This window comes from Pannonibacter phragmitetus DSM 14782 (assembly GCF_000382365.1).
In the GTDB taxonomy this organism is placed as follows: domain Bacteria; phylum Pseudomonadota; class Alphaproteobacteria; order Rhizobiales; family Stappiaceae; genus Pannonibacter; species Pannonibacter phragmitetus.
Map to the genome: position 1 here is coordinate 56,487 of NZ_KB908228.1, position 57,671 is coordinate 114,157.

Genomic DNA, 57,671 nt, shown 5'->3' on the forward strand with positions numbered 1-57,671 from the left:
GCGGCGGGCGGACCAGCTGGCGCACAAGCTCTCTTTCATCCGGACTATACCGTCGGCTCCGGCATCGCACCGGATCTGCTGACCCTCTCCGGCAAACCGGAGAGGCGCTCGCGGGCTCCAGACAGAAACGAGCCTGCCTGATACCGCCGGTGGGGAATTGCACCCCGCCCCGAGAACTTCTGTGACAAGGCATAGACCCGCCTGCCCTGCCGATGCAAGGGGGCAGATCAGGATTTTTCAGTCAGACTGAAAGCCAGCTGCCGATACCGGCAGGTTCGGCGGCAATCAGGGCAGGCTTCTCCGCCTCCAGCTCCTCGCGCGAGCCGTAGCCCCAGAGCACGCCGATGCTGCGCAAGCCGTTGGCATTGGCGCCGATCAGGTCGTGCTTGCGGTCACCGATCATGACGCACTGCTCCGGCGAACGCCCTTCCTTCGCAAGAAGATAGGCGATCAGCTCCGCTTTGGTCGAGCGCGTGCCATCCAGCTCCGAGCCATAGACGCGGATGAAATCCGGCATCAGGCCGAAATGCTCGACGATCTTGCCCGCATAGGCGTGAGGTTTGGAGGTAGCGACATAAAGTGAGAAACCAGCTTCAGACAGCTTGCGGGTCAGCGGCGCAATGCCGGTGATCAGCTCGTTCTCGAAAAGGCCGGTGGCCGTGTAGCGCTCGCGGTAAAGCGCCACAGCCCGGTCCAGCAGTGCCCTGTCGCTGCTGTTGAGCAGAACAGCAAAGCTGTCCCACAGCGGAGGGCCGATGCACCAGCCCAGCTCTTCGGCTGGCGGCACAACGGCACCCAGGGCTGCAAGGGCATGCTGGATGGACCGCGTGATCCCGGCAAAAGGATCGGTCAGGGTTCCGTCCAGATCGAACAGGACCGTATCGATCCCGCCAGAGGACTGCGTCATTCAAACTCCATGATCACGGCATCCACCGCCAGGCTGTCGCCGGGCTTGGCCTTGATCGAGGAGATAACACAGTCACGTTCGGCGCGAAGCACGTTTTCCATCTTCATGGCTTCGACGATGGCCAGTTGCTCACCCGCCTTCACCTCCTGCCCTTCGGTGACGGCGATGGAGACGACGAGGCCCGGCATCGGGCACAGCAGCAGGCGGGAGGTGTCCGGCGGCAGCTTCTCCGGCATCAGCGCATCCAGCTCCGCCGTGCGCGGGGTCATGACGCGGGCGATGACGGAGAAGCCCTGCCAGTCGAGCCGGTAGCCGCTGCGCACCGGGCGCACCTGCACCGTGACGCGCTTGCCGCCCACCGTGCCATTCCACAACATATCCCCCGGCACCCAGCTGGAGGTGACCGTGACCGGCGCGCCCTCGCCCACGGCAATGTCCATCTCGATGGGCGTGCCGGGATAGCCTTCAGTCAGGCGCACGGGGATATAGGCCTTGCCGATCTTCACGGTCCAGGCTTCGCGCACCGCACCCGAATGCGGGCGCAGGCGGCCCGGCAGATGGTCCAGCCGCTCGCGCCGCAGGGTTTCCATGGTCAGCGCCACGGCGGCCAGCGTCTCCAGCGCGGCCGCATCCGGCTCCGCCGGGGCAAAGCCGTCCGGATATTCCTCGGCGATGAAGCCGGTGGAGAGGGTTCCTGCGCGCCAGCGCGGATGGTTCATCAGCGAGGTCAGGAAAGGCACGTTGTGCTGGATGCCATCGACATAGAAGGCGTCGAGCGCTTCGGACATGGCCTCGATCGCACCCGCCCTGTCCGGCGCATGGGTGATCAGCTTGGCGATCATCGGGTCGTAGAACATGGAAATTTCCGAGCCCTCGACCACGCCCGTGTCATTGCGCACGGTCACGCCATCGCTCACTTTCTCCTCCGGCGGGCTGTAGCGCACCAGCCGGCCGATGGAAGGGAGGAAATTGCGGTACGGGTCTTCCGCATAGATGCGGCTTTCCACGGCCCAGCCGTTCAGCTTCACATCGGACTGGCCGATGGAGAGCTTTTCACCGGCGGCAACGCGGATCATCTGCTCGACCAGATCAATGCCGGTGATCAGTTCCGTCACCGGATGCTCCACCTGCAGGCGGGTGTTCATTTCGAGGAAGAAGAAGCTCTTGTCCTGCCCGGCGACAAATTCCACTGTGCCGGCGCTGTCGTAATTCACGGCCTTGGCAAGGGCCACGGCCTGCTCGCCCATGGCGCGGCGCGTCGCCTCGTCCAGCAGCGGCGACGGGGCCTCCTCAATGACCTTCTGATTTCGGCGCTGGATCGAACATTCACGCTCACCCAGATAGATCACGTTGCCATGCTTGTCGCCCAGCACCTGAATTTCAATATGGCGCGGGTTCTGGATGAACTTCTCGATAAAGACGCGGTCATCACCAAAGGAGGACGCAGCCTCCGACTTGGAACGGGCATAGCCCTCATGCACTTCGCCCGCGTTCCACGCAATGCGCATGCCCTTGCCGCCGCCGCCGGCAGAGGCCTTGATCATCACCGGGTAGCCGATTTCCTCGGCAATCTTCACGGCCTCTTCGGGTGACTGGATCACTCCCAGATAGCCCGGCACGGTGCTGACCTTGGCGGCATTGGCGAATTTCTTGGATTCGATCTTGTCACCCATGGCCTCGATAGCCTTGGGGTTGGGGCCGATGAAGACGATGCCTTCCGCCGCCAGTGCTGCCGGGAAAGCGGCACGCTCGGACAGGAAGCCATAGCCCGGATGCACGGCCTCTGCGCCGGTCTGCTTGCAGGCGGCGATGATCTTGTCCATCACCAGATAGGACTCGGAAGCCGCAGCCGGGCCGATATGCACCGCCTCGTCGGCCATCTCAACATGCAGGGCGTCCCGGTCCGCGTCGGAATAGACGGCTACGGTCCTGATGCCCATGCGCTTCGCGGTCTTGATGACCCGGCAGGCGATTTCGCCCCGGTTTGCGATCAGGATCTTTGAAAACATGCCTCGCCTGCTCCCGCGTCCAACTGGCCCGTTCCGTCGCGTGATGAACGGTTTGCCAGCGATATTTGTCAGCCTTCCTTGGGTTTTAGGCGGGCTGTACCTGCGGCGCAATATCACCAAAGGATGAGCCGGTGCAGCATTGCCAGCCGTTCGCCAGGGCAGCCCCGGCCCGCCAGCTGTCTTAACCGTTCAAGCCGGAAAAATGCACACGGTCGCGGCCTGCCGACTTTGCAGCATACAGCGCCTCATCGGCCTGCTTCAGCAGCAAGCTGTAAACAGCATCACCGCCGCCGGCCCAGCTGCCAGACGGGAGGAAAGCGACTCCGGCACTGATGGTCACACGTCCAAACGGACTGGACTTGTGCTCAAAAGCCTGTCTTGCAACTGCAAGATTGATGCGCTGGAGAATCTCAAAGGCCTGATGGCCAGTGACTCCCGGCATGAGAACCACAAACTCTTCTCCTCCGTAGCGTGCAACGCCATCACACCCGCTACGGATCTGGCTGGAGATGAGGCTGGCCACTCGCTGCAGGACTGTATCACCTGCCGGATGACCATAGGTGTCATTGTAACGCTTGAACCAGTCAACGTCGATCAACCCAAGAGAAACAGGCAGATTGCCCTGCTGCAAGCGGGCAAGCTCAATATCAAGCAAATCCTGAAAGCCATTCCGGTTAAGTACACCGGTCAGCGGGTCGGTGGCAGCGAGCCGCTTGATCTTCTCGTAGGCATCCGAAAGCCGGGAGTTCGTTTCTGCCAGCTCCATCTCAAGCCGTTTGCGCCCCGAAATGTCCGACAAGGTCACGAAAACCGCCGGAAACTCCTCTGCCGCCTCAAGAGCCAGCAAGGTGACAGAGACCAGATAATGTGCCCCGCGGAACTCGATCTCATGATCGGGGACATCGATCCCATTGGAAAGGAAATGAAAATCCCGTTGTACATTTGCCACGATCTCAGGTGAACAGAAATCCCCGACGCACCTGTCTTTAAGACCTTCCAGAGCCACCCCGAGCATCGCCGCATATTTTTGATTGGCTGCCACATAACGGAAATCCCTATCCAGCAAACACGCAGAGACTGGGAGCGAAAGAAACAACTTCAGCAGCTCGCTAGCTGGCATTCCCTTGAACATGGCCACCCGCAGTTGGAACAAGGCAATTCAGTTTCAACCATGAATAAGGATTCTTACGTAGAAGAACCCTGCAATTATTCGCAGAATTGCAAGTATAAACCTGAACAGAGCAATTGAAAGCGTCTGCGGGCCCAAAAAGCAAATTTTGACCCTTGCAGCACCTCGGCCCGTTTATCCGGCACACCGCTGGATTTTCCCCGGCCAATCGCCTATCACCCGCTGGCCTGCCGCCCTTATCTGCAGCGGCGCCAGCCTGTGAGCCCTCCATGGATGCCATCCACCTCGAAGATCTTGCCTTCTACGCCTATCACGGTCTTTACGAGGAGGAGATGCGTCTGGGCCAGAGGTTCATCGTCGACATGAGCTGCTGGCTCGATCTCGGGCCCGCCAGCCGCGAAGACGAGTATGACCTGACGGTCTGCTACGGCATGCTGGTGAAGACCATCGAAGGCGTGGTGCTGAACAACCGCTTCAATCTCATCGAGCGCCTCGCCGGGGCCATCATTGAGGCGGTTCTGGCGGCCGACAGCCGGATCGAAAAGGTGCGGGTGCGGGTGCACAAGCCGGGCGCGCCTCTTCCAATTGCGCAAGGGCGCGCCAGTGTCGAGCTGGAGCGCACACGCAATCGTTAACGCACTCAGGCCGTCCCGCCCTTGCCCTCCATCCGCGGGAACCTAGGTTCCGTTGCACCGTTATATCTCAAACCGGCAGGTGTTTCCCCGGACTTGCCGCTTCCTTGAGGGAGCAGAAAGATCGGGCGCGTCTTTAAGGAGATGATGATGTCTGGATTCATGCGGCATGCCGCCCTTGCGCTGACGGTCCTTGCAGCTGGCACGAGCGTTGCGGCAGCCAGGCCCGACCTGCGGCAGATGACCTGCGCCGAGGCTCAGCAGACCGTGTTGCGCAACGGAGCCGTGGTCTTCACCACCGGGCCCGTCACCTATGACCGCTTTGTCGCCAACCAGCGCTATTGTGACCGCTGGGAAGAGGCGGTGCCCGTGACCGCAGCCACGCGCGACACGCCGCAGTGCCCTGTGGCCTACAAATGCCAGGAACCGGCCTTCAACAACCGCTTCGGCTGGGATGACTGATCTGCCTTCACACCCGTGACCGGGCAAGGCGCAGGATCAGGTCCATGTCCATGTGCCGGGCCAGATGCCCGGCCAGTTCATCCAGCACCGCGTCAATGGACGCCGTGTAGGAGACTTCCGCTGCCGCGCCGAAGCCTGACAGCCAGGCTGCGCGGAAAGCGTCTCCCGTGAAAAGCCCGTGCAGATAGGTGCCGAGCACCCGGCCATCAGCGCTCTGCGCCCCATCGTGCCGCAAACTGCCTGCACTGTCCCGCAGGCTCAGAACAGGCCTTGCACAATCCGGGCCTGACGTTTCACCAAGGTGGATTTCGTAGCCTGAGATGGGCACCTGCGCAGGCAGGAAGGTGCCCTGTGCCTCGCGGAGCTTCTTGTCCGCCGTCAGCACCGTATGCACATCAAGGAAACCGAGCCCCTCAACCGTGCCCGCCCTGCCCTCTATCCCGTCCGGATCAGCAATGGTGCGCCCCAGCATCTGATAGCCGCCGCAAAGCCCGATGATGCGCCCGCCGCGCCGGTGATGGGCGGCAAGGTCGATGTCCCAGCCCTGCGCCCGCAAGAAAGCCAGATCCCCCATGGTGGACTTGGTACCAGGCAGCAGCACCACATCCGCATCGCCCGGCAGCGGCTGGCCGGGCTGCACCAGCACCAGCGTCACCCCCGGCTCCTGCCGCAACGGATCGAGATCATCGAAATTTGCGATGCGGGCCAGAACCGGCACGGCGATCTTCACCGGCCCGTTGCCTAGGCCATCCTCAAGTCCCAGCGCGTCTTCGGCCGGCAGCAACCCGGCCCTTGCAAACCACGGCACCACACCGGCAGAGGCCCAGCCCGTGCGGCGGACGATCTCGCCAAGGCCATCATCGAACAGCGACGGATCCCCCCGGAAGCGGTTGATGAAAAAGGCGCGGATGCGGGCCCGCTCCTCCGGCTCCAGCACCGCATGGGTGCCCACCAGCGAGGCAATTACCCCGCCCCGGTCGATATCCCCGCACAGAAGCACCGGCAGGTCAGCGGCTTGCGCAAAGCCCATGTTGGCAATGTCGCCCTGACGCAGATTGATCTCCGCCGGGCTGCCCGCGCCCTCCACCAGCACAAGATCCGCCTCCTGCGACAGCAGGGCGAAACTCTCCAGCACCTTCGGCAGCAGTTCGGCCTTGCGCGAGCCATATTCGCGCGCCCGCATGGTGCCGAAACGGCGGCCCTGCACAATCACCTGCGCGCCCGTATCCGTCTCCGGTTTCAGCAGCACCGGGTTCATGTGCACAGTGGCCGGCATGCGGCAGGCCATGGCCTGCAACGCCTGCGCCCGGCCAATCTCGCCGCCATCCGTGGTGACCGCAGCATTGTTCGACATGTTCTGCGGCTTGAAGGGGGCAACCTTCAGGCCCTGATTGGCAAAGTGGCGGCACAGGCCCGCGACGATCAGGCTCTTGCCCACATTCGATCCCGTGCCCTGCACCATCAGGGCGGGCTTGCGGATGCCCGCCTGCGCCATCAGTATTCCACCCCCGCCTGCGGCTTCACGCCGGAGCGGAAGGGGTGTTTCACCTGTTCCATCTCGGTGACGAGATCGGCCACCTCGATCAGCTCATCCTTGGCGTTGCGGCCGGTGATGACGACATGCACGTCTTCCGGCTTCTCATCCTTCAGAAACGCCACCACCTCGGCAATGTCGAGATAATCGTAGCGCAGCACGATGTTCAACTCGTCGCAGAGCACCATCCGGTAGTCACCGCTGGTGATCATCTCCTTGGCCGCATCCCAGGCTTCCTGTGCCGCAGCAATGTCGCGCTGGCGGTCCTGCGTTTCCCAGGTGAAGCCCTCGCCCATGCGCTTGACAGTGACGAGATCGGCGAAGCGCTCCAGCGCATGGGTTTCGCCCGTGTCGAGACGGCCCTTGACGAACTGCACCACGCCGACCCGGTGACCGTGACCGAGCGAGCGGAACACCATGCCGAAGCCTGCGGTGGATTTGCCCTTGCCCTTGCCGGTGTGGACGATGGTCAGGCCCTTCTCGATGGTCTTGGTGGCCATGATCTTGTCGCGCGCCGCCTTCTTCTTGCGCATCTTCTCGGCATGGCGGGCGTTCACGTCTTCTTCGGTCTGAATCCCGGTGTCGGTCTCGGTCTCGGTCACGGCGGTCAGGCCCTCATGGCTTGGGATGTGAGCTGGCTGGAGAGGCCAGCATGGACGGAGTTGCGGCGCGGCGTCCAGAGCCCGCGCCGGATGGCTTCGTCAAAGCGCTGCAGAATATCCTCGTAGGCGGCGGGATTGGCATGGGCCAGAAACTCCCGCACGGCGGCATCCTCGATATAGGCGGTGTAAAGCTGATCGAAATGATGCTCGCGCACTGCCCTTGTCGTCGCAGCGAAGGCAAAGAGATAGTCCAGCGTCGCGGCAATCTCGAAGGCGCCCTTGTAGCCGTGGCGCATGACCCCGGCGATCCACTTCGGGTTCGCCGCCCGGCCGCGCACCACGCGGGAAATCTCCTCCGACAGCGCCCGCACCACGGGCCGTTCGGGCCGCGAATGATCGGTGTGATAGCTGACGGGCGCCTCCCCCGTCAGCGCCTCGACCGTTGCCGCGAGCCCACCCTCAAACTGGTAGTAATCGTCGCTGTCGAGCAGGTCATGCTCGCGGTTGTCCTGATTGTGCAGCACCAGATCGACGCCGCGCAGGCGCGTCTCGAAGCGCTCGCGCACAGCTTCGCCTTTCGCCCCGCCGCCATAGGCATAGGAGCCCCAGGCGAGGAAGGCATCGGCGAAATCCTCCCGCCCCTGCCAGATGCCCTCATCCATCAGCGCCTGAAGACCGGCACCATAGGCGCCCGGCATGGAGCCGAACACACGGATGGAAGCCTCGGCAAAGGCATCGTCCCGGGCAAGCCCCCTCGCCTGCAACTCCGCCCGCTCGGCCCGCACCCGCGCTGCCATCGGGTTGGCGCTTTCCGGCTCGTCAAGCGCGGCCACCGCCCGCACCGCACTCGTGAACAGGTCCATCTGATGGGGGAAGGCATCGCGGAAGAAGCCGGAGATGCGCAGCGTCACGTCAATGCGCGGACGGCGCAGCTCCGACAGGGGCATGATCTCGAAGCCGGTAACACGCCCGGAGCCCGGTTCCCACACCGGCCTTGCGCCGATCAGCGCCAGCGCCTGCGCAATGTCATCGCCGCCGGTACGCATGTTGGCCGTGCCCCAGCAGGTCAGCACCAGTGCCTTCGGCCACTCGCCCTCATCTTGAAAATAGCGCAGCGCCACTTCCGCCGCCGAGGCCTGCCCCAGCCGCCAGGCAATCTCGGTCGGCACGGCGCGCACATCGACCGAATAGAAATTCCGTCCCGTCGGCAGCACATCCGGCCGGCCTCTGGTCGGCGCACCGGAGGGACCCGGCGGCACGAAACGGCCATCCAGCGCCGCCAGCACCGCCGCCGTTTCCGCAGCTCCTGAGGCTGCGACGGCAGGCTGCAAAGTGGCTTCAATCTCCTGAAGAACAGACGTTGTTGCAGTCAGTTCAGGACATTTCATTTCCCCGGAGACAAGAAGAACAGCCAGCTTTTCAAGCCGCTCCACCGTGTCACCACAAGAACGCCACAGGGCATCGGACATGCCCGCCAGAAGCTCCGGCTTCGGCCCGGCCCAGGGCGTTGAGAAATCGCAGGACAGCGGATCAAACTCCGGCGCCTCACCAAGAAGATCACGCACCAATGCCCGGATCAGGCTTTCATCCTGCGCCCGGCTTCCACGCGGCACGCGCACCAGCGCCACCAGCAGATCATGCAACAGCCGCCCCTGCGGGCTCTCGCCCAGCACATGCAACCCGTCGCGGATCTGCAATTCCTTGAGGTCACACAGATGCGCATCCAGCCGCGCCAGACGGGTCGTCTCGCACATGTCCGGCGTCAGGCCGATATCCGCATCAAGACCGTGAACGGAAGCAAGCTCCAGAATGTCCCGCGTCAGCACCTTCTGCCGGCGCGGATCAACACCGCTGGCGAGATAGTACTCATCGAGCAGGTTTTCCATTTCATTGGCAACGCCATAATTTTCGGCCCGCGTCAGCGGCGGCGTCAGATGATCGACGATAACGGCAGAGGCCCGCCGCTTGGCCTGCATGCCCTCGCCCGGATCATTGACAATGAAAGGATAGACGTTCGGCACAGGCCCCAGCACGGCTTCCGGGTAGCATTCTTCGGACAGCGCCAGCGCCTTGCCCGGCAGCCATTCCAGATTGCCATGCTTGCCGAGATGGACGACGGCATCGATACCGGCCACCTCGCGCAGCCAGATGTAGAAGGCAAAGTAGTTGTGCGGCGGCACCAGATCCGGATCGTGATAGGTCGCCTTGGGGTCGATGTTGTAGCCGCGCGTGGGCTGAATGCCGGCATAGACGCTGCCAAAGCGGGTCAGCGGAAGTTCGAAAGCGCCATCGCGCACGGCAGGGTCACCCTCCGGCCCACCCCAGCGCGCCGTCACCTGTGTCTGCACCGCCTCCGGCAAGGACGCGAAGGCCCTGCGATAATCCGCAAGCGCGAAACGCACATCCACCCGGCGCCCGGCCCGTCCATGGATATCATTGGTCACGCCCGCCGTCAGATGGGCCATCAGCGTTTCGGAAGTGACCGGCGCATCAACTGGCACGTCATAGCCTGCGTCCCGCAGATCCGCGATCAGCGCCGCGCAGGAGGCAGGCGTATCCAGCCCCACACCATTGGCAATGCGCCCGTCGCTGTTGGGATAATTCGCCAGCACCAGCGCCACCTTGCGTGCGGCAGCGGGCTTGCCGCCCAGCTTCGCCCAGTTTGCCGCAAGAGCGGCCACATAGGCCATGCGGCTTTCTTCGGGCCTGAAAAGCACGGGGCGGAACTGGGTGGCGGGATCAAGGATGCCTTCTTCCTTGAACGAGACCGCCCGCGTCATCAACCGCCCGTCCAACTCCGGCAGCACCACATGCATGGCCAGATCACGCACCGAGAGCCCCTGCGTGCTTTCGGCCCAGCCCGCCCGCGAGGAGGAGGAGAAGACCACCTGCAGCACCGGGCGGCCCGGCGCATCCAGCGGTGACGGCTGATGCACGCGTCCGCCACTGGAAACGGCAAAGGCCGTCGCATTCAACACCACTGCCGGAGGCAGCGCCTCGAACAGGGCCGACAGCACGGCAGCCGATTCCGCATCCTTCAGCGAGGCAACGAAGATGGGCAGCACGTTGAGCCCCTGCCCCTCCAGATGACGGCAGAGCGCCTCGGCAGGCGCTGTCTCGCCCGCCTGCACCAGCGCCCGGTAAAAGACCAGCGCCGCCACGGGCCTTGCCGGATCAGCAAACCCCGCCGTCAGATCATCAAGCCCCGGTGCGGTGTGGCCGGGCAAAAAAATGCCCGCACGCGGCAAGGGCGCAGGCAGGGGCGGTTCCCGATCCTTGCCAATGAGATGAGCGCAAAACCTCAGCGCATTGCGGTAATTTTCTGCACCACCTTCAATGCAATAGCGCCACAGCCGCCGCACGGCGTCCACCGGTACGGTGGAGAGGGCCGCCAGATCCTCGTCCCACTTGTCGCAGCCTGCAAAGACAGCCAGCTGCAACCCGCTGCGGTTGACTTCCTCCCGCAGCCGGTCGAGCCCGTAGGACCAGTAGCCCGCTCCACCCAGCAGCCGCAGCACAACAAGCTTTGAACCGGCCAGCGTCTTTTCCGCGTAAAGATCGACGGAATAGGGATGGGTCAGCGCCAGAATGCTGGCCAGCCGCAGTGACACCTCCCCGCCAAGGGAGGCATGCGCGGCGGCGAAAGCCGAGAGTTCTGTATCGGCCGCCGACAGGAACACGAGATCAGCCGGATCCTGCGCGAGGTCCACGGCATCACCGCCGTCATCAATTCGCCGGGTTTGACTTGCGAGGATATGCATCTGGCACGCCTTTATTAGGCTCAGACTGGGTGTGCCTGTCCCCGCGTCCCGCCCCTTGCGCATGATGCGTCAGGAGCGGGGCGGCGGGGGTCCACACCACGAAGGGTCAGGCAGCGCGTCCAGCCGCAGCTGAGGCAAGCGCAGCAGAAACAGCCGCAAGATCCAGCCCCTTCAGACCGATCACCACCAGCTTGCCGGGTGCCTTGGCACCTGCCGCGAACCAGGCCTCGACACGCGGGCCAACCGCCTGCACCAGCGCAGGCGCGGCCTTGCCGGAGACAGTCACCGCGCCCTTGATGCGCAGCACGCCCTTCAGCGCCATCGCCCGCTGCACCACAGCCTCGATGTCCTTCAGCGAGGCAAACTCCGGCGCCATGACCACGTGGCTTTCGAAATCGTCATGGTGGTGATCATGATCATCATGGTCATGGTCATGGTCATGGTCATGGTCATGGTCATCATCGTGATCGTGATCGTGATCGTGGTCATCATCGTCATGATGGTGGTGATGATGGTGCGCGCGGCGGGCGGCCAGATCATCCTCCGCAGCGGAGGACCGGCCCAGCAGCACATCGATGGGCAGCGAACCCTTTTCAGCTGCAATGATTTCGACACCGGCGCGCACGTCCTCGGCGATATGCTCGCGGATATGCTCCAGCGCGTGATCATCCACCAGATCGGCCTTATTCAGCACCACCAGATCGGCGCAGGCGAGCTGATCGTGGAAGAGTTCCTCCACCGGATTGTCATGATCCAGCGTTTCGTCGGCAGCGCGCTGCGCGGCAAGGGCCTCCTCATCCAGCACGATCCGCCCTTCGGCAAGAGCTGCCGCATCCAGCACGGTGACGACACCATCCACCGTCACCCGCGTCTTGACGCTGGGCCAGGTGAAGGCGCGCACCAGCGGCTGGGGCAGCGCGAGGCCCGAGGTCTCGATGACGATGTGATCCGGCGGCGTCTCGCGGGCGAGCAGCATTTCCATCGCAGGCAGGAAATCATCGGCCACGGTGCAGCAGATGCAGCCGTTGGTCAGCTCCACCACATCATCGGCAGAGCAGGACGGATCGGCGCAGCCATCCAGCAGCGAGCCGTCAAAGCCCATATCGCCGAACTCATTGACGATCAGCGCAATGCGCCGCCCGCCTGCATTCGTCAGGAGATTGCGGATGAGGGTCGTCTTGCCCGCCCCCAGAAAGCCGGTAACGATGGTGGCCGGGATCTTGGCCACGGAAGGGGTCTGAAAATCGGTCATAGGAAGATATCCGGTTGAGAGGACGGCTTGAGCAGAAGCGGCAGACCGGCAGCCACGAAGACCACCCGGCCGCAGACGGCAGCAAGCTCCTGATTGAGACGGCCCTGCGCATCGCGGAACTGACGCGCCATGGCGTTGTCAGGCACGATGCCAAGACCCACTTCATTCGAAACAAAGACAACAGGCGCAGGCAGATAGGGCACAAGCGCGCAAAGCGCCTGCGTGGCGGCGGCAAGGTCTGCTTCCGCCATCATCAGATTGGTCAGCCAGAGCGTCAGGCAATCAACCAGCACCGCCCGTCCGGGCAAGGCTTCACGCCGGAGCACGCCGGTCAGATCCGCGCCGATGCCGGCCTTGTCCTCAATGGTGCGCCACTCTACCCCGCGCCGCGCACGGTGCAGACCGATGCGGGCCTCCATCTCCCCGTCCCACGCGGCGGAGGTCGCCACATAAACGGGCTCCAGCCTGCTTTCGAGGATCAGCTGCTCTGCATATCTGCTCTTGCCGGAGCGTGCGCCCCCCGTCACCAGAACGGAAGACACGGCCCCCTGCCCTTCAGCCTGCGCCATGGGTCAGCCGCTGGCTTGCGGCATGGCGGCGTCAGGCTCTCTTGCGGACGCGCGGGCGCGATCCGCCCTGCCATCCGCCCAATTTGGGGGAGTAGAAATCATGTCCGGTCCTCCGGTCCGCCCACCCGGCGGCCTTGGGGTTGCAACGCATCAGGCCGGTCTCCTGGCTCGCGGGTCGTCACCTTGCCGCGCCTTCCCGCAAGGACTGGCCTTGCAGTGGCATGAGGCGGCAAGATTCTCCGCTGACAGTTGCGGGGGCAGCTGCGGCTTTGGAGCCCCGGATTGAGTCGCTCCGCACCGCATTCCCGTTTCATCCCCTTGGGCTTGGCCCGCCGGGGAACCTGATCTTCTCCTTGTAACGGCTTGGCGGCAGCGCAGCAAGGACGCCCTTTGGGCACCTCTGCGGCGCAATCGCCGCCCCCTTATCCCGGGCAATGGGTGCAAGGACCGGCACGGATGGGTTATCCACTGGCCCAAGCCGTTGAAAGACCGCAGATTTCCGCCAAAGCCGCCCCTGTGGAAAACTTTCTTGAAGAAAGGGCTTGGCAAATGCTCAAGGCCTTTGTTATACGCCTCTCACCGACGGCGGCGCACACAGCCGCCACCGCAAAGGGCACTGCCCTTCTGGTGATCCGCGATAGCTCAGTTGGTAGAGCGTTCGACTGTTAATCGAATGGTCGCAGGTTCGAGTCCTGCTCGCGGAGCCAACCTTTTCTCCTCCCTGGAAAAATCCAAAGCTTGCCCGCAACGGCAGGGCTTTTTGCGTTTGTGCGGCAGACTGCGCCTCACCCAGGCTTGCGGTAGAGCAGCCAGAGGAAATACGGCCCGCCGATGAAGGAGGCGAGGATGCCGGCGGGGATCTCGTAGGGAAAATCGAGCGTGCGGCCCAGCCAGTCTGCGCTGACCATCAGCGCTGCGCCAATCGCCGCTGCACAAAGGATCCGCAGCAGCGCACGCCCCGGCGCCACAGAGGCTGCAATATGGGGCGCGATCAGGCCGATGAAGCTCAACGGACCGGTGATCAGCGTCGCGGCGGCCGTCAGCAGGGCCGAGAACGCCAGAAGCACGGTGCGCGAGCGGCGGGGCGAAAGGCCCAGCGCGCGGGCTGTTGTGTCGCCCAGCGGCAGAATTTCGAGCCAGCGCCCCATCAGCGGCAGCACCAGCAGCACAACGAGCAGGATGCCCAGCGCAGCAAGGGCCGTCAGTCCGGCGGCGCGGTAGGCCGGGCCCATGGACCAGGCCAGCACGAAGACCGCACGCGGATCACCGCTGGCCAGAATGAAGGATATGAGCGCGGCGGCAAACGTGCCGATGGCAACACCGGCCAGCAGCACCGGCCCCGGTGCGTGGCCGGACTTGCGGGTGATGGCCAGCACGAAGAGGAAGGCGAGCACCGCCCCGCCCGCTCCGCCCCCCAGCAGCAGGAGCGGCGAGAAGGAGCCGGTCAAAAGCAGCGCCCCGGTGATGCCCAGCCCTGCCCCGGAACTGACGCCCAGCCCTTCGGGACTGGCGAGCGGATTGCCGGTCATCGCCTGAATGAGCCCGCCTGCCAGCGCCAGCATGGCCCCGGCGCTGGCTGCGGCCAGCACACGCGGCCAGCGCCCTGTCATCAGTTCTCCGGCGGAGAGGCCCCCCGGATGCAGCTGGCTGGTGAGGGACAAGAGCACGAGCCCCGCAAGACAGGCCAGAGCCAGCAGCAGGACGAGGCGCTGACGACTTGCTTCCGGAATTGACAGCGGCGGCGTGTATGAACCGCTGATCCGGGTGCTCGCCGGCATCCGCCGCAGCAGCACCAGCAGCAGAACGGCTCCGGCCATGGCCGTGGCTGTTCCCGTGGGGACTTCGGCAATCACGCCCGACAGCGCCAGCACGATGCTGTCGGCAAGCAGCAGCAGCGCCGCACCTATGACCGGCGCCCAGACAAAACGCCCGGCAAAACTCCGGACACCGGCAAGTGCTGCCAGATGCGGCGCGGCAAGGCCAACGAAGGCAATCACGCCCACCCGCACCACCACCAGCGCGGAGAGACAGCAGGCGAGCGACAGGGCAACAAGCCGGATCGTGCGGATGGAGAGGCCGAGACTGCGGGCGCTGGCATCATCCAGCCCGGCAACCGTCAGCGGCCTGAGCAGCAGCGCCAGCAGCGGCACGCAGACCGCAAGCCTGACGCACAGGGCCGAGGCATCGGAAAAATCATTCTGCACCAGCGAGCCGCTGGCCCAGATGAAGACCGAGCGCAGATATTCATGCTGGAACAGGGCCAGCACAACGGAAGCCGATCCGGCAAAGAAGCTGACGATCATGCCGCACAAGAGCAGGGTCACCGGCGAAAAACCGTGCCGGGAGGCAAGCATTCCCACCAGCGCCAGCGCAGCAAAGCCGCCGGCCAGCCCCGCCGCCTCGCGCTGCCACATGGCGAGTGCGGGCACGAGCAGCGTTGCCGCCATGATGCCCAGCTGCGCACCGGAGAGAAGGCCGAGCGTCGCAGGTTCCGCCAGCGGGTTCTTCAGCACCTGCTGAAACACCACTCCTGCCAGCGCCAGAGCGGCCCCGGCAAGCGCTGCCACGGCAAGGCGCGGCACCAGCGCATAATGCAGATAGATTTCCCCGAAGACAGCCGGATCCGGTGTGAGCAGCGCCGCGCCCAGCGCAGACAGGGGTACATGGGCACTGTAGGCCACAAGGGTCAGGACGGCGGCAGGCACCAGCAGCGCCGCAAGAAGCAAGGGAAGACGAAGCGTCATGAGGTCTGCAGGGCCTTGGTGAGAATACCGGCAAAACGCAGGGCGGACGGCAAAGCTCCGAAGACCCAGACCGGCGGGATGCTGACAACGCGCCCTGCCCGCACCGCCGGGATGGCCCGCCACAGCCCGCTGGCGGCGAGCGCCTCCGGCGGACCCGGCTCGATGATAATGATGCGTGCTTCCGGGTTGGCCGCAATCGCGTCGAGGCCAGCGGTCGAGAAGCCCCAATGACTGCCGCTATGCCGCCATGCTGACGGCAGACCCAGACGATCCAGCACATCGTGAAAGAGGCTGCCGGGGCCGTAGATATCGGCGAGCCGGTCACTGGCGAATTTCAGGATCAGCAGAGGGCGGCAGTCATAGGAACGAAGCTCGTTCCGCAAGGCTGTGAACTGGAGATCAGCCTGTTTCAGATAGGCACGGCCCGATTCCTGACGCTGCAGGCGGGTGGCAATTGCCTCAAGTCCCTCCTCAGCCCGTTTCAGCGGCTGGCGCTCCGGTGTGTAGAGCGGCAGGGACAGCACGGGCGCCACAGGCTCCAGCATGGCCGCCGGAACGCCATAGCCGGTCTGGGTGACAATCAGATCCGGCCGGAAGGCCCTGAGCAGTTCCATGTTGGGCCAGGAGCGCAGGCCCAGATCCACGGTGCCCTCCGCCAGCGCCGGGCTGACGACACGCGCGCCATAGAGCGGAGCTTCCGCCACCGCGGCAGGCGCCACGCCCAGCGCCAGCAGCGTTTCGGCCCAGGCCCAGTCCAGCACGGCGATGCGCAGCGGCCTCTCCCCTGCCCCGCCAGTTCGGGTCAGAAGCGGCAGGGATGCAAACCCAAGCAACGCGGCGGCAAATTGCCGCCGCGTCAGAGCATTTGGTCCGGAGATCATCCGATCCGGCATTACCAGCTGTATTTCAGCGTGGCATAGACCGTGCGGCCCTCGCCCCAGTAGCAGCCTGTCGTGCTGAGACAGGTGGAGACATACTTCTTGTCGAAGATGTTGCTGACGTTGAGCGACGTCTTCAGCCCGGCGAGCTTCGGATCCACCTTGCCGAAGTCATAGCGCAGTGCCGCGTCAAACAGGGTGTAGTCCGGCACATCGAAGGCGTTGGCATTGTCGCCGAAGGTCTGCCCCATGTAGCGGGTACCGCCGCCGAAGCTGAGCCCGCCCCAGGCCTGATCGGACTGGACGGTATAATCCAGCCAGATCGATGCCTGATGCTCGGGCACGAAGGCCAGACGCTTGCCCTTGTTGCTGACACCGCTGGAGGTGGCATTGTCGCGGGTGATCTCGCTGTCCGTATAGGCGTAGGACCCCGTGAGCGACAGACCGGCAGCCAGCTCGGCCTTGCCTTCCAGCTCGATGCCGCGCATGCGCACCTCACCGGTCTGCACGCGGAAGCTCGTGTTGACCGGATCAGGCGTGAGCACATTCTGCTGCGTCAGCTGATAGGCCGACAGCGTGATGAAGCTGTTCATGCCATTGGGCTGGAACTTCACCCCGGCCTCGAACTGCTCGCCCGTTGTCGGATTGAACGGCGAACCGCCGCGATCCGTACCGCTTGCCGGGTTGAACGAGGTCGAATAGCTGGCATAGGGCGACAGGCCGTTGTCGAAATTGTAGACGAGACCCGCCCGCCAGGTGAACTTGCCGTCCTGCTGGTTCACAACGGTGTTGGCCGTGGCTGTGCGGTTGCGCGTGTCGGTGTCTGCCCAGTCGTACCGCCCGCCAAGGGACAGAACGAAGTTGTTCCACTCGATCTGGTCCTGAGCATAGAGCCCGGCCTGCGAGCGCTGCTGATCGATCCAGAGCGCCGTCGCCGGACGATTGATGTTTGTCGCACCGAAGACCGGGTTATAGGCGTTGAAGGGCCGGGAGATCACGGACAGAGCCGATTCCTCGAACGAGCTGTCCTCGTAGGAGTAATCGAAGCCGAACAGCATCGTGTGCTTCGCATCGCCGGTGCTGAACCGCGCGATTGCGTTGTTGTCCACCGTGAAGAGGTTCGAGGTCTCCGGGAAGGCCCAGGCATAACGCATCAGCGAGGACGGGTTGCAGCTGGGCGCCGACAGGCAGAAAGCCTGAACGCGCTGCGTATCGGTATCCACAAAGCCGTAGCGCAGGTTCTGCCTGAACGACCAGGTGTCGTTGAACTCATGGCTGAACTCGTAGCCGATGAAGGCCTGCTCGTTCTCGAACTTGTCATAGCCCGGTTCGCCGACGAAGGCGCTGCGCGGCAGGGCCGAATAGGTGCCGGTGTACAGCGTGCCATTGGCGGGCAGCGCCGGAGCACCGCCGCCGCCGGGGGAGTCGATCTTCTGGTACTCGCCCAGAACCGTCAGCGTCGTGGCATCGAACAGCTTGAAGGTGAACGACGGGGCGATGTAACCCTTCTTCTCTTCCACATGGTCATACTGGGTGTCGCTGAGGCGCCCCACGCCGACGATGCGGTAGAGCATGGCACCGTCCTGATCCAGCTTGCCGCCAAAATCGAAAGCGGTCTGGAACCGGTTGTGGCTGCCATATTGCAGCTCGACTTCGCGGATCTCCTCATTGCGCGGCCGCTTGCTGACCATGTTCAGCATGCCGCCGGGCTGGCCCTGACCATAGAGAACCGACGCTGGCCCCTTCAGCACTTCGGCGCGCTCCAGCCCGAAGGGCTCAATCCTCGGCTGGGAATAGCCGCGCGCACCGAAAGGCAGGCGCAGGCCGTCCTTGTAGCGCCCCGGCGTGAAGCCGCGCACCGTCAACCAGTCGTGGCGCACATCCGTATCGGCATATTGTGCAACGACGCCGGGCGTGTAGCGCATCGCCTGCGTGATGGTCGCAGCGCCCTTCTCTGCCATCTCGTCGCGGGTGACGACATTGACGGCTTGCGGCGTGTTCCGGAGCGAAGTGCCGGTCTTGGTTCCCGTCGCGCTCTGGGTGGCGACGATGCCATTCACCGGGCCCCAGGCGTTTTCGCCCTCGATGGTCACCGTCTGCAACTGGGTCGCGCCATCCACCGTGGCGCCCGTGGCAGCGGCTGCGGCCGGATCAACAATGGTCACCGTGTTGGCGGCGGTAAAGCGGTAGGACAGGCCGGTTCCAGCCAGAATCCGGTTGAGCGCTTCGGAGGGCGTCAGCGTGCCGGAAACGCCCGGCGACGTCTTGCCCTGCACCAGAACTGCCGGATAGAGCACCTGCAGATTGGACCGGTCGCCAAAACGGGAGATCGCCGTGCCCAGCGGGCCTGCCGGAACGGAGTAACTGACAGTGGCCGCCTGCTGCGCCGCTGCCGGGCCGGTGTAGATCACACTTGCGGTGAAAACCGCCGTTGACGCCAGCAGCGCCAGACCGAAACCGCCCATCCGCGCTGCCCGCGCCCTGGATGCCCTTTGCCCAAACTGCTTTGCCATGACCCCTGTCCAACTCTTGCATTTACATTTTTGTCCGGGCACGAACGCACCCGTCTGATGCAAGGACGGTTTCAACGGCCGGACACCTCACCCCCAAAGTGGAAAATAATTTTCAGGTTTGTTTTCGGGGCGCGTCTCTCCGGCCATGGCCAGGGCAGACGGCATCAGACCGGATGGAGAACGACCAGCCAGGGCGAGATCTGGAAGCTTCTCACCGGCAGCGTCTGGCGGATCGCCTCCAGAACGCCGTCCGGATTGCGGATGTCGAAGATGCCGCTGACGCGCATGTTCAGCAGGCGGCTGTCCGTCACCCGGATCGTGCCGGAGCGGTAGCGGTTCACATCTGCCAGCACCTGCCGCAGCGGCCTGTCTTCAAAGATCAGCTTGCCGCGCCGCCAGGCGATTTCCGCTTCCATGTCCACAGGCCGGATCTGGCCCAGATGCACAGAGTCATAGGTGACAAGCTCGCCTGCCTTCACCACAGTGTCCGACTTGTCCGGCCCGACCACCGAAACGGCGCTTTCCTCCACCGAAACCGTTACAGCCCCGCCCCATTCATGAACAACGAATCGGGTACCCAGCGCGGTTGTGGAACCGGCGGCCGCCAGCACGGTAAAGGGGCGGACGGGATCTTTGGCCACATCGAAGAAGGCGCGCCCGCGCAGCAGGCGGATGCTGCGAAGGGTATCGCTGAAATCCAGCGCAATGGCGGTGTCTGCATCAAGGTCCACCCGGCTGCCATCCTCAAGCGTCAGGCTGCGCTGTTCGCCGGTGCCGGTGAAGTGATCGCTCGTCAGGAAGTCCGGCGGGCCGGCAACCGCCACCACACCGGCGGCAGCCAGCGCTGCAGCACCAGCGGACAGGAACGCGCGGCGCGAGGCGAAGCCCTTCCGGGCAGAGGGCGGAACCATGGCCCCGGACAGGTCCAAGGCCTCGCGCGGATCCGCAATCCGGCCGAGATCCTCCCAGATGCCGGCGAGGCGCGCATATTCAGCCCGGTGCAGCGGATCGGCAGCCATCCAGCGGTCATGACCGGCGCGGTCGCCCTCAACTGCGTTACCGGAGTTGAGACGGACGAACCAGGTCAGGGCCTCATCGCGGGCCTTTTGCTGTCTGTCTGTATTCGTTGAACCCATCATGGCCACCGGCTGTTTCCCCGTGCGCGGCCGCACGGCACGCCCTTGCGCGCATATCCATCCCATAGACGGATCAGGCAGCGCCTCACCTCACCCATATCGCGCATCTTTTTGCCGGATTCAGTCAATGAGTGTACCCATCCGGTCGCGCAGATGCGCAAGCGCCTTCATGATCAGCTTCTCGACAGCACTTTTCGTGATGCCCAGTTCAGCGGCAATCTGCGTGTGCGTCAGACCATCGAACTTGTGCATCAGGAGCACCTGCTTCTGGCGCGGCGGCAGCTCGGCGATGGCTTCCTGCAGGCGCACGAGGCGCTGGCGGTAATCGGCGATCTGCTCCGGCGAGGCGCTGTCATCCACGGCAGCGGCCAGTTCCTCGCTGGGCGCGTAGCCCACCACAGAGCGCTGCCCCCGGAGCCGGTCCGTTGCAACATTGGTCGCCATGCGGAAGAGATAGGACCGCGGATTGCGGATGTCGCTCTCGGCGGGAATGGCTTCAAGCCGCAGATAGGTATCCTGCATCACATCCTGCGGATCGAGATCACGGCCGAAGCGGCGCGAGAGATGGCGCGACAGCTCCGTGTAACTGGACACGAAGCAGTCAAGCATACTCTTCTTCTTGTCTACGGCCATGCAGAAACCAATCGGGGCGGGAACCAGCCGGGAGCTTCGCCGCTCACGCACAGGCCCGAACGGACAGAAATCTCTCAAGGCAGCGTATGGGGTTATTCCCGCTGCCGTGTTCCGTCTTTAGCAAAAGTCTACTTTAAAAATCCAGTTTTATAAGCAACTGCATGGGGACTGTTGAACAGGCCTGCCGGGAAAGCCCGCAAGGGCGGTTTTTCAGCCCCTTCAGCCATCCTTCCGCTGCAGTTCTGCCCCCCGCCCTGCGGCCTGCAGGATCCGCGCGCGCAGCCAGCGCAGGGCCGGGTCCCTGTCGCGGCTCTTGTGCCAGATCTGAACGTAGGGCACGGGCGGCAGCGGAATGGGCGCCGGCAAGATGATCAGATGATCGCCCAGAACAAGGTCCCGCAGGCTGCCTCTGGCGACCGTGAGAATAAGGTCCGTGTCAGCGATCAGCTCCGGCGCGACGCCCCAGTGCGGCAGCACCAGCGCCAGCCGGCGGGTGTGGCCGGAACGGGCAAGCGTTTCGTCCACCTCGTTGATGGTGTCATCACGCATGGCGACCATGGCATGAGGCCGCGAGAAATATGCCGCAGCATCCAACGGCTTTCCCTCCAGCGTACGCCGGTCCAGCAGGCAGGCATAGTCATCGTTGATGATCAGCTCCGATTTGACCTGCGGCGGCAGAACGGGAAACACCCCGAGCCCGAGATCCAGATCACCATCGCAGACACCGGCGGCCATGGCTTCGCGGCTGAACTGGCTGATCGCAAGGTCTATGCCCGGCGCATGCTGCCGCAGATCGCGCACCAGATTCGGCAGCAGCATGGCCCCGCCATAATCCGACATGGACAGGCGGAACCGGTGACGGGTGCCTTGCGGGTCGAAACCCTGCGGCCCCAGCACGCTGCGCACACCGGCCAGCGCATCGGCCAGCGGCTGGGCGATTTCCAGCGCCCGGATGGTCGGAACAAGCCCGCCGCCCTGGCGCACCAGCAGAGGATCCCCCAGCAGCTCCCGCAGCCGCGCAAGAGCGTGGCTGACGGCGGGCTGGCTCATGTTCAGCCGTGCGGCGGCGCGCGAAACATGGCGCTCCGTCAGAAGCGCGTCCAGCACCACCAGAAGATTGAGGTCAACGGACCTCAGACTATGCGCCTGATGCATGTTTTCCTGCCAGATACGAATTTCACATTCGCAAGTACTATATCTAAACCGGGGCCAGAGTTCATCAGAAAGGACAATCCGATGCAGTTTCAAGCCCCCTTCACCCTTCTTGGCGCAGCCCTTCTTGCGGGCGCTGTCGTCCCCTTCCAGGCCGGAGCCAATGCCGCGATGGGCCGTGCCCTCGGCCATCCGCTCTGGGCCACCGCGGTATCGCTTGGTGTGAGCATGCTCTGCGTCATTCCGGTGATGCTGGCCATGAAGGTTCCGTTCCCCAGCCTTGGCAACCTTGCCGGACAGCCCAGATGGATCTGGACCGGTGGCCTTGCCGGGGTCATCTACATTACGGCCGCAATTCTGGTTGCGCCGAAGCTTGGTGCCGCCGGTTTCATGACCGCCGTGATTGCCGGGCAGCTTGCCGCCTCGCTTCTGGTCGATGCCTACGGTCTCATGGGTTTCAGCGCCCGCGATATTTCGCCCTCACGCCTCATCGGCATCCTGCTCGTGGTGGCAGGCGTCCTTCTGATCCAGGCAGGCCCCTTCCTGCGGGCCTCGTCAGTATCAGGTAGCGGAAACTGATCCAGCACCGGCGCCCCTTGCCTGAACACTAACCCCGAGCTTAGTGTAAACGCGTTCAGAAAATATCGATCAACGGTGTTTTTCTATTGACCGGATTCAAGGCCAGATATAAACGCGTTTATTAAACCTATTCACTGAACGCGATCAGGTAACATCATGCCAAGACCCGCAATGACAGATGAAGAGCTTGCAGCCGTTCAGGCCCGCATTCTGGCTGAAACCGCACGCATCGTTGCTGCCGAGGGCTATGCCGCGCTGTCCATGCGCAAGCTGGCCGAAGGCCTCAACCTGACGGCAGGAGCGCTCTACCGCTATTTCCCGACGAAGCAGCATCTGATGATCGCCTATTGCTCCGGCGCCATTGACAGGCTGAACGCAACCGCCCAGACCATCAACGCGAAGCCCCTGCCCTCGGTCGACATCCTGCGCGAGCTGCTTCTCTCCTATGGCGAATTCGCACTGGAGGATCAGGACCGCTTCCGGCTGATTTTTCTCGATATCGAGATCAGCCGTCAGGTTGAACTGTGCCGGACGACCGAAAATCTCAAGGGATATGAACTGGTCAAGGCCCGCATGGCGTCAGCCATGGAGGAAGGCTCGATCCGCCGCATGGACCCGGCCCTGGCAACCCACCTGCTGTGGGGCGCCATCCATGGCGCAGTCGTGCTGCTGCTCAGCATTACGGAAATAGACCTCGGCGATCCGCATACGCTGATCCGGCAATCCATCGACATGGCCCTGCGCGGCCTTGCCCCGGAAAGTGCACGTGCAGAGAGCCTTCAGACGCAGGCGGCATGACCGGGCGCGGGTCTGATACCAAGGCTCTGAGATGCTGACGCATCACGCCTTGAAAATGCTCAAGCGCCGCACGGGCTTAACCGGCACTGGATGAGTCAATCTCATCGAGTGCCGGTATGACTGCGCCGCTTCGGTCAGACATTGTAGTACTCACGGTACCATTTGACGAACTTTGCCACGCCTTCGCGCACACCTGTGCGAGGGCGGTAGCCGGTGAGCGTCTGCAACAGGCTGGCATCGGCCCAGGTGGCCGGCACATCACCCGCCTGCATCGGCATCAGCTTGCGTTCCGCCGTGCGGCCCGTCGCCTCTTCGATGGCAGCGATGAACTCCGTCAGTTCCACGCTCTGCGAGTTGCCGATGTTCACGACACGCCAGGGCGCGACCGGAGAAAGGCTGTCCCCCTCCGGCACTGCCGCTCCCTCTTCAGGCTGTTGCGGGACTGCATCGATCAGAAGCCGGATGCCTTCCACCAGGTCTTCCACATAGGTGAAGTCCCGGCTCATCTCGCCATAATTATAGACCTCGATCGGATTGCCTTCGAGGATCGACTTGGTGAACTTGAACAGCGCCATGTCCGGGCGCCCCCAGGGGCCATAGACCGTGAAGAAACGGAACATGGTGATGGGCGTGCCATAGAGATGGGCATAGGAATGGGCCATCACCTCGCAGGCCTTTTTCGTAGCCGCATAGAATGACATCTGATGGTCAGCCTTGACAGTCTCCTGAAACGGCATGTCCGTGTTGGCGCCATAGGCCGAAGAGGTGGAGGCGATCAGCAGGTGCTGCGGCGGAAAGGCTCTCGCGGCTTCCAGCATCTCGAATGTGCCGGCAATGTTGCTGTCGAGATAGGAGCGCGGTGCCTCGATGGAGTAACGCACACCCGCCTGGGCGGCCAGATGCACGACCACGTCAGGGCGGTTGGCCTCGAACAGCGAGCGCACCAGTTCACCATCCTCGACGCGGCCTGTGACGGCAGTGAAATGCTCGTTCTGCAGCAGCATCTGGTGACGCCGCTCCTTGAGCCGCACGTCGTAGTAATCCGTCATGGCATCGAGGCCGATAACGCGGAACCCCTCTTCCAGCAGCCGGGTGCAAAGAAAATATCCGATGAAGCCGGCCGACCCGGTCACGAAGGCGGTGCGCATATGTTTAACCCGTACGGAGAACCCGAAAGCGGCAACCAATTTGTGACAGCCCTCATAGCACCCGGGCTCTGACACGCCAAGGATTCGGACTGTGAAGGCGGCCCTTGAAAAGACAGAAAGCGCCAGCCTTGCAGCCAGCGCTTCCCGTAGAGTTCAATTCCCTTGCCCGGTCAGGCGACGGCGCGGGCCAGCGCGCAACGCGACCACAAGGCATTCAGCGCGCCGACCAGATGGTCGATATCGGCGTCCGAATGAAACGGCGTCGGCGTGATGCGCAGGCGCTCGGTGCCCTTCGGCACGGTCGGGTAATTGATCGGCTGGACATAGATGCCGTAGTTGTCGAGCAGGATGTCCGAGATCCACTTGCACTTGGATGCATTGCCCACCATCACCGGAACGATGTGGCTGGGATTGTCCATATGCGGGATGCCACGGCGGTCCAGCAGGCTGCGCAGACGGGCCACGCGGTCCTGATGCGCCTCACGCTCGGCCGTGCTCTGCTTCAGATGACGGATCGAAGCCGTGGCGCCAGCGGCCAGTGACGGCGGCAGCGCCGTTGTGAAGATGAAGCCCGAAGCGAAGGAGCGCACGAAGTCGCAGAGCTGGCGCGAGCCGGTGATGTAGCCGCCCATCACGCCAAAAGCCTTGCCAAGCGTGCCTTCGATCACCGTCAGACGGTCCATCAGGCCTTCGCGCTCGGCAATGCCGCCGCCGCGCGGGCCGTAAAGGCCAACCGCGTGCACTTCATCCAGATAGGTCATCGCGCCATAGCGTTCGGCCACGTCGCAGATTTCCTTGATGGGGGCGATGTCGCCGTCCATCGAATAGACGCTCTCGAAGGCAACCAGCTTGGGAGCAGCCGGATCATCAGCGGCGAGCTTGCGCTCCAGATCTTCCGGGCTGTTGTGCTTCCACACGCGCTTTTCGGCGCGGCTGTGGCGGATGCCCTCGATCATCGAGGCATGGTTCAGCGCATCGGAATAAACGATGCAGCCGGGGATCTTCGAGGCCAGCGTGCCGAGGGCAGCCCAGTTGGACACATAGCCCGAGGTGAAGATGAGCGCCGATTCCTTGCCATGCAGATCTGCGAGCTCGTGCTCAAGCTGGACATGGTAGTGGTTGGTGCCCGAGATGTTGCGTGTGCCGCCAGCGCCCGCGCCGCAGCTGTCGACCGCATCCTTCATGGCGGTAACCACATCCGGATGCTGGCCCATGCCAAGATAATCGTTGGAGCACCACACGGTCACTTCGTGGGTGGAGCCATCTTCGCGGAAACGGGTCGCCTTGGGAAATTCGCCTGAATGACGCTTCAGATCAGCGAATACGCGATAGTTGCCATCCTCCCGCAAGCCGTCCAGCGCCTGCGCAAAGAAGCTTTCGAAGTCCATGGCGTATTCCCTCTTCTTCTCAAGCAGACGCAATCCGCGCCCGCCATTGGCGTCCTGCAAGCCCTTGTGTCCAGAGCCGGTCATCATATGGCCAGCCCTCCCAGGCGGATCTGATAAGGGGAAGTTGCCCCGCCCCACTCACGCGTCCTGTGATACGAAGCCTGACAGCCTCGTGACCCCGCACCATGTAGCGCAAGGTAGCGCTCCAACACATAGTTTAAAATGCCGCAGGCTGTCATTATTCTAATTCCGGGTTACAGAATTCTTTTCAGGAGAAGAGCCCGGCCGGTCAACTCTGAGACACTTGCCCCGCCGCCCTCTCTTCCGGCGATCATTCTGGAACCTTAGCCTCCTGTCCGCGTTAACACTTTGATCTGGGACAAGCCGGGCATCACGCCGAGTTGATGCTGACGTCTTTTTCCAGCCAGAGATAACAGGACCGCTGAAAACAGGAGCGAAATCAAAGAACTGAGCCAGACCGGAGGCATCGAGTCCCGGCCGCCGCCGGCCTGAGAAGATCAGAAACCACGTCATTTTGTGATTCGGATAACATCTATCTTAAGGGAAATGGCGTAATAATGGCTGCATCACAGCAACCGGCCTAGCAAGTCACCTGTCAAAAAGACGAGGTGTACTTAAGGTCTAAAAAAAATCCGGTGCCGTGAACTGTGCTCAGACGTGACTGTCATGCCGAGGGAGGCAAAAATGACGCATCGTCTCATGAAGAAAGCCATCATTCCGGCAGTTGCCATCATGCTTTCTGCCGCCCCGCTCGCGCTCGCCGCCCCCAAGTCGGAGCGGCATGTGCTGCCTGAGGACAATCTCTCCGTCACGCTCGCCAGCCTTGGTGCCGGGCCTGCGGCCGGTGAGGACACCTCCATCTGGGTCGGACCGGTCGACATTCAGGGCCGCAAGGTCATCTGGGTCGAACTGATCGACGCCGAGGGCGAAGTCATCTACGCGTCAGAAGTCGCGCAGAACGAAACCCATCTGCTGCCCGATGGCCGCGCCATCGTGGTGAGCCCGCTCAACGCCCCGGAAGGTACACTTGCCGCTGCGAAGGACGAATCGCGCGTTCCTGCTGAAGCAGGCCAGATGATCACCCGCCGCGTGGTGGATGATCAGGAAGGCCAGACTGCCGTCGAGCTGGTCCAGACCCCGCCGCAGGAGCCTTCGATCCTGCTGCAGCTGGCCAAAGCGGGCGAAACCGTCTGGCACGGTCTCATCGCCCTCTTCCAGGGCGCTGCCGATTCGGTGCGCGTTGCCTGGAACTGGATCGTGGATACGGTTGCCGTCTGATACCGGCGTTCAATGCACTTGTGTCACTCGAGGCTGATCGCTCCGCCCCTGCGTGCGGGAGCAAGCCATGGCGTCATGCGCGGAGATCATCAGACTTCGCCTGAGGGCTGGGATCAGCCACTGGCCCTGCCGGATCGTCCCCGGCAGGCAGCATGATCAGAACAGCGGCGGCTTGGGACGCGGTGCGGGCACGGTGCCCATTGCGCCCTCAGCTTGTTCGCCAGTGCCTGCCGCGCCGCCGCCGAGTGTGTCTGCGCCCTCTTCCACCACAGTTACCGGGGGACCGGAATAGCCGGCCGGGGGCGGCACGGTGGAGGTCTGGCGGCAATCGGTCAGCCACACGTCATAGACGGCGTGCTCGACGCCATGCAGGCCGGGGCTCGCGGCGAACATCCAGCCGGAAAAGATCCGCTGGATCTGGTTGTTGAGCGTTACCTCATCCACCTGCACGAAGGCCGTCGTCAGCGGATTTTCGGTCTGCGGCCGGGTGTGGCAGACGCGCGGCGTCACCTGCAGCGCGCCGAACTGGACCGTCTCGCCAATATAGACATCAAAGGAGGTGATACGGCCGGTGATCTTGTCGAGACCGGAGAAGACGGCCACCGGGTTCTCGATGATATCAGCGCGCGCAGGCACGGCGGCAAGGGCGCAGAAAAGGGCGCCAGCAAAGGCTGTGCCGAAGACCGGCGTGCTCTTCATCCTGTTGATTTGCCGCATGATTGTCCCTGGCAAGTCTCTTGTTCTGGCGGGCGTAACACCCGATTGCGGCTGCCGGAAGGCAAGCCCTTGCGCGGCAACGGTTTCCGCCGCCGCGCAAGTCTGTTTATCAGCCCAGCGAAGCCAGACGGCTCACCGCCGTCTGCACCTGTGTCTTGCGGGCAGAAAGCTCTGCCAGCTTCTCGCGCTCACCCTCGACAACTTCTTCCTTTGCCTTTTCGACAAAGGCCGGATTGGAGAGCTTCTTCTCGATGCGGCCGATCTCGTCTTCCAGCTTGGCGAGGTCCTTGGCGAGACGCGCTTTTTCCGCCCCCAGATCAATGACGCCGGCAAGCGGCAGACAGACGGTGGCATCGCCAACAATGATCTGCGCTGCGCCCTTCGGCAGTTCACCAGCCAGCGTCAGGCTTTCAGCGCGGGCAAGGCGCAGGATGGCTGCCTCGTGGGTCTTCACCCTCGCAACCGTTACGTCACCGGCACCGACCATCACCACCGGGATCTGCGCACCGGCCGGTACGTTCATTTCCGAGCGCACGGAGCGGATTTCGGAAATGAGGCCAACCAGCCAGTTGATCTCTTCGGCGGCCGCCGCATCTGCCAGCGCAGGGGCAGGCCAGCGGGTGAGCATGAGAATCTGATCCGGTGCACCGGTTTCCTCGCCGAGGCGGGCCCACAGCTCTTCCGTCAGGAAGGGCATGAAGGGGTGGAGGATCTTCAGGATCTCGTCCAGCGTCCAGGCTGCGGTCGCGCGGATTTCCGCCTTGGCGGCTTCATCCGTGCCGTTGAACACGGGCTTGGCCAGTTCCAGGAACCAGTCGCAATAGGTGTTCCAGACGAAACGGTAGACGCCATTGGCCGCATCGTTGAAGCGGTAGGCCTCCAGCGCCTCGCGCACTTCCTCGGCGCAACGGCCGACTTCCGTGGCGATCCAGCGGTTGAGCGTATGGGTGGCGCGGGCCGGATCAAAACCGGCGACGCGCTTGCAGCCGTTCATCTCGGCAAAGCGGGCCGCGTTCCACAGCTTGGTGGCAAAGTTGCGGTAGCCGCCGACGCGGCTGGTGGCCAGCTTGATGTCACGGCCCTGCGCTGCCATCGCCGCCAGCGTGAAGCGCAGCGCATCGGCACCGAACTCGTCAATCAGCTGCAGCGGGTCGATGACATTGCCCTTCGACTTCGACATCTTCTGCCCTTTCTCGTCACGGACGAGGGCATGGATGTAGACGGTCTCGAAAGGCTCGGTCTTCATGAAATGCAGCGACATCATCATCATGCGGGCGACCCAGAAGAAGATGATGTCGAAGCCGGTGATCAGCACCGAAGTCGGGAAATAGCGCGCCAGTTCCGGTGTCTTGTCCGGCCAGCCGAGCGTCGAGAACGGCCAGAGCGCAGAGGAGAACCAGGTGTCGAGCACGTCCTCATCGCGGTAGAGGAGAACGCTCTCCCCGGCCCCGGCTTCCCAGGCAGCCAGCGCTTGTTCCATGGCCGCCATTTCAACCGGCTTGCCATAATGGGCAGCGGCCGCCTTCAGGGCTTCGGCTTCCGTCTTCTCGACGAAGATCTTGCCATCGGGACCATACCACGCCGGGATCTGATGGCCCCACCACAGCTGGCGCGAGATGCACCAGGGCTGGATGTTCTCCATCCACTCGTAATAGGTCTTGTCCCAGTTGGACGGAACGAACTTGGTGCGCCCCTCGCGGACGGAGGCAATCGCAGGCTTGGCCAGCGTCGCGGCATCCACATACCACTGGTCGGTCAGCATCGGCTCGATCGGCACGCCGCCACGGTCGCCATGCGGCACCATGTGGGTGTGATCCTCGATGCGGTCCAAGAGCCCCTGCTCTTCCATCTGCACAACAAGCGCCTTGCGCACGGCAAAGCGGTCCAGCCCGTGGAAGGCGGCGATGGTGGCATCCAGCATCTCAGACGCCGGCACACCGGCGAGGAATTCGGCATTCTCGGCCAGAATGACCCGTGCCTCACGGTCGAGGATGGAGATCATCGGCAGATCGTTGCGCTTGCCTACTTCGAAATCGTTGAAGTCATGCGCCGGGGTGATCTTCACTGCGCCGGAACCGGCGGTGGGATCGGCATAGTCATCGCCCACGATCGGCACGCGGCGGCCGACCAGCGGCAGGATGATGTGCTTGCCGATCAGGTCCTTGTAGCGCGGATCTTCCGGATTCACGGCAACGGCGGTGTCGCCCAGCATGGTTTCCGGACGTGTGGTGGCCACGACGATGTAATCGCGGGTCTCATACTCCGTCGCATTGCCTTCGTCATCGAAGGCAACCGGATGCTGATAGGTGGCACCGCCTTCCAGTGGATAGCGGAAGTGCCAGAGGTTGCCCTTGATCTCCTGCTGCACGACTTCCAGGTCGGAAATCGCGGTCAGCAGTTTCGGGTCCCAGTTGACGAGACGCTTGTCCTTGTAGATCAGGCCGTCGCGGAAGAGCGACACGAAGACTTCCAGAACGGCAGCCGACAGGCCCTCATCCATGGTGAAGCGCTCGCGGTCCCAGTCGCAGGACGCGCCAAGGCGCTTCAGCTGGTTGAAGATCATGCCGCCGGATTCGCCCTTCCAGTTCCAGACGCGCTCGATGAAGGCGTCACGGCCCATGTCGCGGCGCGACGGCTCCTTGCGCTCGGCAAGCTGGCGCTCCACCACCATCTGCGTGGCAATGCCTGCGTGATCCATGCCCGGCTGCCACAGCACGTCCTTGCCGCGCATGCGCTCGAAGCGGATCAGGATGTCCTGCAGCGTGTTGTTGAGCGCATGGCCCATGTGCAGGGAGCCCGTCACGTTCGGCGGCGGGATCACGATCGTATAGGACGGGGCACCATCGGCAGCACCGGCACCGGCGCGCGATGCTCCGGCCTTTTCCCACATTTCAGTGATCCGCGGCTCGACGGCCGCTGCGTCATAGGTCTTGTCAAGCATGAGGGCTTCCCGGGACTTTCCGTTATCTGGGCCTGTGTAAATCGGATGGCGGGCAGCGAGTCAACATCCTGAGCAGAATGGGGACTGAACTGAAGCAGAAATGGCAACGCCGCCCGCAGGCGGCGTTCAGGTCATGCATGGCACATGCCAAGCCGCTGCAGATCAGCGCTTGCGTACCACGCGTTCGATTTCCTGGCGGACGAGACGCTCCACCATGACCGGCAGGTTCTGATCGAGCCAGCTTTTCAGCATCGGGCGCAGCATGTCCTTCACCAGATCCTCCAGCGTGCGGGCATTGGCCGACAGGATGGTGCTGGACAGATTCTCGAAGGCAGCACTGACGGCAGCACCGGCCATGTCCGAGACAAGGGGCGTTTCCTCGTCCAGCGGGTCAAGATTGTCCATCGATACAGGCGCAAGACCTTCGGCAACGGAAGAGCGCGCCGGCTGCGGCGCAGCTTTCGGGGCCGGAGCCGGAGCAGGCTCGTCGTCTTCTTCCATGAAGCCGATGTCGCCAGCATCATCGTCCATCGTATCTGGCATGCCCTCAACCATGGCGAAGGGATCTTCTTCCTCTTCCTCCTCGACAGCCAGTTCTTCCGTCAGTTCAAGAACGTCGTCATCGGCAACGTCTTCGTCGGCCTCAAAGGCAGCAATATCTTCGTCGATGGCAGCATCGCCGTCATCATCATCATCGCCTGCCATATCGAACAGCTTGTCCAGGTCATCCTGCGACATGCCGGCTTCTTCTTCCTCAGGCATTTCATTGACTTGCGGCATAGGGGCTACGGGCTCCGGGGCTGCTGGTGCCGTCTTGCTGGCGGCAGGAGTTTCCTCGTCGGAAATGATCCGGCGAATGGAGGCGAGAATTTCCTCCATTGAGGGTTCCTGCGCCTGACTGGCCTTCGACATGAGTTCCCCCAGAACTGATTACATACGCACCGGCACCGAACTCGAAAGTTACGATTCGGTTAAGGGAATTATGCTGAGTCGCCTGTCAACATCATAGGCGGACAGGGCGGCACAGACACCTTATCCCCTTCTAATAGGAAAAACTTGCCGGGTAGACCGGTATTGCCAATGGAAAACGCGCCCCGGAAGGGCGCGTTCTCTGAACTCATGGCAATTTCGCAGATCAGCGCCGAATCATCAGCGGCCGTCCGGCGTACGCATGCCAAACCACTTGTCGCGCACCTTGCTGTAATGCTCGGTCGGCTCATAGCGTGCCACCTGCAGGCCGAGATACTCAGCGTCCAGACGGCCAACGGCCGACAGCAGCTGGTAGGCACTGACGATGCGGTTGCGCTGTGCCGTGACGAGATTTGAACGCTGCGTAATCAGTTCGCGCTGAGCGTTCAGGACGTCAAGCGTCGTACGCTGACCGACACGCTGCTCCTCGATGACACCCTGCAGAGCGAGCTGCTGGGCTTCCACGGCGGCCTGAGCAGCCGTGATCGAGGCCTCGGCGGCCTGATAGTCACCCCAGGCGGAGATCACATTGGCCCGGATCTGGTTGCGCAGCACATCAAGCTGGATCTCAGCCTGGCCGAGTTCTTCCTTCGCCTGACGAACGCGGGAGGAAAGTGCCCCGCCCTGATAAAGCGGCACGGAAACGCGCCCCACCACGGAGGCGGAATTGACGGCGTTGATGGACTGAGACGGCTTCCAGTCACGGCCGACGCTGCCTTCCAGCGTCACGGTCGGAAGCTGCTCGCCCTCAATGGTTTTCACATTGTAGGCGGCCGCATCAACTTGATGCTGGGCCTGACGCAGCAGCGGCTGGTACTCTTCGCCCAGACGGATCGCTTCTTCGACCGAACGCGGGATCAGTTTGCCGACCGGCGTGGAGGCCGAAAGGTTGCGCGCTTCAATACCAACGATCTGCTCGTAAACGGCGCGGCTGGCATTGAGATTGGCGATGGCCGAGTTGAGGCTGGCCTGGGCTTCTGCGTAGCGTGCTTCCGCCTGGGACACGTCCGTACGGGTGCCCTCACCCACCTCGAACTGGTCCTTCGATGCCCGTACCTGCTCACGCAGGAAGTCAATCGAGCTTCTCTGAAGGGCAACAAGAGCGGTGTCGCGGATCACGTTCACATAAGACTGGGCCGCAGAGAGCAGCACGTCCTGCTCGGTTGCGCTCAGGCTTTCCCGCTGGGCCCGCACAAGCGCTTCGGCCTGTTTGGTCGAGTTCACCGTCCGGAAACCGCGGAACAGCGCCTGCTGAATGGAGAGGGACATCGACGCATTGTTGCGGATGTTGTCGGGGCCGACGCTGGCGGAGGTCCGGATAGATCCAGCCGAAGCGTTGGCCGTGATGGTCGGCCGCCAGCCCGAAAGGGCCTGCGGGACACGCTCGTCGGTGGCGCGCAATGCAGCGCGAGCCGCATTCAGGGTCGGGTTATTGGCATATGCGAGCGCCAGAGCTTCGGAAATGCTTTCAGCCTGAGCGGTCGAAGAAAGCGCGAAAGCACTGATGCCAAGCAAAGCAGCAGAAAGGGATACTCTAAAACGCACTGAAAACGCCCCTCGATGTACGGGCCCCCACCCGTGCTGTCATTTGGCGGGGAGTATAACCAGCTGCGGCGCCGTGCCTACCCCTCACCGAAAATTAAGAATCCGTTTCTTCCTCCCTGCGGCAGCGCTGCAACAGGTAACGCCATACGTAAAGCGCCCGAAAACTGCAGCTTTTCAGCAGTTTCCGGGCGCGAGACTTGAACGATGTTCAGATATGTGTGTTTTCAGAAGACGAATTCGGCCGCCTTCCCGAAGCCAGGCAGCGTATGCGCGCTGGCGTTGAAGCCAAAGCGGGCGCCAATCGCTGCACCGGAATTCTGATAGATACGGGCAACACCTGCCCCGCCACGCCCTTCGATGGCCACAAGCCGGCCGCCGTCCTTCAGCTGGCCGGCCAGCTGCTCGGGAATGAAATCAACGGCGCCATCCAGAAGGATCACGTCGTAGGGGCCTTCCGAAGCACAGCCTTCGGTGAGCTTGCCCTCGACAACGGCGGCATTCTCGATGCCAAGGCTGACAAGTGTCTGGCTGGCGCGGGCTGCAAGCCCGGCATCCTCTTCCACCTGCACAACCGTCCCGGCGATCCCGGCAAGCACGGCAGTGCTGTAGCCGGACGCTCCGCCAACAACGAGCACGACGTCATCCGCTTTCACTTCGGCAAGCTGGATCAGTTTGCCAAGCACATGCGGCTTGAGGAGATAGCGCGGTGCGCCGGTGTCGGACACGAGCGTGTCTTCATCGATATAGGCAACCGGCTTCTTCGAACCTGCCACGAACAGCTCGCGCGGGACAGATTCCATCGCGTCGAGTATCCGCAGATCGGTTACATCATTGGTTCTGAGCTGGTTATCCACCATTCGCGTGCGGGATTGCGCGTAGTCACCCATCGCGTGCCTCTTTCGATTTCTGGCGAAAGCCTCTCCAACTTTCTTGCCTGATCCCTTACCGGGCGCAGACAGGCGTGACAAGGGGCAGATCGGCGCAGCCCATGCCTTCTCCAGACTTTCGGAGCCAGTCCTTCTGAAAGGCTGCGGAACCCTGAAGCGCCTCACCTCGCGTTCTCCGGCGATTGCCGCCTCTGCCAGACACCATCGGCCCCTGCTGATGAAGAAAGGGAAAACGCAAAGAGGCCGCTTGACAGACAAGGGGCGGTAGTCGAAAAGACGCGCCAAGGCCTCGTGGCGGAGTGGTTACGCAGCGGATTGCAAATCCGTCCACCCCGGTTCGATTCCGGGCGAGGCCTCCATCTCCCATACATTTCATCAAGTACAGTTTGATTGCAGCTCTCAGGCTTGCGCTTCGAGCAGAGAAGTCGCGTCTTCAGCTGTCATGGGCAGGCCCAGAAAATAGCCTTGCGCCTCCGGGCAGCCAATTTCGCGCAGTGCATCCACCTGTTCTGCGCGCTCGACTCCCTCGGCGATGACCCGAAGCTTCAGCTTCTGCCCGAGTGTCACCACAGCCTCCGCAATCCCTCTGTCGCTCTCGTCCCGGTCAATGTGGCGCACCAGGCCTTCATCGATCTTCAGCCGGGATACGGGGAACCTCCTGAGCGAGGCAAGGCTTGAATGGCCCTTGCCGAAATCATCGATGGCCAGTCCAACGCCCAGCGCATGCAACTCGGCCATGACGGCCACCGCCCGCTCCACATTCTGCATGAGCACGCCTTCGGTGATTTCGAGCTCCAGCAGCCCCGGCCCGAGGCCTGCCCGCCGGAGAGCATCCATGACTGTCCGGGTCCAGTCCGGATCACTGAACTGTTGCGGCGCGATATTGATGCTGACCTTGAAACCGGAAAACCCTTTCTCCTGCCAGAGACGCGCCTGCTCCACCGCCTGCCCGAGCACCACGTGACCAAGCTCGCAGATCAGCCCTGTCTCTTCCATCAGCGGCACGAAATAGCGCGGCATGATGAGGCCTTCGAACGGGTTTTCCCAGCGCACCAGACCTTCAAAGCCCGTGATCCGGTTGTCAGAAAGGTCAATCTGCGGCTGATAATGCAGGATGAATTCCCGGTTCCGCAGCGCGCGGCGAATCCCTTCCAGCATTTGGAGCTTGCAGGAGGACGTCTGTCCTTCTGCCGGTGAATAGAGATGAAACGTATTGCGGCCAGCGCGTTTGGCCATATACATCGCCGTATCGGCGCACTGGACCAGTGCAGCTGCATCCGTTGCGTCATCGGGATAGCAGGCGGCGCCCATGCTGCAGGTGACATGAAAGGATTGCCCTGCCAATTGCACCGGCGACGAGAGCTTTTCCTTCAGCTCGCGCAAGAATGCAGGCATTGCACTGGCGGATGCGGCCGCCCCCTCAAGGATCAGGACGAATTCGTCGCCCCCCAGCCGCAGAACCTTGCCGCGCCCCCGAACCTCCTCGCTCAGCCTTGAAGCCATGGCGAGCAGAAGCCGGTCACCGGCGGCATGCCCGAGGCTGTCGTTGACGGTCTTGAAATTGTCGAGATCAACGAAGACCACGGCCACACGCTCTTCCGGCCCGCGCACTCGTCCCAAGGCCGCGTCAATGGAGTTTTCAAGCTGACTGCGGTTCGGCAGGCTGGTGAGCGGATCATGGTGGGCCAGAAAGCGGATCTGCTCTTCGGCGCGCTTGCGCTCAATGGCAATGGCCGCGATCCGGGCCGTGTCAGCGATCAGCCTGTCTTCCACCGGCCCGGGCAGCCCTGGCGTTTTCTTGTAGATCGCGAAGGTGCCCAGCACCCGGTCGTCCAGCGACATGATGGGGGTAGACCAGCAGCAGCGCAGCCCGAATTTCGAGGCGAGCGGATGAAAGTCCGCCCAAAGAGGGTCGGTCTGGATATTGCCAACCGTCACGGGTTTCCGCGTGAAGGCTGCTGTGCCGCAGGACCCGACGCTGGGGCCGATCTCAATCCCATCGATTGCATCGCAATAGGCCTTCGGAAGACTGGGTGCTGCTCCGTGGCGCAAATTCCGCCCCTCCTCATCCAGAAGCAGAACGGAGCAGACCGCACCATCCAGCTGCCCTTCGATAAGGCGGACCATGCATTCCAGCACGTCGGACAGCGGGGCGCTGGAGGCAATCATCTCCAGCACCTGGGCCTGCGCATCACGCAGGCCATCGGCTTTCCGGCGCTCGGTGATATCGCGGCAGACGCCAAACAGGCCGACGATGTTTCCGTCATCGTCCCGCAGAGGATATTTCGAGGACGCAAACCAGCGGCGGGCACCATTGGGTTGAATGATGCATTCCTCTTTGTCGATCAAGGGAATGCCGGTGCGCAGAACCTGCCTTTCATCCCTGAAAAAGCCCATGGCAACAGGAAAGGGATGCAGCTCGAGATCCGTCTTGCCGGTCAGGCTGTCCGCTGACTCAAGGCCAAGATCGGCAGCAACGGCGCGGTTTGCGAGCACAAACCTGCAGCGGGTATCCTTGATGAAGAGGTAATCAGCCACCTGATCAAACATGGTGCGCAACCAGACACGTTCCTGCAGGAACTGCTGCGGCACACACGGCCCGCTTTCGCGCAACACACGCCCGCAGTCCGGAAGGTCGTCAACCAGCACGCCCATTTTTCTGCCCGGCTCACCCGGAAGATCACTGGCAGGATCGCGGTGCAGTTCGCCAGCTGGTGCACCGTCTGGCTCGCCAGAGTCCAAACTGTTAATTTCACCATAAGTAGAAATTACAGGCTTCCATTTGGAGTTCATATTTCTCCCCCTGAGGCAACCCGCTGCGCATTCCCAAACATCTTTTCACTTAGACTCATAAGCTTGAATAAACCGCAAAAGATCAACTTGCCGATATCAACTTTGCTAAAATTGAACTGAAGCCGGGCTGCTGAACTGGTGCAGCACAACAAGCCCGCAGCATCGCAGCCGGCCGGCGGCAAAAAAACCTTTTGCCCTATGCCCATATCAGGTTACCTCCAGCCTGTGCCGTCCCGGCTGGCGGCGGCAAGTGCAAGCATAGAGAGTGCGATGAAACACGGCGGCGATCTGTTTCAGGCCACGTCCACTTACGGCGGGGCGGAGGAAGACTGGCTGGACCTGTCGACCGGCATCAATCCGCATGCCTATCCGGTACCTGCCAGCCTGCCTGCCTCCGCATGGTCTCGCCTGCCCGCGCATGCCGCGCAGGAAAGCCTTCTGAAAGCAGCCCGTGCCGCCTATCAGGTGCCCGCGCATCTCGGCCTTGCCGCAGCGCCGGGCACGCAGGTCATCCTGCCGCATCTGCCGGCCCTGCTGCCGGAAGGCGGCGTCACCATCGCAGGACCCACCTATTCCAGCCACGGCGATGCCTGGCGCGCAGCCGGGCGGCAGGTGAGCGAAACTTCAGACATTTTCCGTGCGGGGCCGGAAGACCGGATCGCCCTCATCGTCAGCCCCAACAATCCCGATGGCCGCTGGCACGAACCGCAGGCGCTTCTGAAGCTTGCCGGAGACATGCAGCAGCGCGGCGGCTTTCTGGTGGTGGACGAGGCCTTTGCCGACGTGGATCCGTCCCGCAGCCTTTTGCCCCATCTCATGGATGAGCCGGTGCTGGTGCTGCGCTCCTTCGGCAAGTTCTTCGGTCTTGCCGGATTGCGCCTCGGCTTTCTGGCGGGGCCTCGGAACGTGACGGATGCCCTTGCCCGGCGCCTGGAAAGCTGGTCCGTCAGCGGCCCGGCGCTGAAAGTCGGTACGCAGGCCCTGCGGGATCTGGACTGGCAGGCCGCAATGCGCAAGAAGCTGGCGCAGGAAATGGCCTCGCTTGAGGACGTGCTGCGTGCCGCAGGCCTTGCGATCCGCGGCGGCACTTCGCTTTACGTACTGGCGGAGCATCCGGGTGCCGCCCGCCTGCATCAGGCGCTGGCGCAGCGCCGCATCTGGGTGCGTGCCTTCGACTACGCCCCCAGCTGGCTGCGCTTTGGCCTGCCCGGCTCGCCGGAAGGCCTTGCCCGTCTGCGGCAGGCGCTCACCGAAGCCATGGCATCACACGACGAGGCAACACCGTGCTGAGCGACCCGCTGGCGCTCTGGCTGCTGCTGGGGGCCATAGCCCTTGATGCTGTCATTGGCGATCCGGACTGGCTGTGGCGGCGCCTGCCGCATCCCGTGGTCTGGATCGGCAAGCTGATCAGCCTGCTGGACCGCAGCCTCAACCGCAAAAGGTGGTCTGCCGCCTTGCGCCGTATGACAGGCATACTGACGCTTGTCCTGCTGGTGGCAGGGGGGGCGGGCACCGGTTTTCTGCTGCAGGCAGGCCTTTCCGCCCTGCCCTATGGCGAGGCTGGAATCATTGTCATTGCCGCCGTGTTCCTCGCCCAGAACAGCCTCTATGTGCATGTGAAGGCCGTCGCCGATGGCCTGCGGGACGGTGGGCTGGCGGGAGGCCGAAGGGCGGTGTCGATGATCGTCGGGCGCGATCCGGAGCAGCTGGATGAGAGCGGCGTCTCCCGTGCCGCCATCGAATCCTGTGCCGAGAACTTTTCCGACGGCGTTGTTGCCCCGGTCTTCTGGTTCGCGGTACTCGGGCTGCCGGGGCTCATTGCCTACAAGGCCGTCAACACGGCCGATTCCATGATCGGCCACAAGACGGCCCGGCATCAGCACTTCGGCTGGGCTTCGGCCCGCTTTGATGACCTGATCAACCTGCCTGCGTCACGGCTTTCGGCGCTTTTCATCGCATTGGCCGCCCCTCTGGTCACCGGCTCGCCCTTGCGGTCCCTTGCTACAGTGCGCCGGGATGCCGGGCTGCACCGCTCCCCCAATGCGGGCTGGCCGGAGGCGGCGATGGCCGGGGCCCTTGGCGTCGCACTGGCGGGCCCGCGCGCCTATGCCACTTACCGGGTGGAAGACCCTTTCATGAACCCTGAGGGACGCAAGGATGCAGGCGAAGCCGACATCCGCCGGGCCCTGCATGTGCTTGCAGGGGCTTGCGCAATCGAGGCTTTGCTGCTTCTCATCATGGCTCTGGCATTATCCTGATGCCATGATCCATGAAAACACTGGCCGGACCGTGAGATGATCCCGTTTTCCGCAGCTGCCGAGAATAACAAGACCCCCATCCTCGAAATCCTGAAAGACGCCTTTGCCGGGTCAAGCCGTGTGCTGGAAATTGCCAGCGGCACGGGCCAGCATGCAGTGCATTTCGCCAAGAATCTGCCGCATCTCGTCTGGCAGCCCAGCGATCTGCCCGAGCATCTGGCGGGCCTTGAACAGCGGATCGTTGAAACTGACCTCGACAACATCGGGGAACCGCTGGAACTCGACGTGCTCGACCTGCCCTGGCCGACGCCGGACCGGGAGGCAGACGATGCCTTCGACGCCATCTACACCTCGAACAGCCTGCACATCGTCAGCTGGGAGGGCGTCGAAGCGTTCTTTGAAGGGGTCGGCGAAACGCTGGCAGTGGGCGGCACGCTCGCCATCTATGGCGCCTTCAAATATGGTGGTGCCTTCACCACGCCCAGCAACGAGGCCTTTGACCAGAGCCTGCGCAAGAAGGACCCGAAGAGCGGGTTGCGTGACTTTGAAAAAGTCGACGCCCTCGCCCGCGCCATCGGCCTGACGCTCCTCTCCGACCATGCGATGCCGGCCAACAACCAGCTGCTGATCTACCGGCGGGGCTGAGCCTTGCTTTCCTGACAGGTCCCGGCACAAGGCCGGGACGGCGTGGCGACTGGGTCAGCCGCGGGAAGCAGTAAAAAGGCGCGAGCCCCATTGAGGCTCGCGCCTGTCCCTCAAAGCGGAATGTTGTCGTGCTTCTTCCAGGGCAGCTCTTCCTGCTTGGACCGCAGGAGGGCAAGGGCGCGGGAGACACGCTTGCGGGTGGAATGCGGCATGATCACTTCATCGATGTAGCCGCGCTCGGCCGCGACGAAGGGATTGGCGAAGCGGTCCTCATAGTCCTTGGTGCGCTTGGCGATCTTGTCCTTGTCGGAAAGCTCGGAGCGGTAGAGGATTTCGACCGCGCCCTTGGCCCCCATCACCGCGATTTCGGCGCTCGGCCAGGCGTAGTTGATGTCGCCGCCAATGTGCTTGGAACTCATCACGTCATAGGCCCCGCCATAGGCCTTGCGGGTGATGACAGTGATTTTCGGCACCGTCGCTTCCGCATAGGCGAACAGCAGCTTGGCGCCATGCTTGATCAGCCCGCCATATTCCTGCGCCGTGCCCGGCAGGAAGCCCGGCACATCGACGAAGGTGACGACCGGAATGTTGAAGCAGTCGCAGAAGCGCACGAAACGGGCGGCCTTGCGGCTGGCGTCGCTGTCCAGCACCCCGGCCAGCACCATCGGCTGGTTGGCAATGATGCCCACGGTGCGCCCTTCGAGGCGGCCGAAGCCGGTGATGATATTCTTGGCAAAGCCCGCCTGGATCTCGAAGAAATCCCCCTCGTCCAGCGTCTTCATCACAAGCTCCTTCATGTCGTAGGGCTTGTTCGGATTGTCCGGCACCAGCGTGTCGAGGCTCATGTCGATGCGGGAGGGATCGTCGTGGCAATCCACCTCCGGCACATCGGCCAGATTGTTCATCGGCAGGAAGTCGATGAGGCGGCGCATTTCCAGAAGCGCCTCCACATCATTCTCGAAGGCGCCATCCGCGATGGAGGACTTGGTGGTGTGGATGCTGGCACCGCCCAGTTCCTCGGAGGTCACCGTCTCGTTGGTCACGGTCTTCACCACATCCGGGCCGGTGACGAACATGTAGGACGTGTCGCGCACCATGAAGATGAAGTCGGTCATGGCCGGGGAATAGACATCACCGCCCGCGCAAGGGCCCATGATCAGCGAGATCTGCGGAATGACGCCGGAGGCGGTGACATTGCGCTGGAACACCTCGCCGTAACCGGCAAGCGCTGCCACGCCTTCCTGAATGCGCGCGCCGCCGGCATCGAACAGGCCGATGATGGGCGCGCGGTTCTTCAGGGCCATGTCCTGGATCTTGATGATTTTTTGGGCATGTGTCTCGGACAGCGAGCCGCCGAAGACCGTGAAGTCCTTGGAAAAAACATAGACGACACGGCCATTTACGGTGCCCCAGCCGGTGACGACGCCATCACCGGGGATATGCGCCTCGTCCATGCCGAAGTCCGTGCAGCGGTGCTGCTTGAACATGTCGAATTCCTCGAAGGACCCTTCGTCCAGCAGGATGTCGATCCGCTCGCGCGCCGTCAGCTTGCCGCGCCCGTGCTGGGCGCCGATGCGGCGCTGCCCGCCCCCCAGCCGCGCTGTCTCGCGCCGGTGCTCCAGTTCGGCCAGGATATCCTTCATCATCCGCCTCTTCAGAAAAAAACATCTGCCGCAGGGTCTACCACGTCAGGGCCAAAGGCGAGAAGTCAGCACAAAGAAGGACCTTTGCCGTCAACGCCAGGGACATTGCACAACTTCTAGGCACATGAGCGTGAAGATTGTTCTTTTGCAGCCTGCGCGGATTTGCCATGCTTGCCTAAATGAACAGCAATAACGGCGGGGTACGGAATGGCGCCAGAGCGGGAGGTCTTCAATGAGATGCTGGGGGCAGACGGGCGGCCGAGGCCGGCCTACGCAAGACTGGCCGAATGGCTCGACAGCCAGCCGAAAAACTTCCTGACGCGCAAAAGCCGGGAAGCAGAAACAATCTTCAGGCGCCTTGGCATCACCTTTGCCGTCTATGGCGCCCAGGAGGCGACGGAACGCCTCATCCCCTTCGACCCCATCCCGCGCATCATCTCCGCCGCCGAGTGGCGCCGCCTGTCGGCCGGCATAGAGCAGCGCGTGCGTGCCCTCAACGCCTTTCTGCATGACATCTACCACAGGCAGGAGATCATCCGCGCCGGGCGGCTGCCGGCCGAACTGATCCTGCAGAACGATGCCTTCCTGCCGGAAATGGTGGGCTTCACTCCGGCGCGGCGCGTCTATTCGCACATCATCGGCACCGATCTGGTGCGCGTTGGCGAGAATGACTTCTACGTGCTGGAAGACAACACGCGCACGCCCTCCGGCGTCTCCTACATGCTGGAGAACCGGGAAACCATGATGCGCATGTTCCCGGATCTGTTCCAGATGCACCGGGTGGCGGCGATCGAGCAATATCCGGATCTTCTGCGCCAGACGCTGGAAAGCGTGGCGCCCGACACGACGCGCAAGGAGCCGACGATCTGCATCCTGACGCCGGGCATCTACAACTCGGCCTATTTCGAGCACGCCTTCCTTGCCGACCAGATGGGCGTGGAGCTGGTGGAAGGGCGCGATCTCTTCGTCGACAATGGCAAGGTCTGGATGCGCACCACGCGCCAGCCCAAGCAGGTGGACGTGATCTACCGGCGCATTGACGATGCCTTCCTCGATCCTCTCACCTTCCGCCCGGATTCCATGCTGGGCGTGCCGGGGCTCTTCGATGCCTACCGGGCAGGCACGGTCACGATCTGCAATGCGCCGGGCACCGGCATTGCCGATGACAAGGCCATCTATGCCTATGTGCCGGACATCATCGAGTTCTACACCGGCCAGAAGCCGATCCTGAACAACGTGCCGACCTGGAACTGCTCGCGGCCGGACGACTTTGCCTATGTGCTCGACAACCTCGCCGATATCGTCGTCAAGGAAGTGCATGGCTCGGGCGGCTACGGCATGCTGATCGGCCCGACCGCGTCCAAGCGCGAAATTGCCGCCTTCCGGGAGATCCTGAAGGCCAATCCGAAGAACTATATCGCCCAGCCGACCCTGTCGCTGTCTGCCTGCCCCACCCATGTGGCCTCCGGGGTTGCCCCCCGCCACGTGGACCTGCGCCCCTATGTCCTGATCGGTGATCAGGTGCGGATCACCCCCGGCGGGCTGACCCGCGTGGCGCTGAAGAAGGGCTCCCTGGTCGTGAATTCGAGCCAGGGCGGCGGCACCAAGGATACCTGGGTTCTGGAGGACTGATCATCATGCTCGGCCGCACAGCCGCCTCCCTTTTCTGGATGTCGCGCTACAAGGAGCGCTCCCACAACACCGCACGCCTGCTGGAAGCGGCATGGCGCACCGCCATGATTCCGCAACAGGGCATGAACGAGGCTGAGGACTGGCGCTCGGCGCTGGCTGGCTCCGGCTGCGAATCTGCCTTCATGGAGAAATCCGGCGAGGTGACCTCGCGCGCGGTGACGAATTTCATGCTGTTCGACAAGGAGAGCCCCTCCTCCGTCCGCAACAGTCTGGAGATGGCCCGCAACAACGCCCGCGCCGTGCGCACCGGCATCACGTCCGAACTCTGGGAGGCGATCAACACCACCTGGATCGAATTCAGCGACGTGAAGCCGCAGACGCTGACGCAGGACAAGCTGCCGGAGTTTCTTGCCTGGATCGGCCAGCGCGCCATGCTGTTCCGCGGTGCGCTGCTGGGCACGCTGCTGCGCGATGACGGTTATTCCTTCTCGCAACTCGGCCATTTTGTCGAACGTGCCGACCACACGGCGCGGGTGCTGGATGCCAAATACTGGATCCTGCTGCCGGTCACCGACATGGCCGGCAAGGGGCACCATCACCAGTGGTCCTCGATCCTGCGCGTCATGTCCGGCCTCAGAAGCTACCGCTTCGCCTTCCCCAATGCAGAGCTGAAGGCGGCGAATATCGCTGAATTCCTGATCCTGCGCCGGGAGATGCCGCGCTCGCTTGCTCACAGCTACGACTGGCTCAACAGCACGATGAACGATCTCACGGCCTTCTATGGCGAGCAGATGCCAAGCGCTCCCCTGGCCGGCGCGATGCAGGAACAGCTCAGGGCCGGACAGATGCGGGATATCTACAGCAAGGGCCTGCACGAGTTCCTGGTGGACTTCACCCTCCGGAACAATGCTTTCGCCGACCGGGTCGCCCGTGATTACAATTTTGCCTGATAGAAAAGGCCGAAGGCAGGAGCCAGCATCCGATGCGCCTGACAGTCCGCCACACAACGCACTACCGTTATGACACGCCGCTCGCCAATGCCATGCAGCAGCTGCGGCTGACGCCGCCTGCCTGCGCGGGCCAGAACATCATTGACTGGCGCATCGAGGCTCCGGGCATGGACCGCGCAACAACCTACCACGATGCTTTCGGCAATCTGGTGCACATGATCTCAAGCCGCGAACAGTTGGAGGCCGTTACCATCACCGCCTCCGGCACGGTGGAAACCACCGACCTCAACGGCGTTCTGGGCGAGGAGCCCGTGGAGACGCCGGTGCGGATCTACACCCGCGTAACACCGCTGACGGAGGCCAACAACGCCATCCGCAGGCTGTCCAGCCTTGTGACGGACGACGACCAGATCGGCGGCTGCCACGCCCTGATGCACGCGATCCGCGACAAAGTGGGCTACAAGGTGGGCGTCACCGAAACCCATGCCACGGCCATTCAGGTGCTCGCCGCCGGTGAAGGCGTGTGCCAGGACCACGCCCATATCTTCATCGCTGCTGCCCGTGCCGCCGGAGTGCCTGCCCGCTATGTCTCCGGCTATCTGCTGCTGGACGAGGCGCAGGAATCGGAGGCTCATCACGCCTGGGCCGAGGCCTATGTCGAGGGGCTGGGCTGGGTCGGCTTTGATATTTCCAACGGCATTTGCCCGACAGAGCGGTATATCCGCTTGACGGCTGGGCTGGACTCGCGTTCCGCTGCTCCGATACGCGGCATCCGGTTCGGCGGCATGGAAGAAAACCTTGATGTTGAGGTTGATGTGGCCCGCACCGGAAGCCAGCAGCAACAATAACAGGCCGAAGCGGCCGGATGATGAAGCGGACCCCTTTGCCGTGACCTATTGTGTTGGCCTGAAACTTGACCGTGGTCTCGTCTTTGCTGCCGACACCCGCACCAATGCGGGTGTCGACAATATCGCCACCTTCAAGAAGCTGCATGTCTGGGAAGAGCAGGGAGAGCGTGTCTTCACCCTGCTGACCGCCGGCAATCTCGCCATCACCCAGTCAGTCGTGTCGATCCTGTCCGAACAGATCGCCTCGCCCACCCTCAACAAGATCAACCTGATGAGCGTGGACACCATGTTCCAGGCGGCCCGCCTTGTCGGGCAGGCCGTGCGGGATGTGCGGGCACTGGATGGCGATGCACTGGCAGCAAGCGCGGAGAGCTTCTTCGTCACCTTCATCTTCGGCGGCCAGATTAAGGGCGAGGCGCCGCGCCTGTTCCAGATCTATTCGGCTGGCAATTTCATCGAGGCCACCGACGACACCATGTTCTTCCAGATCGGCGAGCACAAATATGGCAAGCCGATCCTCGACCGGGTGACCCGCCGCGACATGCGCCTTGGCGCTGCGGCCAAGATGGCGCTGCTGTCCTTCGATTCCACCCTGCGCTCGAACCTCTCGGTCGGCATGCCCATCGACCTGATGCTCTACAACACGGACAGCTTCACCGCCCACCGCCAGAAGCGCATCGACCGGGAAGATCCGTACTTCCAGACGCTTTCCTCGGAATGGTCCAACGCCCTGCGCAAAGCGTTCACGGAAATCCCGGAATTCGAGATCTGAAGCTTCAGAAAGCCGCACCGTCCCGGCGGTGCTTCCGGTATCCGTCAGCCCCCTCCCCGCGCCGTCCCGGCCTCCGTGCCGGGACCTGTAAGGGACGAGTGGCATCAGATTGAAAATAGAAGAACTTGACCGGAAGTGCGCCCATCACAGGCCCCGGCACAAGGCCGGGGCGGCGCGGAGTGTGGGGAGCGATGTCGCGCCACTCACACACAGATTCAAGCGGTTGAGAAACTGATTCAACTCCGCGGCAATCAGATTCAACAGGCTCGAAAACTGATTCAACGCGCTGTGAATTTGATTCCAGTTAAGCCTTCAACCAACTGAAATAAAAAACTTTTTCCTATTCATGCCCAAGGATCAGCGCGGCAGCGTCAAACTCGGTCTTCTTGTAGGTGCGGATGCGGCGGGCTTCGGTGTCCTCGCCCCAGAGTTCGGCGTTCCAGTCCTCGTCCACATGGGCAGCGGCCCAGAGGTCTTCGGAGCCGTGGTTGCGGCGGGCGAGAAGCAGAGAAATGACGGCCGAGCCGGTGACACTCGTCACCGTGTGCAGGGCGGCGAGTTCCAGCGCGGAGAACCCGTCCAGCGCCTTGCGGAAAGCCGCCACCAGCGCCTCGTCCTGCGGCACATGCATGATACCGCCGGACAGGCGGAAACGGCCGCCGAGTTCGGCTTCAGCTGCCCCCAGCAGCGGATCCCAGATCTGGCGCTGGCGTTCGGTCAGCCGCTCCGGCTCGCTGGCGCGGTAGCACAGGGCATCATTGCCGGCGTAACGGGCGATCTCATCGGCGACCTCCGCAAAGCGGTCCCCAACCGCATCGATGGCCGCATTGGCAATCCGGGTCAGCGGCATGATGCCGGGGTTGATCACCTTTTCCTGCGCGTGCCATTCGGCAGCAACTGCGGCAGCAAGTCGGGCATCAGGCAGAAGCAGCGGCTTGCGGCCCGGTGTCTTCACCGCGCGGCCATCCAGCAGCACTGCGTGCCCCCCCTCAGCCGGGGCGGACGAAGCAACATCATAGAAGCGCTTCGGCAATTCCCGGCGCGAGAGTTCCTTAGCCCGCTCGACCGGATCATATTTGGCAAGGTCCGCGTGGATCTCTTCAAAGATATCGCGCATCAGAGCGTCTCCAGTGTCCAGCCGAGGCAGCGGGCAATCGCGCCGTCGATCGCGTCAAATTGGTCAATCACTACATGGGCCCCTGCCCCATGCAGCAGGTCAGCCGTGTGATAGCCCCAGGACACGCCAACGGCGAGAGCGCCGGCGGCACGGGCCATTTCCATGTCGAAGCTGGTGTCGCCGACCATCACCGTGCGCAGGGGCTCGGCGCCCGTCTCGCCCATGGCGCGCAGTACCATATCGGGATGCGGCTTGGAGGGGCTGGTGTCGGCGGTCTGGATGGTGATGAAGCGGCCTTCCAGATCATGCAGCTTCAGCATGTGGTCCACACCGCGCCGGGCCTTGCCGGTGGCGATGCCAAGCAGCACGTCCTCGCGCGCGCCAAGGCGCAGAATGGCCTCGCGGGCGCCCGGATAGAGCGGGTCATGATCAAGCCCCGCCGCGCGGCGGCTGCGCTTGGAGGCGCGGTAGGCCTCGGACATCATCCCCACCTTGCCGCGGTGATCGGGACCCACCAGACGCGCAAAGGCCTGTTCCAGCGACAGGCCGACTATGGACAGCGCTTCCTTGCGGCCCGGCATCGGCAGGCCGGCGGCGGCAAAGCCGACCTCAAGCCCGTGCAGGATGGTCTCCTGGCTGTCGATCAGCGTGCCGTCGCAGTCAAAGATCACAAGATACATGGGCAGGCAGGGTCCTCAGTCTTCCTCGTCCAGCTCCGGAACATAATCGGCCACATCGAAGCCGAGCAGGTTCCAGGTCTGCTGCATGTGCGGAGGCAGCGGCGCGGAGACGTCGATCTTCCCGTGACCCGAGGGGTGCGGAATGATGATGCGCCGGGCCAGCAGGTGCAGGCGGTTCTGGATGCCGCCGGGCAGCTCCCAGTTCTCCACGTTGAAATACTTGTCGTCCCCGATGATCGGGTGATGAATGTGGGCCGCATGGGCACGCAGCTGATGGGTGCGGCCGGTCACCGGCTTCATGGTCACCCAGGACAGTTTCTGCGCCGACTGCTCCACCACATTGTAGAGCGACACGGCGTGCTGGGCCTCGTCCTCGCCATGACGTGCAATGCGCATGCGCTCCTCGCTCTCGTCACGGGCGAGATAGGTGGAGATGCGGCCCTGCTTGGGCTTCGGCACGCCGGCCAGCATCGCCCAGTAGATCTTGCGGGTGTTGCGGTGGCGGAAGGACTTGGTCAGCTCCTGCGCGGCAAGACGGGTCTTGGCAACGAGGATGATGCCGGAGGTCTCGCGGTCCAGCCGGTGCACGAGGCGCGGCTTGTTGCCCTTGCTGTCGGTGAAGGCATCCAGCATGCCGTCGAGATGGCGGCGCAGGCCCGAACCGCCCTGCACGGCAAGACCAGCGGGCTTGTTCAGCACCATCACCATGCTGTCCTCGAACAGCATCATGTCCTCGATGGCCTTGCGGTCATCATCGATGAGCTTTGTGGACTTCGGCCGGGCGTTCTTGCGGTCGTCCGCCTCGATCTCGATGCCGAGCGGCGGGATGCGCACGCTCTGCCCGGCGGCAAGGCGGGTGGCGCTTTCGGCGCGCTTGCCGTCGACGCGCACCTGACCGGTGCGCAGCAGCTTCTGCAGGTGGCCGAAGCCAAGGCCCGGGAAATGGACCTTGAACCAACGGTCGAGGCGCATGCCAGCCTCATCGGCGGACACGGTCTTGAGTTCAATAGCGGACATATGGGTCTCGTTCTGGCGCTTGCCCGGCTTGGAGCGGGTATCCGGGACGGCCAACGCGGCACGTCAAACCGGCCCGGCAGGGCGCAGCTGTTGTTGTGCTCCTCTTAAGCGTCCTTGGCCCGCAAGGGAAGAGATTTCGCACCTCGGGCGCGTCACAACACCCGAAAGGCCGGAGTTTCAGGCTCCCACACTGCGTGCAATGGCGAGACCGGCAAAGACCGCGAGGATGGACAGGAGAACCGACAGGATCACATAGAGCAGCGCCAACTGCACGGCCCCCTTCTCCCACAGCAGCGCCATGTCCAGCGAGAAGGCGGAAAAGGTGGTAAAGCCGCCCAGAATTCCGGTCGCCACGAAAAGCCGCAGCCCGGCTGACGTGCCGGGATTGTAGCGCAGCAGCCAGCCGATGAAGAGGCCCATGATCAGCGAACCGGCCACATTCACCGTCAGCGTGCCATAGGGAAAATTCGGTCCGAACCAGCGCAGGGTCAGGAGGTTCACCCCGTGCCGGAGCGCGGCACCAATACCGCCGCCGAGTGCGACGATCAGAAAACTGCTCATTCTTTCAACCTTCCTGCGGAAGCGGCTCCTCCGCGTGCCTAACGCCGGCCTCACTGATCCGTTCCTCGATAAGGCGCCTCACCACTGGAATCAATGCAGGGTCCGCTTTCAGATGCGCGGCCTCTTCATCGACGATGGCCAGGAACAGGTTGCGCCTCAGCCTCTGCTCCTCTTCCGCCTCCAGCACACGGCTGCCGATGGAAGACTGGACGATGCGCATCAGCCGGTCCGCCGCCGTCAGCCGGCCCCAGAGATAGTCATGCTCGCGCCAGGAGCGGTTGAAGAAGGCGCCGAAGGTGTTGAGCGCCGATCCCTTCAGCACGAAGCCCTCATCCAGCAGGGAACTGGCGTCCCGCGGGCTGATCCGGTCGATCAGCGTTTCATTCACTTCCGAAAAATCTGTGCGCTGGAAAACGGGCAGCGTCACCAGATCATAGAAGGCAAAGCCCACATAGGCGCGCGTCAGATCCTGCCGCAGGCCCGGCACGAGGTAGGTGAAGGTCATCACCGCGAAAATATCATCCTGCAGCCGGTCGAGATCCCCCAGCCGCATGTGGGCGCGGATCGCAGCAAGCGCTGCCTCTACCGCCTTCGGACTGTCCTCCGTGGCAAGTCCGGCTGCCAGTTCGCAAATGTCTTGCGGATAGGCCGCCGCGTTCCAGCAGCGCAGCAGCATGTCGATCTGTTCGTAAAGTTCGCGCTTCAGCGCATCCAGATCATCCGGCTTCTGCACCGCCACGTCATGGCTGCGGGACTGGTAGAAACTGTTGAGGCGGCGCACCACGAAGCGCAGGCGGCGGATGCGGTAGTCTGCGTCCAGCCCCTTCAGCAGGCTGATCATGGCCTGCGAGGAACCGAAGTTGCCCGCCTCCATGGCCTCCGGCAGACCTGCCTTCAGGCGGGAAAGCACATCGTCCAGATCAAGCTCTGCGCCTGCCCTTGCAGCCAGCTCGCAGATCAGTCCCGCCAGCCGCTCGGCCAGTGCCTCCACCTTCAGGGTCTGATAGCTGAGATAGGCATAGCCCGCCTGCACATGGGCGGCCTCGTTCGCCTTGACCCGGCAACGGGTCAGTTCTTCGATGGTCAGCGGCTGAGTGGAGACGGCCGGCAGAATGCGCCCGACCTCCGCCTCCACCAGCGGATCGGTGGCGGCAATCACCTCGGCAAGGCGCCGTGCCCGCCGGTTGCGCGCCTCGATGGCCTTGAGGTCATCGCCCACGGGCTCGTTGCGTGGGATATGCGCGAGCGAAGACAGGATCACTCGGAAGAAGCCCGGCACAGTGTCACCATTGCCGTTCGGCCCCACGCCCTTGCCGTTGAAGGGCACAGGGTCCACATAGACCAGCCGCCGGGCGACCTCCCGGGTGGCGGGCCGCTCGTCTATCGCCTCGATCACCGGGCCGAAAGGCTTGTTCATCACAACGCTGCCATCGACAAAGCAGCGCCGCTCCACATCATCCACCGGCCCGCCAAGCGTACCGGACAGGAAGCTCTCGCGTGTCTCCCAGGCCTCGCCCCTCTCTGCCAGCAGTCTGTCCATCTCCCCCACCGTTGCGGGCGGAAAGGCGCCGGGGAAAGAGGACGTCGCACGGGCGGCAAAGACGAGGCCGGGAATGTGGCGCGGGGTGAAGCTGCTGTCCAGAACGCCCGGCATGCGGTGCTCGCAGGAAAAGCGCAGGATGCGCCGGTGTTCCCGCTCCTCGATGAAAGCCGGTTCATCAATGCGGATGCGCTGGCGGCGGCCGTAGTAATCGGTCAGGGTGACGAACAGCTCCAGCTTCTGTCCGCGCGGCACCAGCGTTGCGCCCTCGCGCCAGCTGGCATCCATGGCGTGGCAGGCATCCAGCATCCAGCCGCTGTAACGCGAACCGGAAAACGGCGGAGTAAACCAGCGAGACTGGGTGAGAAGGCGCAGTTTGTCGCGGGTCTCCGGACTGTCGATCTGCGCCTTCAGGCCGGAGGTGATCAGCCGGTCGATCACCGGCGACATGCCGCTCTTCAGATAGCGGGTGATGCCATCCTGCGGCTTTGCCAGCCGCGTCACATCGGCGTTTTCAAGCCACAGGTCCCGGTGCGCATCAAGCGGCAGATCATGGGCGATGGCGCGGGCCAGCATCACCCCGTTGACGCCGCCCGCCGACGCCCCGGCAATGGCATCCACCACCACGCGGACATTCACATCCGGCTCATAGGCGCGCAGCACATCCAGATAGGCGCGTGTCGAGGGAGAGAGGGTTCCGGCCGCCGCATCCTCCGCCGCCTCCAGCGGATCACGCGATGCGTTGAGACTGGAGGCCTTGACGAGGTTGAGGATTTCCCGGCTGACGCCGTGCATGTAGATGGCAAGGGACACACCGCCATAGAACACAAGCGCGAGGCGGATCTCGATCTGCTTCATGGGCGAATCCCCGGACTTTCAGGCCGCCAGCATCGCGCAGCCGCCCACTGACGGCAAGGCGAAGTTCGGAGGATGGTCAGCCATATCTTAGCGCCTTACGAGCCTCCGCTGCGCTCGCGCCGGAGCCTTGCCCAGTATTCAAGGCGTTTGCGCAACTCGCGCTCAAAGCCGCGCTCCACCGGGTCATAGAACACCTGGCGGCCCATGCTTTCGGGGAAATAGTCCTGACCGGAGAAGGCATCCGGCTGGTCATGGTCATAGGCGTAGCCATCGCCATAGCCTTCGGACTTCATCAGCTTGGTCGGGGCGTTGAGGATATGCTTGGGCGGCAGCAGCGAGCCGTGGCTCTTGGCAGCCCGCACCGCCGCCTTGTAGGCCGTATAGACCGCGTTCGACTTGGGCGCGGTCGCCAGATAGACGACGCATTGCGCCAGCGCCAGTTCGCCTTCCGGGGAGCCGAGCATCTGATAGGCATCGCGCGCGGCATTGGCCTGCGTCAGCGCCTGAGGATCAGCCAAGCCGATATCCTCCACCGCCATGCGGATCAGGCGGCGGGCGAGATAAAGCGGGTCCTCGCCGCCATCGAGCATGCGGGCGAACCAATAGAGCGCCGCATCGGGGTCCGAACCGCGCACCGACTTGTGCAGGGCGGAAATCAGGTTGTAATGGCCGTCCTGGCTCTTGTCATAGATCGGCGCCCGGCGCTGGACGATCTCCTGCAGGCGTGCTGCGGTGAAAACTTCCCCCTCCCCGGCTGCACGCCAGACATCTTCCGCGAGCGTCAGGGCAGAACGGCCGTCGCCATCGGCCATGCGCATCAGCACGCCGCGCGCTTCTTCGTCAAGCGGCAGAGGCTTGCCCTCCTCCTGCTCGGCCCGTGCCAGCAGACGCTCCACCGCCTCCCGGTCGAGTGAGCGGAAGGTCATCACGTGCGAGCGCGACAGGAGCGCGGCATTGAGCTCGAAGGACGGGTTCTCGGTCGTCGCCCCCACCAGCGTGATGGTGCCGTCTTCCATCACCGGCAGGAAGCTGTCCTGCTGGGCGCGGTTGAAGCGATGGATCTCGTCCACGAACAGCAGCGTTCCCCGCCCGCCCATGCGACGGGCACGGGCGGCCTCAAACATTTTCTTCAGGTCGGCAACGCCGGAAAAGATCGCCGAGATCTGTTCAAAGCCCAGATCCGTCTCCGCCGCCAGCAGCCGGGCGACGGTCGTCTTGCCGGTGCCCGGAGGACCCCAGAAGATCAGCGAGCCAAGACTGCGGTTGCGCAGCATGCGCGACAGGGTGCCGTCCGGCCCGAGCAGATGGTCCTGCCCCGCCACATCCTCCAGCCGCTTCGGGCGCAGCCTGTCCGCCAGCGGCCGCGGGCCGGCGGGTTGGGAGGCAAGCATGTGCCCGGAAGCGGAAAAGAGGTCACTCATGACGGATCAACTGCATGGTCAGCCGCGCAGGGCCAGACGTGTCGTCTCCCCGCCCCGCTTGATATCGAGGAGCCAGAACCTTGCAGGCCGTTTGAGCATCCGGTCAAGCTCTGCCGTGGTGCTGACCTTCTGTTCGTTCACACCTACGATGATATCCCCCGGCCGCAGGCCCACCCGGTTTGCCGGAGAACCTTGCGCCACCTCGCTGATCACCACACCCTCGTCAATGGTGTCGAGGCGCAATTCGTCCGAGACGGCCGGGGAAAGGTTGAGAACCGTTGCACCCGCAAAAGGCGAATAGGCCTCGATCTGGCGGGCATCGCGCGCCGGGGTTTCGGGCGCGGCCGTCAGCGGCACATCGGCTTGCAGTTCCGATCCGTTGCGCAGGAAGGTGAATTTCGCCGCACCGCCCAGCTGCCGGGTGGCAAAACGGTAGCCGAAGGAGTCAGGGTCGAGCACTTCAGCCCCATCCACCGCCGTCACAAGGTCACCGACCTTCAGCCCCGCCTTGTCGGCCGGGGAGCCCGGGAACACCTTGGTGACCAGCACGCCGCGCGGCCGGTCGAGGCCAAGGGCTTCGGCAATTTCCGCCCCAACCACCTGAACCGTGGCCCCCAGCCAGGGCCGCTGCACCTTGCCGGACGTCTGCGCCGATGTGGCGACGAAGCTAACCATATTGGCGGGGATCGCAAAGCCGATGCCGATGGAGCCGCCGGAACGGGAGAAAATCGCGGTGTTGATGCCGACCAGCCGTCCGTGCATGTCGACCAGCGCGCCGCCCGAGTTGCCCGGGTTGATGGCAGCATCGGTCTGGATGAAGAACTGATAGTCGGTCACGCCCACCTGCGTGCGGGCCAGAGCCGAGACAATGCCCTGCGTCACCGTCTGGCCGACACCGAAGGGATTGCCGATGGCCAGCACCATGTCACCGACTTCCAGCCCGTCCGAATCGGCAAATTCAACCGTCGGGAAATTGCCGCCCTCGCGGATCTTCAGCACGGCCAGATCCGTCCGCTCGTCCTTGAGAATGATATCGGCATCGAATTCGCGCCGGTCGCTGAGCGCCACGCGCACCTCGTCGGCATTCTCGATGACGTGATTGTTGGTGATGATGATGCCTTCCGGAGCAATGATCACACCGGACCCAAGGGAAGACTGCACCCGCCTGCGCTGGCCGCCCGGAGCGTTGTCGGGCACGCCGAAGAAGCGCCGGAAGAAGGGATCGTCCAGAAAGGGCGAAACCTGCCGCTGCTCCACCATGCGCGTCGCATAGACGTTGACGACTGCAGGCGCCACCTTCTTCACCACCGGGGCAAAGGACAGCGTCACTTCCGCTTCACTCTTTGGAACCTGCCGTTCCTGGGCAATGGCGGTGCCGGCAGCGCCGGGCACGGCAATGGCCCCCAGAATCAGGGTGCAGGCCAGCAAGCGGGTGAAGCAGGCCCGAAGGCGGTGGCCCGCGAACGGGGCGTGGCTGTGGGACAAGGCCATCATCAAAGCTCCCTCAAAATGCAGAATCCGGCCCGAAGGCCGGATTCGATACATGCCAGATAGGAAGCCTGTGCCGCAATGCCAAGCCTTGCAGCCCGGCATTGCGGTCTGTCTGGCTCAGGCAGAGCGAACCTGCGACAGGAAGGAGCGGACCTCCTCGTCGAGGTGGCGGGCCTGCGTGGTCAGTTCGCTGGCCGAGGCCACGAAGCCATCGGCAGCGGTGCCGGTGCGCTCGGTCACGTTGTTCACGCGGCGGATGTTGCTCGTCACCTCTTCGGTGCCGCGCGCTGCACGCTGCGTGTTGTCGGCGATGCCCTGGGTTGCGGCGCTCTGCTCCTCGACGGCAGAGGACACCTCGGTCACCGACATGGTGATCTCACCGATCGTCTCCTGGATCTCGGCGATTGCGGCAACGGCATCATCCGTGGCGCTGCGGATCGCGTCGATCTGCTGCTGGATTTCGCCGGTTGCCTTGCCGGTCTGCGAGGCCAGTTCCTTCACTTCCGATGCCACGACCGCAAAGCCGCGGCCAGCCTCGCCTGCACGCGCCGCCTCGATGGTGGCGTTGAGGGCAAGCAGGTTGGTCTGGTCGGCGATGTCGGAGATCAGCGTCACCACCTCACCGATGCGGTTGGCAGCTTCCGCCAGAGAACGCACGGTGGTGTTGGTGGCCTGGGCGCGGATCGTAGCCGTCTGGGCCACGCTGGACGAGCGGGCAATCAGTTCGGAGATCTGGCGGATCGAGCTCGACAGCTGGTCCGAAGCCGAAGCGATCGACTGCACTTCTTCCATGGCCTGGTTGGACATGTCGGCAGCACGAGACGCGCTGTCGCCAGCCGTCTGCGTCATTTCCTGCACTTCACGGGCAGCGGACTGCAGGCTCTGTGCCGACCGGGAGACGGTCTCCACAACGCGGCCAACGGATGCCTCGAACTCGGCGGCCAGACCGGACAGCATCTCCTTGCGCTGCTCGGCCTGCGAGCGGGCTGCAATCGCCTCTTCCTGCGCGCGGCGCTCCTGATCCGCAGCTGCATTCTCACGGATCTGCAGAACCGCGCGGCCAATCTCACCGATTTCATCGCCGCGGCGGGCTGCCGCGATGTCTTGCGACAGGTTGCCATTGGCGATGGACGTGAGCGCCTGCACCAGAACCTGAAGCGGCTTGGTGATGGTGCGCGAGAACAGCAGCGCCACCACGGCAACCACACCCAGGGTGATCAGCGTCAGCATGATCATCCGGTCACGCATGGCCGTGACGGCACTCAGGGTCTCTTCCATGGTCTTGTCTGCAACAACCGCATAGGTCTGGCCCATGAAGTTGATCGGCTCAGCCAGAACCATGCGGTCAAGCCCGTCCTTACCGGTCACTTCACCGGCCGAGCCCACGCCACGCAAAGCGTCCTCAATCGGCTTGCCCTCCATCTGGAACTTCAGCGCAGTCGGGAAGTTCAGCGCCGGCATCGTCGTCAGCACCATGCCGCCCTGAGCGACCAGATAGGTCTGCCCCGTTTCGCCAAGGCCCTCCCGATCGGCCAGAACCTTGTCCAGCATCGGAGAGGTCACGCGCATGGCGATGACACCCAGATACTTGCTCTCGCCGAACTCGTTCACATAGACGGGCTGAGCCAGGAACATGGACGGAACGCCGTCCACACCATATTCGCTGAAGCCGGTTGCCACCTGCGTGCCTGCCGGCTGACCTGCGGCCAGCTTGAACGCCTCGCCGAGGCCAGTCGCAGCCAGAGAACCTTCCGTGACGGACTGAAGGAAGTCGTCACCCTTGGTCACCGAGTAAAGCACAAGGCCGTCATTGGTGATGCCATAGATATCGCCATAGCCGCCAGCCTTCCAGGCGGAAAGGAACGAGCCATGCAGCTCGCCGTGGCGCCAGGAGTACATGGTCTTGTTGGTCTTGCCGTTCAGTTCGGCACGATCAGCGGCGGCGCTGCCAGCAGCCTGATAGTAGCTGCGGATCGAATCCATATCCGTGCCGAGATTTGCACGGGTGCTCGCCAGATCCTTCATCACCAGCGTTGCTGCAGCACCGGAGGCAAGGTTGGACAGATCCGACTGAATGCCATCGAGCTTGGCGGAAAGCAAAGCATGGCGCGACTGCACCATCAGGCTAAGCTCGGAAACGCCAGCCTTTTCAAGGCCGTCACGGCCGGTTGTATAGCCGATGACCCCAACCACTGCACAGGAAACCAATGCAAGGCCAACAGTGACGGCAGGTATAATTGTAGAAAGACGTAAAAAGCCCCGGCTCTTCACGCCGGCATTCTGACTTCCGCTCATAGCGCACCCAGCTCCATGGAAAGGAAAAGTGGGGGCAGCATCTCCTTAATGATCTTAAGAACAAGATAATTTTGACAAGTGATCTGAACAGACACACAAATTCAGCAGAAAATATCGACAAAAAGCAAAAGGCGGGCACTGGGCCCGCCTTTCACGTTTTCCTGCACTTCCGAAACCTTACGCTGCGTTTTCAGCAGCCTGTTCCGCTTCGTGACGGGCACGGTCGGCAGCGCCGCGTGCAGACATGTCACGGTCAACCAGCTCAATCACAGCCATCGGTGCGCTGTCGCCGTAGCGGAAGCCAGCCTTGACCACGCGGGTGTAGCCACCGTTGCGCTCCTTGTAACGGCTGGCGAGCACGTCAAACAGCTTGCGGACCATGGCAACGTCACGAACCTGCGAGATCGCCTGACGGCGGGCATGCAGGTCGCCGCGCTTGCCGAGGGTGACAAGCTTGTCCATGATCGGCTTCATTTCCTTGGCCTTCGGCAGCGTCGTGACGATGGCTTCGTGTTCAATCAGCGAGGCTGCCATGTTGGCGAACATCGCAGTACGGTGGCTCGTGGTGCGGCCGAGCTTGCGGCCGGATTTACCGTGGCGCATGGCCTTCTCCTTTAGACGTTAAGCGGGCATCCTCTGCGGGACTGCCGCCCTGTTGTTCTGCCAGGGGCGAAACCGCCCCTTAGTACTGATGGTCCTCGTAGCGCTTGGCGAGGTCCTCGATGTTCTCCGGCGGCCAGTTGGCCACGTCCATGCCCAGATGGAGACCCATCTGTGCGAGAACTTCCTTGATCTCGTTAAGCGACTTGCGGCCGAAGTTCGGCGTGCGGAGCATTTCCGCCTCGGTCTTCTGGATGAGATCGCCGATATAAACGATGTTGTCGTTCTTCAGGCAGTTTGCCGAACGAACGGACAGCTCGAGCTCGTCGACCTTCTTGAGAAGGGCCGGGTTGAATGCCAGTTCCG

45 protein-coding genes, 2 tRNA genes and 2 riboswitches (1 of these 49 only partly in view) are annotated in these 57,671 nt (G+C 63.1%); of the genes, 14 read left to right on the plus strand and 33 right to left on the minus strand.

The annotated features are described in order from the left end of the window. Positions 1-23 precede the first annotated feature (23 nt). A riboswitch (FMN riboswitch) is annotated at positions 24-181 on the minus strand. A gap of 60 nt (positions 182-241) precedes the next feature. The 3 genes from H163_RS0116945 to H163_RS23080 form a co-directional block, all read right to left on the minus strand. Then, positions 242-907, minus strand: coding sequence for an HAD hydrolase-like protein (locus H163_RS0116945; protein ID WP_019965804.1), 666 nt, complete (start codon positions 905-907; stop codon positions 242-244). Further along, positions 904-2,916, minus strand: coding sequence for an acetyl-CoA carboxylase biotin carboxylase subunit (locus tag H163_RS0116950; protein WP_019965805.1), 2,013 nt, complete (start codon positions 2,914-2,916; stop codon positions 904-906). Before H163_RS0116950 ends, H163_RS0116945 begins: the two co-directional genes overlap by 4 nt. 181 nt (positions 2,917-3,097) lie before the next feature. Further along, on the minus strand, positions 3,098-4,069 hold the full coding sequence (locus H163_RS23080) for a GGDEF domain-containing protein (protein ID WP_147290406.1): 972 nt from the start codon (positions 4,067-4,069) through the stop codon (positions 3,098-3,100). A 245-nt stretch (positions 4,070-4,314) separates the two neighbouring features. On the opposite strand from H163_RS23080, the gene folB reads away from it, so the two are divergent. Both folB and H163_RS0116965 read left to right on the plus strand, forming a co-directional pair. Further along, on the plus strand, positions 4,315-4,680 hold the full coding sequence (folB, locus tag H163_RS0116960; RefSeq protein ID WP_019965807.1) for a dihydroneopterin aldolase: 366 nt from the start codon (positions 4,315-4,317) through the stop codon (positions 4,678-4,680). 147 nt (positions 4,681-4,827) lie between these two features. After that, entirely contained in the window at positions 4,828-5,139 is a 312-nt protein-coding gene (locus H163_RS0116965) for a hypothetical protein (RefSeq protein WP_244296089.1), read from the plus strand. 7 nt (positions 5,140-5,146) lie between these two features. Here H163_RS0116965 and H163_RS0116970 read toward each other — a convergent pair whose 3' ends face one another. The 5 genes from H163_RS0116970 to cobU form a co-directional block, all read right to left on the minus strand. Continuing rightward, the gene (locus tag H163_RS0116970) at positions 5,147-6,634 is read right to left on the minus strand and encodes a cobyric acid synthase (RefSeq protein ID WP_019965809.1); all 1,488 of its coding nucleotides are present in this window, start codon (positions 6,632-6,634) and stop codon (positions 5,147-5,149) included. Continuing rightward, positions 6,634-7,275 carry a cob(I)yrinic acid a,c-diamide adenosyltransferase gene (gene cobO / locus H163_RS0116975; RefSeq protein ID WP_019965810.1) on the minus strand — a complete coding sequence of 214 codons (642 nt, stop codon included), beginning with the start codon at positions 7,273-7,275 and terminating at the stop codon, positions 6,634-6,636. Before cobO ends, H163_RS0116970 begins: the two co-directional genes overlap by 1 nt. 5 nt (positions 7,276-7,280) lie before the next feature. Then, positions 7,281-11,036 (minus strand): cobaltochelatase subunit CobN, encoded by a 3,756-nt coding sequence (gene cobN / locus H163_RS0116980; protein ID WP_019965811.1) that lies wholly within the window; start codon positions 11,034-11,036, stop codon positions 7,281-7,283. Positions 11,037-11,142: 106 nt separating this feature from the next. Then, a complete protein-coding gene (gene cobW, locus H163_RS0116985; protein ID WP_019965812.1) occupies positions 11,143-12,288 on the minus strand; it encodes a cobalamin biosynthesis protein CobW in 1,146 nt (381 codons plus the stop codon). Continuing rightward, positions 12,285-12,857, minus strand: a complete 573-nt coding sequence (gene cobU / locus H163_RS0116990; RefSeq protein ID WP_019965813.1) for a bifunctional adenosylcobinamide kinase/adenosylcobinamide-phosphate guanylyltransferase — start codon at positions 12,855-12,857, stop codon at positions 12,285-12,287. The genes cobW and cobU overlap by 4 nt, the downstream gene beginning before the upstream one ends. 136 nt (positions 12,858-12,993) lie before the next feature. Further along, a riboswitch (cobalamin riboswitch) is annotated at positions 12,994-13,217 on the minus strand. Between the two features lie 271 nt (positions 13,218-13,488). Here cobU and H163_RS0116995 point away from each other — a divergent pair. Further along, positions 13,489-13,564, plus strand: a tRNA-Asn gene (locus tag H163_RS0116995). A 78-nt stretch (positions 13,565-13,642) separates the two neighbouring features. Here the strand turns inward: H163_RS0116995 and fhuB are convergent. The 6 genes from fhuB to H163_RS0117025 form a co-directional block, all read right to left on the minus strand. After that, positions 13,643-15,601, minus strand: coding sequence for a Fe(3+)-hydroxamate ABC transporter permease FhuB (gene fhuB, locus H163_RS0117000; protein ID WP_019965814.1), 1,959 nt, complete (start codon positions 15,599-15,601; stop codon positions 13,643-13,645). Then, positions 15,598-16,482: an ABC transporter substrate-binding protein gene (locus H163_RS0117005; RefSeq protein ID WP_019965815.1), complete on the minus strand. Its 885-nt coding sequence runs from the start codon at positions 16,480-16,482 to the stop codon at positions 15,598-15,600. The genes fhuB and H163_RS0117005 overlap by 4 nt, the downstream gene beginning before the upstream one ends. An 11-nt stretch (positions 16,483-16,493) precedes the next feature. Then, on the minus strand, positions 16,494-18,992 hold the full coding sequence (locus H163_RS0117010; RefSeq protein ID WP_244296086.1) for a TonB-dependent siderophore receptor: 2,499 nt from the start codon (positions 18,990-18,992) through the stop codon (positions 16,494-16,496). A gap of 164 nt (positions 18,993-19,156) precedes the next feature. Continuing rightward, on the minus strand, positions 19,157-20,131 hold the full coding sequence (locus H163_RS0117015) for a FecR family protein (RefSeq protein WP_051105420.1): 975 nt from the start codon (positions 20,129-20,131) through the stop codon (positions 19,157-19,159). Positions 20,132-20,248: 117 nt separating this feature from the next. After that, positions 20,249-20,722, minus strand: coding sequence for an RNA polymerase sigma factor (locus tag H163_RS0117020; RefSeq protein ID WP_244296084.1), 474 nt, complete (start codon positions 20,720-20,722; stop codon positions 20,249-20,251). A gap of 258 nt (positions 20,723-20,980) precedes the next feature. Continuing rightward, on the minus strand, positions 20,981-21,916 hold the full coding sequence (locus H163_RS0117025; RefSeq protein ID WP_019965819.1) for a LysR substrate-binding domain-containing protein: 936 nt from the start codon (positions 21,914-21,916) through the stop codon (positions 20,981-20,983). A gap of 81 nt (positions 21,917-21,997) precedes the next feature. On the opposite strand from H163_RS0117025, the gene H163_RS0117030 reads away from it, so the two are divergent. Both H163_RS0117030 and H163_RS0117035 read left to right on the plus strand, forming a co-directional pair. Continuing rightward, positions 21,998-22,492: a DMT family transporter gene (locus tag H163_RS0117030; RefSeq protein ID WP_019965820.1), complete on the plus strand. Its 495-nt coding sequence runs from the start codon at positions 21,998-22,000 to the stop codon at positions 22,490-22,492. Positions 22,493-22,663: 171 nt separating this feature from the next. After that, positions 22,664-23,290, plus strand: coding sequence for a TetR/AcrR family transcriptional regulator (locus H163_RS0117035; protein ID WP_019965821.1), 627 nt, complete (start codon positions 22,664-22,666; stop codon positions 23,288-23,290). 134 nt (positions 23,291-23,424) lie between these two features. Here H163_RS0117035 and H163_RS0117040 read toward each other — a convergent pair whose 3' ends face one another. Continuing rightward, positions 23,425-24,438 carry an SDR family NAD(P)-dependent oxidoreductase gene (locus H163_RS0117040; RefSeq protein ID WP_019965822.1) on the minus strand — a complete coding sequence of 338 codons (1,014 nt, stop codon included), beginning with the start codon at positions 24,436-24,438 and terminating at the stop codon, positions 23,425-23,427. Between the two features lie 170 nt (positions 24,439-24,608). Beyond that, the gene (gene hemA / locus H163_RS0117045; protein ID WP_026355974.1) at positions 24,609-25,826 is read right to left on the minus strand and encodes a 5-aminolevulinate synthase; all 1,218 of its coding nucleotides are present in this window, start codon (positions 25,824-25,826) and stop codon (positions 24,609-24,611) included. Positions 25,827-26,531: 705 nt separating this feature from the next. On the opposite strand from hemA, the gene H163_RS0117050 reads away from it, so the two are divergent. After that, positions 26,532-27,125: a hypothetical protein gene (locus tag H163_RS0117050; RefSeq protein ID WP_026355975.1), complete on the plus strand. Its 594-nt coding sequence runs from the start codon at positions 26,532-26,534 to the stop codon at positions 27,123-27,125. 156 nt (positions 27,126-27,281) lie between these two features. Here the strand turns inward: H163_RS0117050 and H163_RS0117055 are convergent, their stop codons facing one another. The 5 genes from H163_RS0117055 to H163_RS0117075 form a co-directional block, all read right to left on the minus strand. Then, the gene (locus tag H163_RS0117055; RefSeq protein WP_019965825.1) at positions 27,282-27,824 is read right to left on the minus strand and encodes a DUF2155 domain-containing protein; all 543 of its coding nucleotides are present in this window, start codon (positions 27,822-27,824) and stop codon (positions 27,282-27,284) included. A 127-nt stretch (positions 27,825-27,951) separates the two neighbouring features. Beyond that, positions 27,952-30,783 carry a valine--tRNA ligase gene (locus tag H163_RS0117060; protein WP_019965826.1) on the minus strand — a complete coding sequence of 944 codons (2,832 nt, stop codon included), beginning with the start codon at positions 30,781-30,783 and terminating at the stop codon, positions 27,952-27,954. Between the two features lie 162 nt (positions 30,784-30,945). Beyond that, complete coding sequence (locus H163_RS0117065; RefSeq protein ID WP_019965827.1) at positions 30,946-31,695, minus strand: PopZ family protein; 750 nt, start codon at positions 31,693-31,695, stop codon at positions 30,946-30,948. A 237-nt stretch (positions 31,696-31,932) separates the two neighbouring features. Then, positions 31,933-33,297: a TolC family outer membrane protein gene (locus H163_RS0117070; protein WP_026355976.1), complete on the minus strand. Its 1,365-nt coding sequence runs from the start codon at positions 33,295-33,297 to the stop codon at positions 31,933-31,935. Between the two features lie 224 nt (positions 33,298-33,521). Beyond that, a complete protein-coding gene (locus H163_RS0117075) occupies positions 33,522-34,184 on the minus strand; it encodes a protein-L-isoaspartate O-methyltransferase family protein (RefSeq protein WP_026355977.1) in 663 nt (220 codons plus the stop codon). Between the two features lie 285 nt (positions 34,185-34,469). On the opposite strand from H163_RS0117075, the gene H163_RS0117080 reads away from it, so the two are divergent. After that, positions 34,470-34,543, plus strand: a tRNA-Cys gene (locus H163_RS0117080). Between the two features lie 40 nt (positions 34,544-34,583). On the opposite strand, the gene H163_RS23085 is transcribed toward H163_RS0117080, so the two are convergent. After that, positions 34,584-36,833, minus strand: coding sequence for a putative bifunctional diguanylate cyclase/phosphodiesterase (locus H163_RS23085; protein ID WP_160118254.1), 2,250 nt, complete (start codon positions 36,831-36,833; stop codon positions 34,584-34,586). A gap of 414 nt (positions 36,834-37,247) precedes the next feature. Between H163_RS23085 and cobD the strand changes: the two genes are divergently transcribed. The 3 genes from cobD to H163_RS0117100 are packed head-to-tail and all read left to right on the plus strand — an operon-like array spanning position 37,248 to position 39,880. Then, a complete protein-coding gene (cobD, locus tag H163_RS0117090) occupies positions 37,248-38,267 on the plus strand; it encodes a threonine-phosphate decarboxylase CobD (protein ID WP_019965831.1) in 1,020 nt (339 codons plus the stop codon). Beyond that, complete coding sequence (cbiB, locus tag H163_RS0117095) at positions 38,261-39,235, plus strand: adenosylcobinamide-phosphate synthase CbiB (RefSeq protein WP_019965832.1); 975 nt, start codon at positions 38,261-38,263, stop codon at positions 39,233-39,235. The genes cobD and cbiB overlap by 7 nt, the downstream gene beginning before the upstream one ends. Before the next feature lie 36 nt (positions 39,236-39,271). Beyond that, positions 39,272-39,880: a DUF938 domain-containing protein gene (locus H163_RS0117100; protein WP_019965833.1), complete on the plus strand. Its 609-nt coding sequence runs from the start codon at positions 39,272-39,274 to the stop codon at positions 39,878-39,880. Positions 39,881-39,990: 110 nt separating this feature from the next. Here H163_RS0117100 and H163_RS0117105 read toward each other — a convergent pair whose 3' ends face one another. Continuing rightward, positions 39,991-41,523 (minus strand): acyl-CoA carboxylase subunit beta, encoded by a 1,533-nt coding sequence (locus H163_RS0117105; RefSeq protein WP_026355979.1) that lies wholly within the window; start codon positions 41,521-41,523, stop codon positions 39,991-39,993. Positions 41,524-41,730: 207 nt separating this feature from the next. Here H163_RS0117105 and H163_RS0117110 point away from each other — a divergent pair, with 207 nt between their 5' ends. From H163_RS0117110 to H163_RS0117125, 4 genes are read left to right on the plus strand one after another with little or no spacing between them, the layout of a single operon-like run. Beyond that, positions 41,731-43,155: a circularly permuted type 2 ATP-grasp protein gene (locus H163_RS0117110; protein WP_019965835.1), complete on the plus strand. Its 1,425-nt coding sequence runs from the start codon at positions 41,731-41,733 to the stop codon at positions 43,153-43,155. Positions 43,156-43,160: 5 nt separating this feature from the next. After that, positions 43,161-44,105, plus strand: a complete 945-nt coding sequence (locus H163_RS0117115; RefSeq protein WP_019965836.1) for an alpha-E domain-containing protein — start codon at positions 43,161-43,163, stop codon at positions 44,103-44,105. A gap of 32 nt (positions 44,106-44,137) precedes the next feature. Next, the gene (locus H163_RS0117120; RefSeq protein WP_019965837.1) at positions 44,138-44,953 is read left to right on the plus strand and encodes a transglutaminase family protein; all 816 of its coding nucleotides are present in this window, start codon (positions 44,138-44,140) and stop codon (positions 44,951-44,953) included. Between the two features lie 40 nt (positions 44,954-44,993). After that, a complete protein-coding gene (locus tag H163_RS0117125; RefSeq protein WP_026355980.1) occupies positions 44,994-45,725 on the plus strand; it encodes a proteasome-type protease in 732 nt (243 codons plus the stop codon). Positions 45,726-46,065: 340 nt separating this feature from the next. Here the strand turns inward: H163_RS0117125 and H163_RS0117130 are convergent, their stop codons facing one another. From H163_RS0117130 to H163_RS0117175, 10 genes are all read right to left on the minus strand, one after another. Continuing rightward, on the minus strand, positions 46,066-46,842 hold the full coding sequence (locus H163_RS0117130) for an ATP12 family chaperone protein (RefSeq protein WP_019965839.1): 777 nt from the start codon (positions 46,840-46,842) through the stop codon (positions 46,066-46,068). Next, positions 46,842-47,522 (minus strand): HAD-IA family hydrolase, encoded by a 681-nt coding sequence (locus tag H163_RS0117135; protein ID WP_019965840.1) that lies wholly within the window; start codon positions 47,520-47,522, stop codon positions 46,842-46,844. Before H163_RS0117135 ends, H163_RS0117130 begins: the two co-directional genes overlap by 1 nt. Positions 47,523-47,537: 15 nt before the next feature. Continuing rightward, positions 47,538-48,539 (minus strand): RluA family pseudouridine synthase, encoded by a 1,002-nt coding sequence (locus tag H163_RS0117140; RefSeq protein WP_026355981.1) that lies wholly within the window; start codon positions 48,537-48,539, stop codon positions 47,538-47,540. 177 nt (positions 48,540-48,716) lie between these two features. Beyond that, positions 48,717-49,100, minus strand: a complete 384-nt coding sequence (crcB, locus tag H163_RS0117145) for a fluoride efflux transporter CrcB (RefSeq protein WP_019965842.1) — start codon at positions 49,098-49,100, stop codon at positions 48,717-48,719. A gap of 4 nt (positions 49,101-49,104) precedes the next feature. Beyond that, complete coding sequence (locus H163_RS0117150) at positions 49,105-51,498, minus strand: patatin-like protein (protein WP_019965843.1); 2,394 nt, start codon at positions 51,496-51,498, stop codon at positions 49,105-49,107. A 95-nt stretch (positions 51,499-51,593) separates the two neighbouring features. Continuing rightward, complete coding sequence (locus H163_RS0117155; protein ID WP_026355982.1) at positions 51,594-52,919, minus strand: replication-associated recombination protein A; 1,326 nt, start codon at positions 52,917-52,919, stop codon at positions 51,594-51,596. Positions 52,920-52,937: 18 nt separating this feature from the next. Continuing rightward, entirely contained in the window at positions 52,938-54,413 is a 1,476-nt protein-coding gene (locus H163_RS0117160) for a DegQ family serine endoprotease (RefSeq protein WP_019965845.1), read from the minus strand. A gap of 114 nt (positions 54,414-54,527) precedes the next feature. Next, complete coding sequence (locus H163_RS0117165; RefSeq protein WP_081626054.1) at positions 54,528-56,705, minus strand: methyl-accepting chemotaxis protein; 2,178 nt, start codon at positions 56,703-56,705, stop codon at positions 54,528-54,530. A 177-nt stretch (positions 56,706-56,882) separates the two neighbouring features. Next, a complete protein-coding gene (gene rplQ / locus H163_RS0117170; protein WP_026355984.1) occupies positions 56,883-57,308 on the minus strand; it encodes a 50S ribosomal protein L17 in 426 nt (141 codons plus the stop codon). A 79-nt stretch (positions 57,309-57,387) separates the two neighbouring features. Then, positions 57,388-57,671, minus strand: the 3' portion of a protein-coding gene (locus H163_RS0117175; protein ID WP_019965848.1) for a DNA-directed RNA polymerase subunit alpha. It continues 781 nt past the right edge of the window; the window shows 284 of its 1,065 coding nt (coding positions 782-1,065); its start codon lies beyond the right edge, outside the window — the gene reads right to left on this strand; its stop codon occupies positions 57,388-57,390.

Excerpts from the sequence above, each read along its gene's own strand:
- H163_RS0116945 (WP_019965804.1), bottom strand. The coding sequence starts at position 907 with ATGACGCAGTCCTCTGGCGGGATCGATACGGTCCTGTTCGATCTGGAC.
- H163_RS0116950 (WP_019965805.1), bottom strand. The coding sequence starts at position 2,916 with ATGTTTTCAAAGATCCTGATCGCAAACCGGGGCGAAATCGCCTGCCGG.
- folB (WP_019965807.1), top strand. The coding sequence starts at position 4,315 with ATGGATGCCATCCACCTCGAAGATCTTGCCTTCTACGCCTATCACGGT.
- H163_RS0116965 (WP_244296089.1), top strand. The coding sequence starts at position 4,828 with ATGTCTGGATTCATGCGGCATGCCGCCCTTGCGCTGACGGTCCTTGCA.
- H163_RS0116970 (WP_019965809.1), bottom strand. The coding sequence starts at position 6,634 with ATGGCGCAGGCGGGCATCCGCAAGCCCGCCCTGATGGTGCAGGGCACG.
- cobN (WP_019965811.1), bottom strand. The coding sequence starts at position 11,036 with ATGCATATCCTCGCAAGTCAAACCCGGCGAATTGATGACGGCGGTGAT.
- cobW (WP_019965812.1), bottom strand. The coding sequence starts at position 12,288 with ATGACCGATTTTCAGACCCCTTCCGTGGCCAAGATCCCGGCCACCATC.
- cobU (WP_019965813.1), bottom strand. The coding sequence starts at position 12,857 with ATGGCGCAGGCTGAAGGGCAGGGGGCCGTGTCTTCCGTTCTGGTGACG.
- fhuB (WP_019965814.1), bottom strand. The coding sequence starts at position 15,601 with ATGACGCTTCGTCTTCCCTTGCTTCTTGCGGCGCTGCTGGTGCCTGCC.
- H163_RS0117005 (WP_019965815.1), bottom strand. The coding sequence starts at position 16,482 with ATGATCTCCGGACCAAATGCTCTGACGCGGCGGCAATTTGCCGCCGCG.
- H163_RS0117010 (WP_244296086.1), bottom strand. The coding sequence starts at position 18,992 with ATGGCAAAGCAGTTTGGGCAAAGGGCATCCAGGGCGCGGGCAGCGCGG.
- H163_RS0117015 (WP_051105420.1), bottom strand. The coding sequence starts at position 20,131 with ATGATGGGTTCAACGAATACAGACAGACAGCAAAAGGCCCGCGATGAG.
- H163_RS0117025 (WP_019965819.1), bottom strand. The coding sequence starts at position 21,916 with ATGCATCAGGCGCATAGTCTGAGGTCCGTTGACCTCAATCTTCTGGTG.
- H163_RS0117030 (WP_019965820.1), top strand. The coding sequence starts at position 21,998 with ATGCAGTTTCAAGCCCCCTTCACCCTTCTTGGCGCAGCCCTTCTTGCG.
- H163_RS0117035 (WP_019965821.1), top strand. The coding sequence starts at position 22,664 with ATGACAGATGAAGAGCTTGCAGCCGTTCAGGCCCGCATTCTGGCTGAA.
- H163_RS0117040 (WP_019965822.1), bottom strand. The coding sequence starts at position 24,438 with ATGCGCACCGCCTTCGTGACCGGGTCGGCCGGCTTCATCGGATATTTT.
- hemA (WP_026355974.1), bottom strand. The coding sequence starts at position 25,826 with ATGGACTTCGAAAGCTTCTTTGCGCAGGCGCTGGACGGCTTGCGGGAG.
- H163_RS0117050 (WP_026355975.1), top strand. The coding sequence starts at position 26,532 with ATGACGCATCGTCTCATGAAGAAAGCCATCATTCCGGCAGTTGCCATC.
- H163_RS0117055 (WP_019965825.1), bottom strand. The coding sequence starts at position 27,824 with ATGAAGAGCACGCCGGTCTTCGGCACAGCCTTTGCTGGCGCCCTTTTC.
- H163_RS0117060 (WP_019965826.1), bottom strand. The coding sequence starts at position 30,783 with ATGCTTGACAAGACCTATGACGCAGCGGCCGTCGAGCCGCGGATCACT.
- H163_RS0117065 (WP_019965827.1), bottom strand. The coding sequence starts at position 31,695 with ATGTCGAAGGCCAGTCAGGCGCAGGAACCCTCAATGGAGGAAATTCTC.
- H163_RS0117075 (WP_026355977.1), bottom strand. The coding sequence starts at position 34,184 with ATGGGTGACTACGCGCAATCCCGCACGCGAATGGTGGATAACCAGCTC.
- cobD (WP_019965831.1), top strand. The coding sequence starts at position 37,248 with ATGAAACACGGCGGCGATCTGTTTCAGGCCACGTCCACTTACGGCGGG.
- H163_RS0117100 (WP_019965833.1), top strand. The coding sequence starts at position 39,272 with ATGATCCCGTTTTCCGCAGCTGCCGAGAATAACAAGACCCCCATCCTC.
- H163_RS0117105 (WP_026355979.1), bottom strand. The coding sequence starts at position 41,523 with ATGAAGGATATCCTGGCCGAACTGGAGCACCGGCGCGAGACAGCGCGG.
- H163_RS0117110 (WP_019965835.1), top strand. The coding sequence starts at position 41,731 with ATGGCGCCAGAGCGGGAGGTCTTCAATGAGATGCTGGGGGCAGACGGG.
- H163_RS0117115 (WP_019965836.1), top strand. The coding sequence starts at position 43,161 with ATGCTCGGCCGCACAGCCGCCTCCCTTTTCTGGATGTCGCGCTACAAG.
- H163_RS0117120 (WP_019965837.1), top strand. The coding sequence starts at position 44,138 with ATGCGCCTGACAGTCCGCCACACAACGCACTACCGTTATGACACGCCG.
- H163_RS0117130 (WP_019965839.1), bottom strand. The coding sequence starts at position 46,842 with ATGCGCGATATCTTTGAAGAGATCCACGCGGACCTTGCCAAATATGAT.
- H163_RS0117135 (WP_019965840.1), bottom strand. The coding sequence starts at position 47,522 with ATGTATCTTGTGATCTTTGACTGCGACGGCACGCTGATCGACAGCCAG.
- H163_RS0117140 (WP_026355981.1), bottom strand. The coding sequence starts at position 48,539 with ATGTCCGCTATTGAACTCAAGACCGTGTCCGCCGATGAGGCTGGCATG.
- crcB (WP_019965842.1), bottom strand. The coding sequence starts at position 49,100 with ATGAGCAGTTTTCTGATCGTCGCACTCGGCGGCGGTATTGGTGCCGCG.
- H163_RS0117150 (WP_019965843.1), bottom strand. The coding sequence starts at position 51,498 with ATGAAGCAGATCGAGATCCGCCTCGCGCTTGTGTTCTATGGCGGTGTG.
- H163_RS0117155 (WP_026355982.1), bottom strand. The coding sequence starts at position 52,919 with ATGAGTGACCTCTTTTCCGCTTCCGGGCACATGCTTGCCTCCCAACCC.
- H163_RS0117160 (WP_019965845.1), bottom strand. The coding sequence starts at position 54,413 with ATGATGGCCTTGTCCCACAGCCACGCCCCGTTCGCGGGCCACCGCCTT.
- H163_RS0117165 (WP_081626054.1), bottom strand. The coding sequence starts at position 56,705 with ATGAGCGGAAGTCAGAATGCCGGCGTGAAGAGCCGGGGCTTTTTACGT.
- rplQ (WP_026355984.1), bottom strand. The coding sequence starts at position 57,308 with ATGCGCCACGGTAAATCCGGCCGCAAGCTCGGCCGCACCACGAGCCAC.